A 54,732-nucleotide genomic window follows, 5' to 3' on the forward strand; every position below is an offset into this window, starting at 1 on the left:
CGTACTGACAGACCTCGGGAGTGACAGCGTCACGGACTAACAGACTTCCGAGATAACAGACTTACAGATCCCGTGAGTCCTGGGGTCAATTCTTTGCCCCGGTAAAAATTGCACCTGGAAAGCCAAAGGTTCCCGAACTTCCGAACTAACAGACTTACAGAGTCAGATATGCGCCAGGTTCGTTGCCAGGACCAACTCACAGAGTCCCGGACTTCCGGACTAACAGATCAACAGAGTCTGTCACTAACAGACTTACGAGTGAATAGGCGGCCGCTCAGACAAAGCTGGAAGATCACAGAGTGCCGTACTAACAGACTTACAGAGTGACAGAGTTGGTGCAGGTGTGGCCGGGAGCGGTGCCGGCAACGTTCCCGGCCACAAGACCAGGACGCAAACCTGCTGCAAATCAGGTTGTCCGGCTATCCGCAGGGTTCCAGGCAAGTCTGTCAGTAACAGACTTACAGAGTCACTGGCTCTGCACCCGGTCATCCTGCAGCGCCCTCACGGTGGGGGAGGGGAGCGCTAGGCGCCCATTGCCGGCAGGCCTGGTCTCGACCTGCGGATACATCATGACGGTGGGGGAGGGGAGGAGCGAATCCTGATAAAAATCGAAGCCCCGGGGCCCGGTGGGGGAGGGGTTGGAGGCTCCGGATATTGTCCTGGGGGCCGGACTTCCGGACTTACAGAGTTCGGTAGTCTGTCACTACCAGACTTACAGACTGAGCGTGTCGCAATACCGAATCCGTAGAAAAACAGTTTTCACCTGCTAGTTTTGAACTAAATCGCATGCCGGCGACGAGGGATTTTGCAGGTCCCGTCTTCTTCTTTGCCCCGACCAACACTGGGTCTGGGCATCTCCTTAGCCGCCGGCACCCAACTGCTGCATGAAGAAGGAAGCGTCAATGAGGGTCGTGGCCGTTGCCAATCAAAAAGGCGGTGCAGGAAAATCCACCACCGTGATGAACCTTGCCGCCGTAGCCGCGGAGCACTCCAAAGTGCTTGTCGTGGATGTGGACCCGCAGAAGTCAGTCACGACATGGGCCGAGACTGCGGACCAGCTGCCCGAAGACAAGAAGCTGCCCTTTGACGTCGTCAGCGAAACCGACCCCACCCTCCTGAAGCAGATGCGGGACCTGGACTACGACACCATCTACGTCGACACCCCCGGCAACCTGGACAACTCCGAAGTCCTCAAGGCCGTGGTCGACAATTCCGACTTCGTACTTCTGCCGACCGAGCCTGCAGCCCTGGCGATGCTTCCCCTCATCAATACGTTCAATACCGTGGTGAAACCCAGCGGCCTCGATTACCGGGTCCTTGTCACCCAGGTCGATTCCAGGTCGATTACCGATGCGACTGAAGCCCAGGAGACGCTGCGCGAGTATGGGCTGAAGGTCATGAAGTCCTATGTCCGGTCCTACAAGATCCATGAGCGGGCGCCCATGACCGGAAATGTTGCCACCACGTACGAGACCAGCCGCAACGCCGAGAAGGCCGCAGGCGATTACAAAGACGTAGCACGGGAGCTGCTGAGCGTCTGGGTCAAAGAGAGCAGGGGATAGCGGCCATGGCAGTGAAGAGAAGCTTCAGGGACATGCTCCCTCCCGCGAATGCGGTTCCCGCGGAGCCGGTAGCAGCCGAGCCTGAGCCCGTTCCCGTGTACGTGGTGCCTGCCGCAGAAGTGCCGGCAGCCGAGACCAAGGTTGAACAGCCCCAGGCTAAACAGCTTGTGGCTGCGCCGGCTTCTGCCGTTGAGGTTCAGGCTGAACCCCGGGTGGCGGCAGCACCGAAAGAGCCTGTCCCGGATGCAGCGTTGAACTCCCCGGCTGCGGACGACGACCAGGCAGGACCGGTACGCCCCCACTGGACGCAGTTGATGCGGAAGGAAATGCGGCTGTTCAAGGGCCAGGACATCGACCTGAAGATGGTCACCATGGAGATCAACAGCAACCGTTCTGGGGCGGGGGAGCGGATCACGGACAACACCCTCGTCCGGGTGGCCGTCGACCTGCTGCTCCAGCGCAAGGATGAACTCAAGGGTTCCACGGAAGCCGAGCTGCGTGAATCGCTGAACCTGCCGCCGCGGTACTGAACCAATAAGGAAAGCCCCCGCTCAAGAAACGGGGGCTTTCCTTATGTCCGGATCCAGGTGGACGAGTCACGGAGTGACAGAGTCTGTTACTTACAGACTTCCGGAGTCTGTTAGCTCCAGGCGGCTGCGGCACGGATGTCGACGTCGTGCACGCTTTCCCATTCGTCGACAGGCTCGGCGTGCTTCCACCAGTCTGCGTCCTGGACCGGAAGCTCGGTGGCCAGGACATCCATGCTGGCGCCGCCGAAGCCGCTCATGTCCCTGAACCGGTTGAGCCGGGCTTCTTCATCAGCTGTCCCGTCCGCCGTGGCGATGGGCGCACCGTTAGCGGCATGGACGCCGAGGATGGTCATCCCTTCACCCGTCGGGTTCGGTTCCACCCGGATGGTGGCAGCGTCGGGGAACTCCCGGAGGGTGTGGATGGCGATCTGGCCCAGGGCAAGGTTGGCGACGTCGTCGACGGCCTTCTGCCGCTTGATCAGCGCATCCCGGTAGAGGTTCTGCGTGATGGTCAGCTCCCGGTCGCTGATCATTGCCCTGGCCTGCTCCACCTGTTCTGCCTCCGGGAACTTTCCGGTCAGGACGACGGCGGCCGCTTCCTCGTGACCCGTCGGTGTGAACTGCCCGCCGGCGGGCACGCCTTCGGGCACCCGGGCGATCATGCTGCAGCCTCGTTGGCTTCGACATCCAGCCAGGTGTTGGCCGTGTCGGTGCGGTAGGCGGAGTGGACGACGCCGGCGGTCTCGTCCCAGCCATAACCATAGTCGGGGTCGGCATCGAGCTTGACCGGGCTCTGCTCGGAGGCGGTCGCCTTGATCATGCCGGGAATCTTCACGTCGTGGCCGGATCCGTTCGCCCGGTCGAGAAGAAGGATGTTGGGGTCCTTGAACTGGATCTCGCGGGAAGCGACCGCACCGGTTTCCTCGTTGTAGATCGTCGAGTCGCGGATGTCGTCGAAGTAGATGACGTCCAGGTCCACGCTCTCATGCCAGTACTGGGGCCCGTTGGCGACAAGCTCACCGATGGCTTCCTTGGCCTCGGGGGAGGAGACGTCCAGGCCCTTGGCGGTGAGCATCTCGGCAATCTTCGCCTCGCGCGCTTCCTGGACACCGTCGACGTTGCCGTCGTAGAGACCGTCCCCGGCCGGCTTATCCAAGGTCAGGCGCATGAGCTTCTCGGGGGTGTTGCGCACCAGCGCGTCCATAGGCGAGGAGTCGTCCTTTTCGCGGATTGCCTGGACCAGCTCATCGAACTTGTCAGTGTCTACGTCGTCGAAGTCCACGCCGGCTTCTTTGAGCAGGTCCCGGGCTTCTTCGGAGGCTGTCTCGAAGTTGTACTCTCCGAAGGTTTCGCTGATCTCATCCACGACGTCGTCGTGCTGTCCGTTCAGGTACTTCTTGACCTGGTCATCCATGAGCCGGTCGTCGTACGCGACGTGGGTGAGGGTGAAGGTGCGGGCGCCGTCTTCCACCCGCTTGATGACCGCTTCGGCTTCCCGGTCCGGGTCGACACGGACCGTGTCCCAACCCGCGGTGATTTCAGTTCCCTGGTCCTGCAGGGTGAGGGTCAGGCCACCTGCTTCGTCGACGCCGCTGATGACGCCGGCGTACTCTTCGCCGTTCTCGTTCTCCCAGAGGATATGGCGGCCGGCCTGGTAAATGCGCTCGTCCGGCTGGGGGAGCGGGGTTGCAATGCTGACGTCGGGTTCGGAATGGGCGGTTGCTGCGAACTGGCCGCCGGTGGGAATTCCCTCGGGCTGGCGGTTCATCTGGAAGTTACTCATGCCCTTGTTGTGTGCGGCTGCCGTCCCGGGGGAGCAGGCGGCAGCCGCAAGCCGGTCAGGCGCCTTCACCCTTCACAGCATGGCGCGGGGCCTCGCGCATGCCCCAGTAGCCGTCTGCGCCGGAAAGGATGACGCCGGCGGCCAGGTGGCCGCGGTGCCAGGATTCGGACGGAGTGTGCTTGAGGAGCCTGCGCCAGTGTTCCCGGTCGGCGCCGGTGGTGCGCTTCCTTGCCGCCGCCTGCAGCGCGGCATCCATGGCGTAGACCGGGATGCTGTCTTCCCGGAAGCGGTCGGTGCCCGTCTCGTGGGGCTGGTGGTGGCGTTCGTACAGGGCCGTAATGCCGGTCTTGATGCCGGCTGCGAAGTCTTCGTAGTCCTTGTCGCCCGTGGACGCCGCCTGCTGCAGGGCCCACTGGTGCCAGGTCTGCACTGCTTCACGGCGCGCTGCGCTGGCTACGCCCCTGGACAGCGGGCCGTCCATAACTGTGTCGACAGCCGGGTCGGTGTTCTCTCCGCCGAACCGCCCAGGTGCTGTGGACGGCTGGCCGGAATGCCTGCCCTCGAAACCGTCTGCGGGCATCGGCGGCAGCGGATCAGGTGCCTGGGCTCCTCGGCGGGACTGCACCAGGTCATTGATGGTGTCCACGATTTCGACTCCTGCCTTATGAGTATCCGGCTCATCCTCCCAGATGTCGAAGGGGTAGTCCGGGTTCTCCGCGGCAAGGCCATGAATCTGCGCGGGCGTGAGGATAAGGTCCAGCGGCTGCCCCTGCCGGTTTCCGTCGGGACCGTAGCCGATATACGCCGTGGCTTCGGGCCCGTCAGTGTCGATGATCAGCTGCAGGTCATGCTCGCAGTTGAACGACACGACGACCGAACCGGCTTCGTATGCGATGGGAGAGATGCCCATGACTCCGTTGCTTGCATCCCGAAGCCTGCGGTCTGCTTCGGACGCTGCCTGGACGGGGGCTGCCGGACCTGCGGCCGGGAGGCTGAGGTTGGGTTCGGGATGGGCAGCGGCCGCGAACTGACCGCCGACGGGGATTCCCTGCGGCTGGCGGTTGATGTGATTGTTCATGCCCACCTGTGTGCGGCAGGGCAACGGATGCGGCGGTCGTAGAATTGTGGGGTGGTAAAAGTCAGCGGCGTGATCCGCCCCCTGGAAAAGCGAGAAATATCCGCGGAAGCGGAAGCCTACACTGAAGCCCGGCAGGCCCTCCTTGAGCAGCTGCCCGAAGGCTGGGAGCTCATCCAGGTCATGACCCTGTAGATCCTGTCGCCGGCCGAACGCCACGCGCAAAGTGCGTGAGGGGACGGCATGTCAGGGGATCGCGTCGGGTTCACAGTAGATTTGGCGCATGACCAGCTGGGAAGAACGACCGACGTCAGAGGCACGTTTCATGCCGGGAGCAGAGGCGGCACAACGTCTTGCCCGGACCCTGCCTGACCAGGTTCCCCCGCTTCAGCTCGTTTACTCCCGCTATGGGCTGTCCCTGGCGTTTGAGGACGGGAAACTCGTCAACCACAGACTCCGGGCCCTGCACCGGTTTGGAATCCGTTCCTGCCGCCTCGTGAAAGCCTCAAACCTGGAACGCCAGCCCCGTCTCGGCGACAACCTCAGCATTTGGCAGGGCGCCTTCAACCGGGAGGTGTATGTGCTCTCCAACGGGAAACGGACCGGCGGTTTCGACCGCGCAAGTACCCGCTGGGTGATGGAGCACATTGCAACCGTTTCGCCGCTGCTGACTGGAACCGTCATTCAGGCTGAGGGCGGGGTCCGAGTCCTCATCGCCCGCCCCACCGCTATGGGAGCCCTCATGGGACAGAAGTCCCTCTTTGACGACTGACCGGCATGCGGCCCCAGGGAGCTACAGCCGGTTGACCGCCCCGCCGATTTCCTCCTGGGCAGCTTCAAGATCCAGCGGCGAAGCGATAACCCAGTCCTCGCTCACCAGCAGCGGCAGCCCCAGCTCCAGGATCTCAGGCAGGTAAGCGTCTCTTTTCTCGGCGTCGCTGAAGAGCCAGAGATAGGTCTCCGTGTTCTCGCACTCGATGAAGGTGGTGTAGTCGCCCGCCCCGCCGTGGACCTGAACATCTGAGCAGTCTTCCGGCTGGGTACTGAAGAACTTGTTCTTGATGACCGTGGCATTCCAAGTCTGCGTGCCCGGTGACGACGTGATCTCCGCCGGCTCAGGTGCAGGCTCAGGCTCAGGGTTGCCGGACGCCTGCGTTGAGGAACTGCAGCCTGTCAGCAGCACGATGGCTGAGAGGGCGAGGGCAGGAAAAACCGACTTCATGGAGAACTCCTTGCGGGGCAACCCGTCCTTCGGAATCCCCCTGCAGAGCGTAACAAGAAGGGCCCGCCGGCAATGAACCGACGGGCCCTTCAGGGCGAGCTCAGCTGGCCAGCCTCATGGGTTCCTCGTTGGCGGCCGGACCCCGCTTGGCCATGGCGGCCTGCAGGTCGATCGTCGCAAAGTGCTTCGTGTGTCCGGGGTGCACGTTGGTTTTGGTCTCGCCGATGCCATCGGCCCAGGACGTGTCCTTCTTGTCCAGATCCAGGAGAAGGTCATTGAGCTTCGGTCCGCCGCCGGGCACGTACTGCTCGAAGAAATTGCCGTTCCCGTACTTGCCCTGCTCAAGGACCCTGTTGTCGGCGTCCACCAGGGAAAGGACTTCGTACCCTTCGGGGCGGTCGTAGTTGTCCTGGACGTTGAGCTTTGCCGCCGTGGGGTACTTCTCCAGAAGACTTGCCGCAAGGAGCTGCACGGATGCCTGCTGTGAGGCTTCCTTGAATCCCTTGGTGTTCCGGCCGGAGCGGGCCCTGAAGGCGGCCAGATCGGTGTACCGCTTCAGTGCTGCGTTGGTGACCTGGCGGGGAGTCAGCGACACCGGCGGCGCCTCCACTGCCGCCTTCAGGTTGATGACCGCGGTCTTGCCGTTGAACCGGTCATTGCTGACCTCTGCAATGCCTTCGGCCCAGCCATCATCCTGCAGGTCAAGGGACCATCCCAGTTCATCCAGCTGGACACTGTTGGTCCCGCCGACCTCGTTGCGGGTCCAGTCGCTGTCCTCGAAGGAGTCGACGATGTCCAGCTCGTTGGCGTCGCGTACGGCGATGACGTCGTACTGGTTTTCGCCGTCGGCGTTCTCCCAGAGGACAAGGGTCTCCGCCCCGGGGTAGTCCCGCAGGATGGCGGCCGCGGCCAGCTGCGCGGAGGCACGCTGCATCTGCCGGTCCACCTGCGGGAGTTCGGGGGTGTCCTCGGCATCCATCCAGGCTTCCCGGATTGTTTCCCTCGCTGCTTCAAAGCCGGCGACGTCGGGGTCGGCGGGGGAGTGGGCCAGGGTTACCCCGGCTGCTTCGGGTTTGGTCATGGTTGCGAACTGGCCGCCGACGGGGACGCCCGCGGGCTGGCGTGCAGGATTGATTGTCATGCCCCATCTGTGTGCGGCCGGCGGATGGATGGAGCAGGCTTCGGATACGCAAAGGGCCCTCCCCGGCAGTGATTGCCGGTTCGGGCCCAAAGGCAAAGGACGGTCAGCGACCCAGGACGTCGTCGGTGCGCGCGGCCAGCTCCCTCAGCCAATCCTCGTGATGCCTGTTCTCGGCGCCGGCGATCTCTTCCTTGATCTCCTTGATTCCGAACCGGGCTGCCACAACCAGGTCCGACTGCTGCTGGGAGGTCAGCGGACGGCTCCGGGGGTCCTTCAGCCGCTCATCATCCGGGGCTTCCTGGTTCATGGCCTTGTTCAGGTCGATGGAAACCCGTGTCTGGTAGCGGTTGGTGTTGGCTTCGCCGATCATGGTCAGCCACGTCAGGTTGTCCGGATCCATGTGCTGCATCAGGGTGCGGACGCTCGGGCCCTTGCCTCCGAGAAGGTCGTCTTCGCTGAGGGCCATGTCCTCGTCGGCGTCAGCCAGGACGTTTCCCTCTCCGTCGAAGACGGCAATGACTTCCAGGCGTCCGTTGGAGTTCATGTCCTTGCTGCAGGTCAGCCGTTCAGCGCCGGGGTACTTGTCCAGGATGCCGGCAGCTACAAGCTGCATGGATGCGTGGTCGTTGATTTCCTGGACCATGCGGACCTGCTGCCGGATGTGCTCCATCTTCTCCTGTGCAACAGCGTACTTTTCTGCAGCGGCCGCTGCGGCGACGGTCCGCGGCGGGGCCACCTTCTCGACGGCGGCCGCGAGGTTGATCTCCGCCGTCTTGCCGTTGTAACGGTCACGGGTAATCCGGCCGATGCCGTCTGCCCAGCGGTCGTCCTTCGGGTTCAGGGCCCAGCAGAGTTCGTTCAGCTGCGGGCTGTTTTCCTTGTCGATCTCGTTCCGGGTCCAGTCATCATCATCCCGGCCGGCAAGTTCGTTACCATCGGCGTCGCGCACGGCGAGGAGGTCATACTGGTTCTCGCCGTCTTCGTTTTCGCGCAGGACGACAGTTTCCGCCCCGGGGAAGTCCTTCAGGATGGCAGCGGCTGCAAGCTGCATCGAGGCGTGCTGGTAGACGCGGTCCAGCTGCTGCATCTCGGGGCTCTCTGCGTCCTCGGCCTCGAGCAGGGTCTCCTGGATTTCGTCGCGCCTTGCGAGACGCTGCTCCCGGGTCCACGCGTCGCTGAAGAGTTCGGGCTTGAGGACCACACCGGTGGCTTCGGACTTGGTGGCTGTGGCGAACTGGCCGCCGACGGGAACGCCCGCGGGCTGGCGTGCAGGATTAGTTGTCATGCCTACCTGTGTGCGGCCCGCGGGCTCCCGGAGCAGCTCAGCTGTCTTCCGGCTCTTCCCAGGCCGCTGCCGGGGTAACGATGCCGTTGGCCAGGTTCTCCTCGGATTGTGCGGCACGGGCCAGGACCTCGTCGATTCCCAGCACGACGTCGTGGCGCGCACCCCGGGGTGCCTCGACCAGGACGCCGTCGAGCTTCCCGCCGTGCTCCATCAGTCCGGCGGAGAGGCCGTCCACCGAAACGTCGTGGTCCTCCTCCACAGCTGCGCCTGCTTCTGCCCACTCTTCGTAGGCAGCAGACTCCGCTTTTGTGCCGTACTTGTAGGCCAGCGCGTTGAGGTTGCTGTCCAGGACTGCGTTAGGTGTCAGGGAATAGGACGTGTCTATGAAGGTGATGTAGCGGGACTCGGGGAACATTTCCCGGGTCTGCGAGGCAACTGCGGCCGCAGCATGGACGGTGGCTTCGGTTTCCAGGTCCCACCGCCGGTTCTGGAGTTCCTTGTACCTGGCCCGGGATTGCTGTGCAGCACCGGCTGCCGCCGCACCGAGGGTTACCCCTGTTGCTTCAGGCTTGGTCATGGCGGCGAACTGACCGCCGGAGGGGACGCCCTGGGGCTGCCGTGCAGGAATAGTTGTCATGCCAATCTGTGTGCGGCCGGGGCCCGGAAACGGCAAGGGGCCCGGCATTCTCTGCCGGACCCCGCTCTGTCCTAGTCGACCAGTTTCGCCTTCGAGGGGCGGGAGAAGTACCCGAACCCCTTCTCGTCACTGTGTTTGACCGCCGCAGTGAACAGGACCTTCTTTCCGGTCAGTCCTCCTGCACCCGGCCGGTCAGCCAGATCGTCGAACAGAGCGCTGGGTACAGTGCCGTGGACCTTGAAACCGCGTTCGTCCCTGACGGTCATCTTCAGGGTTGTGCCGTAGTCGGTCTCCTTGAGCTTGGTGGAGAGGACCTCGCCGTTGATCTCATAGCGGCCCTCGGGGACCTCGACAGCATTGGCTATCACGGCTGCCTTGGCGTCGGCGCGCTCCTGCCGGCGGTCGAAGGTGTTGCCGACGGCGGCCAGCTGCTTCTCGGAGAGCTCGTACTTGAAGGCTTTCTCCCAGACGTCGGCCAGGAACGGGTCGTTGCCGAATTCCTCCCGCCATTTCTCGGCTGCGGGGTTCAGTTCGATGGCTCGCCGGTAGTTGTGGTTGTGGAACATGCGCCGCTCATGCAGTGCTGCAGCGGCCTGGTTGGTCCGCCGGATCCGGCCCTGCTCACGCCGGCGCAGGACGGAGATGGGCTGCATGGACCCTTTGCTGCCCTGGCATTCGAAGCAGATGCCGGCGAAGACGCTCTGGAACTGGGTCATCCTCCCTTCGCCGCCGCAGCGTTTGCAGTTGTCCCACTCCTCCTCGGTTCCCTTGCGGCCGGGGAAGGGGTCCTTGTATTCCAGCTTGGCCGGAGGGGTCTCGTCGAAGAACACCCCGTCGCCGCCGGCCGGCGCCTGGGCGCACCACGGGCATACTTCCGCCCCGGGCTCGCAGGTGCCGCCGCATCCGTCGCAGTGCGTCTTTGCATCAGCCACGAGGGTCAGGGACGGTTCGGTATGGGTCATGACGTCGAATTGGCCGCCGGAGGGGATGCCCTCGGGCTTTCGGGCCTGAAGAGTGCTCATGCCCTTCTGTGTGCGGCTGACCCCTGCTGCAGCCAGGTGCGGCCAGGACACGACAAAGGCCGGCGGAAATGACTCCACCGGCCTTTGCTTGGAGAACCTACTGGCTTGGCAGCTGGGCCTGCGCGAGCTTGTTGTAGAACGGCTCGTCTTCGAGGCGGTTCCGGATCCTGCCGAATGCGGCGGCCGCGACAGCCTGGGAGTTGCCGCTGGCATCCGTGCCGGTCATGTCCGACATGACCGCGTCCAGGTCCACCGGGGGCAGCGGGTGGGTGCCGGGGCCGGATTCGGGTGTCGCTGTCGTTTCCCCGGTCGTGTAGTTGTGGTCGACCGTGAGCCAGTTGCCGTCCTGGTCCGAGAGCGTCATGCCTGCCACAAAATCACCGGTTTCGGTGTTCCGGTCGAAGTACGTTTCGCGGATCTCGTTCTCGCCGTCGGTGAAGCCCACGCTGAAGGAATCGGTGACGTCTTCAGTCCAGGCAGCCACTTCGATAGCCTTCACGACTTCTTCGGCGGACGGTTTGCCGGTGTGGCTCATCCTGAGGGAGCGGTACTCGTCATCGGTCATGATCCTGATCTCGACCTCTTCGCCGCCCAGGCCGGAGATACCGATTTCATGGCCCGCGGGGCTGCTGTAAACCACCATTCCCTCAGGCATGTCCTCATCGTCGCCGCGGTACGGCTCGATCCGGCCCTTCAGGCCTGCGTCGGCCAGGGCCTGTACGGCTTCAGTGCTGCAGTCTTCGTCGATGGTGAGCGTGTTCGTGCCGGTGGCAAGGCTGACGTCGGCTTCGGATTTGGTCATGGTGGCGAACTGGCCACCGGTGGGGATGCCCTCGGGCTGGCGGTTGCGGAAATTAGTCATACCATCCTGTGTGCGGCAAACCCCGGCTGCGCGCAGCAGCGGCCGGGACGGAAATGTCCCGGCCGCTGCCCGGCTGGTTAGGGCCCGGAGAGGAAGTCGTCCATCGTCTTCAGATGGTTATCCAGCTCCTGGAAGACAGGCTGCCGGCCGTTCGGGGCGAAGCTGTCCAGCATCCGTCCGTCGACGCCGAGCTTGGAGCGGGCTTCCCTGATGGCCGTGCGCATCTTTGCCGTGTCGTCCTTGTGCTCAGTGAGCTGGGACGGAAGCTGCCTCATGGAGCCGATACCGATTGCATACAGCGCCGCGGCGCCGGTGTTTCCGGACTCGTTGGAACGCCGGGATGCGTCGATGTAGTCCAGGCCCATCTGGGCGCTGGCCCCGGCCACGGTGATGTTGCGTGCCTGCTGTGTGGACATTTCCGGGTGCTCGGCCTGGACTGCGCCCGAGATTTCCAGCATCTGCTGCATCACGGGGGTGGCCTTCCTGGCGTCGATGCGGTCGCCGGCACCCGGAGCCTTGAGGGCGAACGCCCTGATTTTCTCGAAGGCGCGCGCTGCGGCAACGTCGTTGTTCCCGTCGTCGGGTTCCTCGGCCATGTCTACGATGATCGAGTCCAGTGCGGCGCCCTCCGCCGGTCCGTCCAGCGGGCCGTACCCGGGGATTGAGAGGCTGGTTTCGCCGGTGTCGTAGTTGTGCCGGACGGTGAATTCGTTGTCGTCATCGTCCCGGATCATCATGGCGCCGTAATTCTCTCCATCCGCGGTGCGGCCCAGTTCGGTATCGCGGATCTCGTAGACGTTGCCGTCGCTGAAGCCCGCGTCGAAGGCGTCCCGGACTTCGAGGTCCCAGAGTGCGTCCTGGATGTCTTTGGCGGCCTTGACCGGGTTCCGGCCGTCGCCGGCGCCGATGGTGAAGGTGTTCTCTTCGCTCGGGTCAAAGTGGTGGATCTGGAAGTCTTCGGTGCCGACGCCGGAGAGGACCAGCTCGTGTCCGGACGGGGAAACGTAGTTCAGGGACCCTTCGGGGGCGTCAGGGTTGCCGCCGGTGTAGGGGGTGAAGTCTCCTTCCAAGCCTGTTTTCCCAAGGTTGAAGGCTGCGACCCAGGCGCCTGCCGGCGTTATGCTTCCGGACAGGTCGCCGTACAGGGTTACTCGGGCAGGTTCTGCGTGTGCGGTGGCTGCGAACTGGCCGCCGACAGGGATTCCCTGCGGCTGGCGGTTCATGTGCGGTGTAGTCATGCCCTCCTGTGTGCGGCTGGGCGTGCCGGGGAGCGGGGAAGGCTGCACAAAAGAGGAAGGGGCCGTCGGTGATTCGACGGCCCCTTCCTCTTGAGGTGCTAGTACCTGAGTCGGCGGTCTGTCAGGGCTGCTTCAGCTGGACGAGTGCATCCAGGCGGGCCTCGAGTGCTGTCCGTTCCTCGTCGTCGTAGTCCGTGTTCTTGTTTGCCAGTTCGTCGGTAAGGGCTTCGATGGCCAGGTCCACCGCATCGTTGACCGCGTCGCGGGTCGAGTCGCCGATCAGGGAAGCATCCAGTCGCGTCTTCTGCTCCGGCAGTTCAAGGGCGGATGCCCTGTCCAGGTCGATGCGCACGTACTCGGGGGCCTGGCCCATGCTTGCAGCGTCGCCGTCATCATCGGTGACGCCCTGCATCCACCGCACGGACCGGCGGTCAAGGTCTGCGATGACGCTTCCGACAGCGGGCCCGTCATCGTCCAGGAGGCTCTCTTCTTCGAAGAAGTCGCTCTTGGGCGGGATCACGCTGCCATTGGCATCAACCATCGAATTGATCCAGTACCCGCCGCCCTCGGGGTCGTCTTCAAGGACCAGGTAGCGGGCGTCCGGATAGTTCTGCTTCAGTCCGACGCCGAGGGTCTTCAGCTCGACGTGCTGCATGGCCAGGAAAACATCGCTGAAGTGGTCCCGGGCGCGCTCCACCTCTTCGTACAATTCCGTGCCGCGGGCATCGAGCTCGTTGATGTCGGTGCCGGCTGCCGGGCTGAGGTTCACTCCCTGCGGTTCTGTGTGGGCGGTGGATGCGAACTGGCCGCCGACGGGGATTCCCTGGGGCTGGCGGTTCATGTGTGGAGTAGTCATGCCTTCCTGTGTGCGGCTGGATGGACAGCTGCGCGGGGAAATTGGTTCTAGCGGTGTACGCCCAGGTATCTACCGGCGCCTGTGTATACGGACGCTTCGGCCAACGCTTTTCCGAAAGCCTCGGCGGCAGCTGCCTGTCCTTCACGGCCAACGAGATCCTTAATGACTTTGTCGAGTGCCCGATCGTCCAGGGGATCTTCCAGCGGGCCTCCTTCTGGAGTCGCACTCGTTTCACCGGTGGCGTAGTCGTGGTCGAGGCTGATCCAGTTGTTCTCGCTGTCGCTCAGGATCAGGCTTGCTCCGGTGTTCCCGCCGCCACCGCGGCGAAGGTCGGTGTTCCGGATTTCGTATTCGTCGCCGTCAAACACCTTCGAGAACGCGCCCCGGATGTCGACCTGCCACATGGCGGCTTCAATGGAGTCCACTGCCTCAGGCGCCGTGACTGCCTCGTTGTGGGTGATTCGGAAGGCTGCGTCGTCGCCTTCAGCGAGATAGTGGACAGTGAACTCTTCGGTGCCGATCCCTGAAAGAACAAGCTGGTGTGAGTCTTCGGATTCGTAGATGACCGCGTCATCAGGAACGTCCACGTCGTCTCCCTGATAGTCGAGGACCCTGCCTTTGAGGCCGGCGTCAGCGAGGTCCTTGATCTCATCGGAGTAGCGCAGGGTCGTGTTGACCAGGCGGGTGTCCGGGGTGTCGAGGAAGAGCTTCGCTTCTGTGAAGGTGGGGACTGCGAAACGGCCGCCGGCGGGAACGCCGCGGGGATGGCGGCTGAAATTTGAGGTAGTCATACCTTCCTGTGTGCGGCGGCAGCCGGCGGGGAGCGGCATCAGGCGGTTAGGACGGGGTGAAGCTGCCCATGAACGGGTGTTCGCCCGGATCCTGATCCGGATCCCAGGTCAGCGGCCAGGGGGCGGCGAGTACCTTCGGATCCCGGCTGAGCTCCTTGAGGTTGTGGTACTGCCTCGCCGTCCAGTCCACGGCTACGGTCCGCCCGTCCCTTCGCAGCTGCACCCAGACATGCAGGTCGGCCCACGGATCGTCTGCCTGGGCTTCAACAACCTCGGCGTCCCATCCCTCGGATCGGGCGTAGTCGGCGAACTGGGCGCTCACCTCGCCGCACGCCCAGTCGTCGGTGGCCTCGTCCTCATCCTCGGTGATGTCCGGGTAGCGCCGCCAGATGTCCAGGCGCGGGTCGGTGCCGGTGAACCCTGCAAGCAGCTGTGCCGTTTCGGCCTCGGGGTCGGCGGCGCCCAGGACGATGCCGGCTTCCGCCCTGTCCTTGAGTGCGAAGCGGCCGTTGGCGTGCCTTGGGGTGCAGGTGTCCACCGGCATGGGCTACTCGCTGACCTTGTGGCCGGCTCCGTTGAGGGCTTCGACGGCGTTCTCCTGGATGGAGTCGTGGTCCTCCTCGTCGCCGGAGTGGTAGAACTCCAGGACTGCGTTGCCGTCGCCGTCTTCAACTTCGTAGTGCCCGTCATCGAGGCGGTTCACGGAGAAGTCCGAGTATTCGCCCTCGGCATTGCGTAGCTGCATGTCGAAGATCTGACTGCCGCCCTCTTCGGCGTCGGCGCAGTTGCCGCAGAGTCCGTCGTAGCCTTCGCCGTTGTTGAGGGTCTCCCCGCACTCACCGCACTGGCAGTTCATGCAGGTGCCGTCGTCGTCCTTCTCGTCACCGCACTCGTCGCAGAGTTCCTCTGCCGGCTCCGGTGTCGTGAGTGAGATGCCCTCGGGTTCCGGGTGGGTGGATGCGGCGAACTGCCCGCCGGCAGGCGTGCCTTCAGGATGGCGGTTTGGTGTGATTGTCATACCAGCTCTGTGTGCGGCACCCGGGGGAGCGGAGCAGACAAACGGTTACCGGCCGGTCCACCAGGCTGCAGCGTCGGTGATGTTGATGCGGGATCCGGCCGGGTGGAGGTAGTCCACCCTCGGAAGCCCTGAAATGATCTCCTCGGCGGCAAGGCGGTCCTCGGCGGAGGCCTGGTTGCCTGAGGCGTCGACTGCATCCAGCAGCACAATGTCGGCATGGCCGTTGATTGAAATCACGACGTCGTGGATTGCCGGCGCCTGCGCGCGGATCTTCCTGGCCGCGGCCGCCAGACGGGCGCTGCGGAGTTCGGCGCCCAGCTTCTTCTGGATCATCTCCTGGGAGTGGATGTACCGCCCCAGCTCATCGGCGTCGGGGGAGTGGTCGGGCATGATGTCCTGCGGCAAGGTGCTCATGCAGCATCTGTGTACGGCTGGACGCCAATCCGGAGCACGGGGGAAGCAACAGAGTCACAGAGTCTGTTACTAACAGAGTCCTGGTGCGGGAATCAGCCGGCGGCCCGGAAGGCGAAGTGGGCCAGGGTCATCTCATCCGGTGGGCCCTCGAAGTCCTCCCAGGGATAGTCGTCGTCGGGGGCCGGCATGAGCTGCACGACGTTGGCATTGCGGGCGAGCCATTCCCTCCACTGGGCGCGCTGGATCCGGTAGGTATGGATCTGGGCGGCCACGGCTTCAAGGACACCGAAGTACTCGGCCAGCGTCTTCAGCGACGTGCCTGCCACAACGGACCAGCCGTTGCCGCGGGAGACCATGTTCCAGGAGGCAAGGATCTCCAGTGCCTCCGAGACGGCGCTGCGGGAAAGGCCTGTCGTACGGACAATCTCCATGGTCGACATGGGTTCAGGGGATTCCTCGACTGCTTCGTAGACAAAGGCGGCGGGCAGGCCGAGTTCTCGGAAGACCGGACGCAGGGCGTGGATTTTCCCTTTCCGCCAGGAGAGGTCCTCAACAGCTTTCATGACGGTATCCGGGATGGTGAGCATATAGAGATCGCCCTTGGTTCCGCGGCCGGCTTCTATGAGGGTGACCAGGGGATCCTTCTCCGCCCTCAGGGCACGCAGGTGGAATCCGACCGTGGTGTGGTCGAGGCCGGTGGCCACTGCAAGGGATCTGTCTCCGAACTCGATGTACCTGCTCGCACTCATGTGGGCTGCTTCTCCCAGTGCACGAAGGACCATTCTCCTTGCGAGGCCTTCCCTGGACCTGTACCGGTGCTCGAGGATGCGAAGCCCGTTTCGCCATGACCTGATGAACCTGTGTTCGTTTTCGTCTGTGAGCGGTGAAGAACTACGACCATGTAAGCCCCCCGCCTGTGTAGAGAGCTTGCTTGTGGGGGAAATACGGACACTGTTCTTCATCGGCTTCTGATCGGCTTTTCGCTGGAGGAACGTCTGTGCTTTCCTCCAGTCCCGCTGCAGTGCCGCAGCCCTGTGACGGGCCGGGTAGCGGGCGTAGAAGGATGCGAGACCAGGCCAGAGGCCCTGCTTCATCCGGAGCTGGACGTCGGTGACAGCCATGCCTGAGGCCGCGGCGCCGGCAATGACGCCCTGGCGCGCCTCCGAGTCGGACTTGTACCGGTTCACCTCATAGAGACCTGTGACTGCAATCCGCTGCATGGCGCGTGACATTCCGAGGGCCGGTTCGACGCCTGCAGGTTCAGGGGCATCGGATACAAGCGGCGCTGCCTGTTCCAGCCGGTAGGCGTGGGCAGCTGCCATCTCCCGGGCCAGATCCTTGGTCATGGTCTCCCACACCTCTGCGCTGTTGCGCCGGCGGGCGACGTCGTACGCCATGGACAGGCTCATGGCCAGCATCTGGTGGCCGCCGCGCTTGTGCGGGCTCCCCGGGGTACGCATGCACCCGTGCAGGATGTTCTGGTGCGGGGTCTTGTCCAGGCTCCGGAAACGGCTTCCGAGGGCTTCGACGAGATCACGCGCTTCAGAGAAGGCGACGCGGCGGGCAAGAGGGACGTACAGGTGGCGGCCGCCGTTGGGGGAGTAGTCCTCGATCCAGCGGGCGCCTACGCTGTGCAGCCACTTCTGGGCGGCCCGGACATCGGCTTCAACCCAGTCGACACCGGCAACTGAGGAGTCAAAGTCCAGGAAGATGGCGGCGCAGGTGCCGTCCTTGCCGAAGATCCGTACAGCTGCCGGGTAGGAGGGCAGGCCGGGAGTCAGATCGCGTTCGAAACGCTGGGGGTAGGACTTTCCGCCGTCCCTGGACAGGCGTACCCGGGGTTGCCCGGCCAGCAACGGGGCCAGGGCAGACCAGACACTCGAGTGGTCGACAGCGTCCTGCGACACGCGGGACACGCCCGGACTCTGTAAGTCTGGTAGTTGGTAAGCATTCTGTTGTACGATGGTGCTATTCCTCCTCGACGGGGATGTGTAAGGCCCGGGTGTTCCCCTGCAAAGGAAAACCCGGTGTTGGAAGACGAAAAGCCTCCCAAGGCTTTTTGGACCGCTCTCCCTGCAAAGAGAACGGACCGTGCAAATGCTTCAACCTGTATCGCCGGCAAGCTAACTCAGGTGGAAGCTACATACTTCGAAGGCCCGCCCAGTGCGGGCCTTCTGTGTTTAAGCGATGCGACCGATAGGAAGTTCCTCCTGGTGGTCGATCACGCTTAGGTCTGTGTGTTCGATACGGTCTGAAACCACGCTGGCCACCCAGTCACTGACATACCTGTATCCCTCGGCGGCTGCGATCTCACTGACGATGTCCGCCTGCTCGGTAGCAAGACGGAACCCAATGAGCTTACGGTCGCCCTTGGACTTGCGTCCTGGACGCTTCCGTACTTCAACAGTCATGATCTTGTCCTTAATTTCCGGCCCTGGGGGAGAGGGCTATCGGTCCTTGATCAGTCTCGAAAGGCATCGGAAGGCCGGGTGACCACAGATGTGATTGCAAATCTGTTTCCGATACCTAAAAACTATCACCGGGCTCCGGGCTTCCCCCGGATTAAGGGAAAACAGAAATTCGGCCGTGTCGCGTCACAGTGCCGGGCGTCATACATTTCAATGCCGATGCCAGCGCCGGTCCTCTGCGCATGTATCTCAGTAGAATTTGCAACTGCACTAACCGATTGAACAACGAGGCACTGTGAGCACAACCCCCACCACCCCGTCCCCGCGCAACACCGCAGCCGCCGGCTATTCGACACTGCTGAAACAGATCAAGGCGGAAGGCCTCCTGGACCGGGCCACCGGCTTCTACATCAAGGTCTTCGCCCTGCTGGCCGGCCTGACTGCAGCCACAGGAGCTGCCATGGTCTTCATCGGGGACTCCTGGTTCCAGCTGATCCCGGCAGCCTTCCTGGGCATCCTCTTCACACAGTTCGCCTTCCTGGCCCACGAAGCCAGCCACCGGCAGGTCTTCGCATCGGGGCCGGCCAACGACAGGGCAGGACGGCTCATCGCCAACCTGATCGTGGGCATCAGCTACCAGTGGTGGATGAACAAGCACAACCGCCACCACGCCAACCCGAACACCATCGGCAAGGACCCGGACATCGAACAGGACACGGTCTCGTTCCTGCCCGAGCAGGCCCAGGCACGCACCGGCTTCATGGCATGGCTGACCCGCCGTCAGGGATGGGCGTTCTTCCCGCTGCTCATGGGTGAAGGCGTGAACCTGCATGTCCAGTCGATCAAGTACCTGTTCACGGCCAGGAAGGTCCCGGGGCGCGGCGCCGAACTGGCCATGGTCTTCAGCCGGATCGGCTTCTACCTGACACTCGTCTTCGCCTTCCTGCCTGCCGGCATTGCTGCAGCGTTCGTCGCCGTCCAGCTGGCAGTCTTCGGCGTCTATATGGGAGCCTCCTTCGCCCCCAACCACAAAGGCATGCCCCTGATCCCCGCCGGCTCCAGGATCGACTTTCTCTCACGCCAGGTGCTCACCAGCCGCAACGTCACCGGCCGGTTCACCGGAACGTTCATGGGCGGGCTGAACTACCAGGCCGAACACCACCTGTTCCCGTCCATGCCGCGGCCGCACCTGGCCCGGGCTGCGGAGCTGACGCGCGCGTACTGTGCCGAGCATCAGATCCCTTACACGGAGACGACCCTGCTGCGCTCGTACGCGAACGTCATCACCTACCTGAACAAGGTCGGGCTCTCCGGGCGTGACCCCTTCGAATGCCCGATGGTGAGCACCTACCGTCCCAGCTAGGCCCTATCGGCGCCAGCCGGGCAGCATCTCATCCAGCTGCGCTGCACGTTCGTCACTGAGGTTGGTGGCTGTCCGGCGCTGGGCGCGGACCCAGGCTGCGTGGCTGGCTTCAACGACATTCACGCTGTGCTGGGAAGGGAAGCGTTTGTTGCGGCGGCAGAACTCGGACGTCCAGCTCAGGCGTTCCTGCCACACCTGCTCGCGGCCCCTGTTCCAGCCCGGAAGCCGGGTGTCCAGTTCCCGGACCTGCTCCGGCGTCATCCGTGAACGGTGTGTGCGCTGGGAGCTGAGCCATTCGGCTACGCGGTGCTCTTCAGGATCCTGCGCCCCCGAGGTGGGGAAACGCCCGAGCCGCTCAACGACAACTGCAGCCCGGTCCACGTTCTTCGCCCATGAGAGTGGGTTCGGGTCACGCCAGTCCCGGTCCAGCTCGTCCAATGCACGGATGCGGTGCTCGGGTAGCTTGTTCTCGTTCCTGCGCTGGTAGACCAGCCACCGGCCGTAGCTTGAGACCTCGTTGGATTCCTTGCCGGCGGCCGGCAGGCGCCCGTTGGCTTCGCGGTAGTCGCGGATTTCAGCCAGCTTCTTCTGCCAGGAAGCCTCACGCGGGTCGCGCCACCCGGGCACGTTGTCATCGAGCAGCTGTGCCCGCCGCTCCGGGATGGTGTCCTTGGCGCGCCTCTGGTCGTTCAGCCAGCCTGCCAGCCGCTTTGACTCATGGTGGGACGGATTGTGCGTCGGCATCGCCCCGTACGCGTCCATGTATTCCAGGACTTCGGCAAGCCTGTCCTCCCATGCCGAATTCCGCGCCGTATTCCCGGCCTCTTCGCCCGTGAGGGCAGAGATGGTGAGCACAACATCCGCTTCAGCGTGGTGCTGCGCTGCAAACTGTCCGCCCGTAGGTACGCCCTCCGGGACTCGGTTCATTACTGCCAGTGTCATAGGTCCCCCCTAATCCCTCGGTCTGTGTACGGCCTTCCGGGAAAGCGCCGGGGCGCCGGCTATCGGGGCGGAAACAGGGGCATTTCCTTGCCAGTTCTCCCACTTAGCCCATTAACTGGGAGGATGACAGCACTTTTGAGGGACCGGACCGAGATCCGCAGCAGACAGGTGGATGAAATCGACGACGGTCAGGACCCTCCCGATCCGGGTATCCCGGACCTGTCCGACCTGGCGCCGGTCCTTGATCCGGCCCTGCTTTCAGCAGCCGAGATGGCAGTCATCGAGATGGTCCGCTTCGACGCAGCGAATCCCGCACTCAAGCCGCTGCTCATCCTGGCCGAAGCAGCATGCAGCAGTGCTCTCGACGGCATCCATGCCACCGCAGACCAGATCATCACCGGCACCCTGGCGCCGTCCGCCGCCGGACCGGACACCGGCAGGATTCTGGCAACCGCCCTGGCAGTTACCCGCACGGACCGCGGGCATCCGCTCCTCGGGGCCCCGGGCATCGCCGAGCTGCACAGGACAATAACGGGGGAGAGGGCAGCCCTGGCCGGCCCGGGATTGAAAGACCTCACCGAATTCATGGGGCGGGCCGATATGCCGGTACTCGCCCATGCCGGACTGGCCCATGCGCACTTCACTGCAGCTGCACCCTACGCAACCGCCAACGGCCGCACCGGGCGGGCGCTGGTACTGGCCATGCTCCGTGCCGCCGGCGTTACGGGCTCATCCCTCATCCCGCTCTCGGCCGGACTGGCCGGCAACACGCGCGGGTACGCCTGGGCCCTTGAAAATTACCGGGACGGAAATCCCTGCTCCATCGTGGAGTTCTTCACGGAGGCCGCCTTCATCACCCTGGACAACTGTCTGATGCTCCTGGCCGACGTCAACAAGGCAGCCGAGGAGCACAGGGTGCTTCTGGGACGCACCAGGTCGCCGGCGGCGCTGCACATCGCAGCAGATCTCGTCCGGGCCCCTGCCCTGACTGCGGCAACGGCTATGGCCGTCTCAGGATGTTCCGAGTCGGCAGCGTACCGTGCCCTGGACCAGCTCACGGCTGCAGGCATTCTTGCACCGGCGCCAAAGGCCCGCGGGACCCTGGCATGGACGGCACCGCGGGTCGTCAACGCCTTGGAAAGCTTCCTGTCGCGCGCCCTGCGCTGAATCCTGGGTTTGTCGGCCTTCCCTGTAGCGTTTAAGGCGAAAAGTCTCGATCCAGCAGGGAGCACCACCAATGCCAGTAACACTCGGAGAACTCATCACGTCCTGCAAAGGCCGCAGGACCTACGACCAGCTCTCCAGGGACTGCGGGGGAGTTCCCACCCCGGGCAGGATCCAGCAGCTGGCCACCAAGGACCAGAACCGCTTCCCGGATCCGGACACCATCACCGGCCTGGCACGGGGGCTGAGGGTCAACGCGTCCGCCGTCGTAGATGCGTGCGCGGCCAGCCTGGGCATCGTCAGCGAGGATGCTTCACCGAAGCTGACCCGGCTCATGCCGGCAGATACCGCCGCACTCACCGACGGGCAGGTTTCAGCGGTGCTGGCCGTCATCCAGACCTTCGTGGACAGCAACAACCGCCCGGAGGATTCCTAGATCGCTTCCCGGTCCTGGTTCCTGCCCCGCCATCCCGGGACGAGATCGTTGAGCTCGGCGACCTGCCCGCCATCAAGCCGGCCCTGCCTGAGCTTCTTCCGCTGGAAGGCCAGCCACGTGTACAGCCGGAGCCCTTCCGGGTCTTTGGAACGGCTGGACGGGAACCTTCCCCAGGCAGTGACGTACCGGGCCAGATCCTTCGCACGTTCGGACCATTTGATGCGGTCCAGGTTCCGCCACCCGGGGATTGCCTCATCCAGGGCTTTCACCTGGTCCTCGGTGAGTTTGCCGGCTGCCATGCGGCTTCGCTGGCGCAGCAGCCACGGGCCGGCGCCTTCCTCATTGCCCGGGACCCGGCCGCGTTCCTGATAATCCAGGATCGCCGCGGCAAGGTTGTTCTCCCAGGAGAGGGTGGTCTGGTTTGCCCGCCAGTCTCCGTCCACCAGGTCCAGAGCCTTCACCTGGACGTCGGTGAGTGCACCCTCGATTGCCTTGGCTCCCTGCCGCTTCAGCCACTGCTGCAGGGCCCTTTCCCTCGGGCTCCGGCCGCTGTCTCCCGGAAGGACGCCGTACGTGGTGCGGAAGGCCGCTACTTCTTCCAGGGTCTTCAGCCAGCGTTGGGAATCGTGCCACATGGGGGAGGGCTTATCAGGCAAGGGGCCGGTCTCCTGCTAACCGATCTTCCGGAAAGTGCAGCCCTGGACGGTGAACCCGGCCGCCCCCTCAGGGATGGTGATGCTGAACTGGGGTGCAACGTTGATGAAGTTGTTCTCGATGATGTTGCCGGCGGCGTCGGAGATCTCCCAGTAGCACTCAGTGACCTTGGGGCCGACGGTCTCCCAGACACCGGGCTGGACATCGACGCCCACGAGGTACTTGCCGGAGTCGACCTGCCGGCCCTCGGCGATGGCCAGCCTGTTGGCCTCTTCCTCTGCGATGAGCGACTGGCCGGAAGCGATCGTTGCCTCGATCACCGCCGCCTTCGGGTGGTCCGGGCACAGGATGTAGGCTGCGGCCAGCTCCTTTGCCTGGGCGCCGCTTACGACCTTGTCGATAGGGATTCCCTCGGTGTCCGCACACACCCCGTAGAGGCTCTTCAGGGCAGTGTGCCTGTATTCCGCGCCGGCTGCCTCCAGGGCTTTCATCTGGACCTCACTCGGGGTCCCTTGGCTCTGGACATTGCTGCTGCAGTGCACAGGCACGGGGTAAGCCCAGATCTCCTGCAGTGAGGCAAAGTCCATGGATTTCTGCTGCGAAGGGATATAGCAGCTATCGAACTCGATGCTTATGCCGGCAGGAGACGGGGTTGCCGTCGGAGTAGCCGTCCGGGTCGGCTTCGGGGTTGCTGTCGCCTTAGGCGTAGCAGCAGCGGTCTTCGTGGCCGCGGCAGACGGAGCGGCCTTCGCCGCCGGTTCCGACGATGGCCAGCCAGCGACGGCAATGACGATAACCAGCACGACGAGCGCTACGACCGCCAGGATGGCGCCCAGCTGAGACTTGTTCTTCATTTCTTCCCCCGTAAGTTCTTCCGGGGTAAATCTACCGGCAAATCAACCCCGGCCCGTCATCGGGAAGCAGAGGGCCCCCGGCAGAAGCCAAGGGTCCCCCGAGCGGCATGCCAAGCAGCCGCCGCAGCTGCTACCTCACCGTTTGAGCAAATGCTTCGCAAGCAGCTTGCTGTCCACGACGCCTTCACGGATGACGTCGGCGATGGCTTCAGGGGTAGTGGAGATGCCGGTACCCCGTTTCACCTCTTTGCGGATAGCGGCAATCACCGTCTCCGAAAGGATGATGCCGAGCAACGCTTCAGGAGCCGTCGCGGCACGGTGCTTCCATAGTTCGTCGATGCGGCGGCGCTTGAGAGCTTCCCTGTGCAGGAAGAACAACGCTTCTGCCTTGGATTCCAGGGACTCAGGCCCGAGGAGGTCAATTTCCAGGGCAAGGTTGACGATGACGGGCAGGCCCCCGGTGAGGTGGTAGGCCTGCCAAACCCGGCCGTTGGTGAGCACCATCCATTCCACACCCTCATTGACGGCATACATCTGGACCTGACGCAGATGCCGCTCGTTAAGTTTCTGGCTGACGCGCTTCACTTCAATGAAAGCAACCAGCTGCTTGTCGATCCGCACTCCGTAGTCAGCGAAATCCTGCTTGACCCTGAATTCAGTGGTGAGATCGGTGAACTTGTCGTACCCCAATCCTTCGCAGAGCATGTCTGTGATCAGCAGGCGGGTGTCGCCCTCGTTGGCGTCACGATCGACCAGGCTCTGCAGGGGCCCGGAGAATTTCTTTACAGCCGCCATGACTTCACTGCGCGCAGTGGTTTCCCACTTGGGTGTCTTAGGTCCGCTGGCCGGCTGCTGAGAAGGACTTTCCACCCCGGGTGCCTCTTCTTCCGTGGGCGCAGCAGACACTGTCTTCACCGGGGGCTCCTGAAGCTCTGGTGCCGGAAGATCAGGAAGGGTCGGAACCCAGCCCGCGGGGGCGTAAAGCTCTTCCGGAAGGTGAGCGTGCGCAGCCTTGACTCCAAAGCTGGTCTGCTTCAGGAGCCAGGCGATAGTGGTGGCCCAGGGCTCTACGGACTCCTGGTTGATCCCGTCAGTGCCGGCCGAATTCGCCAGGGCCACCTTTTCCAGGTCCGAGTGGCTCGGCACGGCATGACCTCGGGCGACAGCTTCTGCGGCCCATCCGGTCAGGGCTTCCATGCGGGCCGCAGCGCGCGGGCTTCCCGTCAGGGCGTTCTTCTCTTGCATTGCTGGATCCATGTTCAGTCCTTCGGCGTGCTCCGTGGGTCCGCATGATGCCGGTACTGCTTCCATCGCTGCGGGCTTTTGGAACTGGACATGCGTAGACGCGTCCAAGCGATACCGGCACTCCTACCTGGGACGCCGCCCTTCCTGCCGCCAACGAAGGAGGGGCATGGCCACAGCCGGAGCCCTCCGCAAACGTGATATGCAGTTGCCGCCAAACTCCTCAAACACCGCAAAAGTGCCGAGCTGGTAGTTGTCAGGCTGAATCTCTGGTTGCGGCAACTCGGATTTTGTAGGCTTCGGCGAGAATATCCGCGGTCTTGAGATGTGGGTTATCCACCAAGAGCTCTCGTTCAATTATGTGGATGCAGATTTGCAGTAGATCGGGCCTGGCCTTCTGGATAAGAACAGATCCGTTAGCGTCAGATTCCGTGCAGAGCAGCAGATAATACCCGAGGTCGTACGTTCCTACAGGGTTGTCAGCGCCTCCATGCTGGTTCCTTCCGATTCCTCCCTTGACGATGGAAAACTCGCGACGCTCTGAAGGGTCCAGGTGAACAGACCCCGATTTCATCTGGATTCTCAACTCTCATTCCTTCCTGTTGATCTTGTACTGCCACGTGCCTACCCTGGCCGTCGTCGTGCAGAGTTTTTCGGCATCCTTCTGTGTGCCCTTGAACTTGATGCAGCGTAAGCCTGCCGGGCGGGTCTGCCTGCCGCCGGCGGGAGCACCCTGGTGGATTGCCAGCGGTTCGCTGCTGCCTGCCAGGAGCCGGGACAGCGCCTCTTCGCCGATGGCGGGGGCAAGATCCAGCTCATTCCACCCCGGTAGCGGTACCGGTGCTTCAGTGTTGTCGGCGGGCATGATGGTGCTCCTTCTCTGCGGTGGAGTCCGGCTTCGGCTCCAGCAAGAGGACATGCGTAGGCCCGTGCCGGCGGGGGAGACGGGTGAACGCAGACGGAATCCACTCCTGCCGCACACATAGGGGCCATGAGCTTTCATCAGCGGTTGAATCCCGACGAATCCACGCCCACGGCACAGGACCGCCCTGAGGACAAGCACTACACGGCCATCGACGGCCACACCTACGACAACTCGCCGCGCTATTCCCGGTTCACGGGGGAGTGGTACTTCTCCTCTGCGTTCGCCAGACATGCCGACGACTGCAGGTGCTTCACCGACCCTGACTTCCACGGGTAAGCCTGCAGGGCCCGATGTCGGCGGTTGCCGTGGGGTTCCGACAATTCCAATGAGATGCAAAGAGAAAGCAGACCCTTGAGCACTAACAGCTACATGGCCGATACGGCCCCCAAGAAGTCCTTCGTCACAACCTGGCTGCTCGCACTCCTTCTGGGCGGACTGGGCGTTGACCGGTTTTACCTGGGCAAGATCGGTACCGGCGTCCTGAAGCTCCTGACGCTTGGCGGCTTCGGCATCTGGTCGCTGGTCGACCTGATCATCACCCTGACCGGAAACCAGACGGACAAGCAGGGCCGCCCGCTCGACGGCTACCAGGCCAGCAGAAAGACGGCGTGGATCGTCACCGCCAGCTACTGGGCCCTGAGCGCCATCGCCTCGATCGTCATGATGTTCTCCGGCATGATGGCAGTCGGATCGGCCATCGAGAGCAGCTCGACCGCACAGCCGCCGGCTGCTGTAGGACCGGAGGAACCCGCAGTCGATTCGTCCGTGCCCAAGGAGTACCAGTCGGCGCTCAAGCAGGCCAAAAGCTACTCGGACATGGCGTACCTGAGCAAGGCAGGCCTTTATGACCAGCTGGTCTCTGAGTTCGGCGGAAAGTTCTCCGCAGAGGCAGCCCAGTACGCCGTCGACAATGTGAAGGCAGACTTCAAAGTTAACGCGCTGAACCAGGCCCAGACCTACCAGGACGATATGGCACTGTCCCCTGAGAAGATCCGGGATCAGCTGACGAGCGAGTACGGCGGACAGTTCACCCCTGAGGAAGCTGACTACGCCGTAGCGAACCTGAAGTAGCGGTTGGCCGGGATCTCCGGCACCTTGAAGAAATAGCCGGGAGCCAGGTTGCTTCTGGCTATTTCTTTGCCCGGCGAAGGCAATCAGCGGCGAATTCCAACCCCCTTGCCGCACACATAAGGGGTATGGATAACTTCACGATCACCACGACCGTCACATACCGTCCGTTCCGCGTTCCGCCGCGCTGCCGGAAGCCGCGCCAGGTTGAAGAAACATTCACGATGACCACCGGCATCCCGTCCCTGACCTCGGCCGAGGCTCCGGTTGCCTGCACCTTCGACGAAAACGAACTGCTTTCGCACAGCATTGACCGTCCCGGCGCCGGCCTTCGCACGTACAACGGAAGCTTCTACACCCTGTTCCGCGACATCACCGCGGGCAGCGCCCACTTCCCGGCAGAGCAGGAACGCGACAGCTGGGCCGCCGAACGCGAAGAAGCGGAGAAGGAAGTAACCGACCGCATCGGAAAGATGATCGTCATCGACGGGAAGGTCTGGACGTCCATCGGCGAGCCCTACTACAGCGTGACTACCTACGGGACCGGCCACAACCACGGCGGCACCGGCATCAGCCTCAACTTCCAGTACGAGGGCGTAGAGCTGAATTCACACGATTACGCGGCCACCGAGCTGGAAGCCGCCATCCAGGGCGCCGTCGAAGTGGCGACCCGCCGCGGCGACACCAGGTACTTCGACCACGTCCGGCGCTTCAAAGGCGTCAACGTTCTGGTTCCCGAGGCGTTCCGGATCGTTCCCAGTCACATGCGCAAGGCCAGCAAGGAAGCTGAAGCCCGCGTCATCGCCGGTACCGTCATCTCGGCCCTGGCCGGTGCGTTCACCCGGGAAGACCTGCGCGAGGCCCGGAACGCCCTCAAGGAGCTGGACGACATGATGTACACCCACGGCCTGGAGACGGTCGGGCGGTAGTTGCAGGGGATCAGGGCTCGGGGGGAGTCGGTGCGGTGCAGCCAGCCACGCCGGCTCCTTTTTGGCTTTCACGACGACGCTAGCTATCGAGCTCTGCCCTGCGGTGGCGAAGCTCGCGTACGGCACCCCGCAGCGGAGAACCTTCCACGGGCAGGGCAGTGAGGTCGACAGTGGCCGCCGCGGCCAGTGCGATCCTGTTGGCCGAAGCTGCAGCGCGTGCCGGGAGGCTGATGGCTTCTGCGAATTCGGTCCAGTGTCGGGCTTTCAGGCCCTTCGTCCTGCCGGCGATGCTCAGGGCCAGTGTGTCGTCCCCGTAGAGCAGGGTGCACGGCACGTCGTAGACCGGTGCGACAGCGAACCCGGTGGGACCGCCCAGGATGGAGATGTTCTTGGCATGCAGGTCCCCGTTGCCGGTCAGCCAGGCGAAGAGGAACTGCAGGTACAGGTTCCTGGCGGCCACAGGGCGGGCACGGCAGGCTTCAGTCAGGGCATTGACGGCGTCCTCTGCCGAGACGTTGTATTTGGAGGCCGGCGGCAGGCCCATCACTTGTGCGGCGTCTTCCTGGGGCAGGCTCGTCCAGGTCTTCCCGTCTGGGCTCTGCCGGTCGAAACGTTCGACGAGCAGCCCGCCGGTGCCCCGTTTGTCGGTCACGACTGATGCCTTGGCCACCGGGATCTTCAACTTCCTGGCTGCCGTCAGGTGCAGCGCTTCATTGGGCACCAGGTGAGGGTATTCGGGCGGATCCAGCTTGAGAATGTACCGGTGCCGGCGCATGGCCAGGGGAGCGGTCAGCATGGAGGCGCTGGCTTTGTCCTGCACTCCGGGAAGCCCGTGAAGGTCCAGGGCACCTGCCAGTTCTGCGAAGTCCAGCTCCTCCGGTTTTGTAGTGTCGGCCAGTGCCGCCGGTTCTGCCGGTTTCTCGCCTGCAGGGACTACCTGGACGTCGCCGGGCACGTCGGCGCCGACGGCGAGCAGAAGGGTGAGCTCGTCGTCCAGGCTGGTCTTGGCCGCATTGCGCAGAACGGTCAGCCGGTGGCCTTCGGGAAGCAACCCGGTGAAGAACGGCGGCAGGGCGCCGCCGGCCGCCGCCGCGGCGTCGGCGTCGGCGTCGGCGGTGACCGGGATGGTGGTGGCCACGGCGGGCCTGCCTTCGGTGAGGTAGGCCGGGTCATAGCTGAAGGAGGTGCCGCCGCCGTCGGTGCGAGTGATGGTTCCGGCGAGGTGCCCGCCCTTGAAGACATCAGCCCGTGCAACATAGCGAAGCCCCTGCAGGTCAGCCATCAGATCGCCCTGATCTTCAGGCCGACTGCGTTGGCGGCGCCGACGACGGCGGCCAGGGACGGGTTGCCTGCGCCGGACTCGATTGCGCGGACCGTCCGCACGGCAATACCGGCAAGGTCCGCCAGATCGGCCTGGGTGATGCCTGACGCCTTCCTGGCGCTGCGGATCGCTTCTCCGAGCGCAATGATGTCTTCCACGTCTTCCTCCAGCGGCAATATCATGCCCATTGCGGGCTTCTGGCTCACATTATGCTCAGAAACTGGCGAATTAGGCAATATCCTGCCGATTCATGGCGATGCGATGTGGAACGAAGGGCCGCACTGTCTCAATAGGCAATATCGTGCCTCTCTTGCAGCCAGCGATGCCGGGGGAGTGGCGACGCGCGTGCCGTGGGGGACCCTCCAGTAGCCGGCGGGGCAGGATGGTCGCATGACTGAGCAGCCAGGCCCTCGATTCCTGACCCTTCAACAGGTCGCCGAGGAGCTGAACACCAGTTCCTCTGTCATCCGCGGATTGATCCGCACCGGAGAGCTGCCTGCCATTCAGGTTGGCGGCCGTGGGCAGTGGCGGATCGAGCGGACCATCCTGGAGCAGTTCATCGTAGAGGCATACAAGGCATCAGCGTCCACGGCTTCGGAGGACGATGAACCCATTGCCGAAAGCCACCCGTAAGTTCGACCCGGGCTAAGCCGATCCGGTCGAAGAGGTGCTTGGTTCCTGATCAGGATATTGCACTCAGTGCAACAACTTTACATAACGTTGATTATCGGCGTTGGAATTCAGCCCGGGGGAGCAGCCCTCCTGCGCCCCCGGGCACCGCGGCCACGGGACCGTCTCCCATACCTGCTCCACAGAAAATAGAGCGGCGTGAGAAGGATGGCTGCACCAAGCAGGGAAAAGACAACCCGGCCGAAAGTATCCATCTCAGCAGGGTCCATGTGTACGAATACCTCCGAGCGCAGGAAGAGAGCGCCCGCAAGGACTCCCAGGATCAGGACGGTGATCGAGACGGTGTCGCCGACTTGTCTGCCGGTCACTTTTTCCACAGCGGCGGAGATGGAAAACATAATCAATGAGACCGGAATTGCCGCCACATAACAGGCAAACCCGAAGAGGCTCACTTCAATGAGAAAGTCAGGCAGGCCGACAGCCTGCGCAGCCGAGAACAGCGTGCCAGCAACACTGATCGCCCAGGAGCCCCACTCCCATCCTTCCCGGAAGCCCCTGAGCATCTGGACTGGACCGTGAGGTGCTGCGTTTCGATCAGCCATGGCGGGATGCTAGGACGTCGCGTCCGCAGAGGCAACGGAAGTCGGCCGGAATGCCGTTCCGACGTCCCGCAGCGTGTCAGCGCTGCCGGCCGGCTCCGCTATGCCACCATCGGCCAGACCCGCCGGCCGCCGGCATGCCGCAGGGCGGACAGCACCAGGTCCTGCTCCGCGTAGTCCAGGCGCGGGAACGTCCCGTCAAGGCGGACTTCAAGTCCGTCGGCCAGCGACGCCGTGAGCATCAGGTAGCGGCTTTCGCCGCCGGAAAGACCACCGATGTACTCAGGGATATGCCTCCAGAAGACGACAGCCGTGTCGCTGCCGGAGTGGGTCCTGATCCAGGGCTGTGTGAGCCTGGCGAAACGTCCGCCATAGCCGCGGATGAGCAGTTCGACTCCCGCCTCGTCGGACAGTGTGCCGCGGGCCCAGGACCTCAGCCGGTCGTGGACATTGGTGATGCCGGTGCTTTCCATGGCTTCCCCTTCAGTGCGAAATTGAACCCAGTCTAGGGGTACGCCGCCGGTGCGTCTTCCTGGCTCTTGCTAGGCAATGCCTGCAGGAGTTTCCGCAGCCGAAGTGATGTCTCACGCAGGCGCTCTACGGCTATGTAGACCGGCATCAATTCCAGCTCTGCTGTCTCCCTGGACCCGCCGACAGGCATATCTTCCGGTGACAAGTAGGCCGGCAGGCCAAGGTCGTTCCGCCACCAGTCAAGAATCTCCTTCTCCGCCGACATTGCCTCGAATCCCGACTCGAACTGCTCAATGAGGGCTGCCCGCCATCCGTACCGTCGGAATACCTTGAGTCTGCTGGAGTCCACTGCGGTGACACCCACCTTGATCGCTCCGAGCTCTTCGTTTACGAGCAGGTACGTTACGCCAGGGGCACCCATCTTGAAGCCGTAGTCGGCACACCACCGGCACCCGCGGCTTCCCTCGCCCAGCTGGGCTACCCAGACGGCGGTTTCTCGGCCGCAGCGGCACAGACAAGCCCAAGGCCCTTCCATTCCGGGGTAGGGAACCAGCGGGCTGTACCCCGCCGCCCTGATCCTCGCCTCAGCCGTGGCTGCGTAGGTCGCCTTTTTAGTTGTCCCCTGCGCAAGGCGCCGACAAGTCTGGCACCCCCGGCTACCTGATGAGACGCTGCCGTATGTTGTGCGGGTAAGGTTTCCGCACCGCAGGCACCGGCACAGCCATTGCTTATGGGATCCGGGGAACGGTTCAAGCGGCTGCAGCTGCATGCCCTGCATGACCATCACCGCGGTGGGCTCAAACTTCTGCCGGCGCTTCAAGCCGTTCAGCCGTGCAGAGCATTTCCTGCAGCCGCTTTTTCTTGCATGCACCGTTTCGTAGACCGGCAGGCCTTCCTCTCCGCACTTCATGCAGATGCTGGGCCAATGCGCCCTCGCGCCGGGGAACGCGACGAGGGGCCGCCATCCGGACTCCAGCAGTACCTCTCGTGCGCTTTCCTCAGTGATTAGATGTCGGCCGGAGCAGGTTCTGCAGCCTTTGGACTTGTCAACACCATGCAGTTTGGGCAGGCCCTCGGACCCGCAGTCCATGCACCGGCAGCGCCACTGTTCGTGGGAGCCGGGGTATGGTTCCAGCGGCTCCCAGCCAGCCGCTCTCATGCGCTCCACAGCTGCCGGGGCGTTGGCGGCCATCCGCCGTACAGCCGCCCCAGCGTGACTCATCGCAGTCTCAACGAGCCTGCAGCTGCAGCGTGGAAAATCGCCCGCATATGCCCGGTTCCACGTCAGGGTCACATCCTCGCCGCAGTTCAGGTGTTTCGCGCGCCAGGGCTTAGAACCGCCAGGGTAATCCTCTATTGCCTCGTACCCGAGTTCGAGTAGGCGCGAAACGGCGGTTTCATTGGTCAGTCGTGCCGGCACTGGTCTACGGCCTTTCGATGACGGGGTGGAGTGACTAACGGATGCTATCCGTCTCCTCCGACATCGACTGCCCTGGCGTTATCTGCCTGACCCTCCTAGAGCCTGAAGGTGGGTTCTCCATGGCTGCGGTAGGTGTACTGGCCGGCATGGCCGTTGTGGCCGCGCGGCTGGGCTCCCGAAGCCTTCACGGATTTCGCGTAGGCTTCCTGGGCTTTTCGCTGCGCTTCAAACATGGCCAGGGTTTTGGCCCGTCCGACGGCGTCTAGGTCCTTCTGGGTGGTCGCCTTGCCCTTCGAGTCGATGAACGGCCTGCAGTTGTCGGGTGCCTCGTCTGCACCGACAGGTCCGAACGCCGTCGTGACGTAGTTGCTCGCGCCACCTTCATAGGAGGCTTCCCTTCGGTACTCGTCGTTGCCGGTGAAGACGCCACCGGTCCCGCGGGTCCATCTCACCTTCGAGACAGCATCGAAGAACGCATTGGCCACCGGGTGGGCATGGGCGTGCTCGACTGCGTTGTTGTTCTCTTCGACGATCCACTCGACCTGGTTGGTCTTCTTGTCGAAGATCACCTCGCCGTAGCCGGCGTTGAAGTCGGTCGTGCGGTTGGTCGGAAAGTCCATGTCAGTCTTCAGGACCCGGGCAGGCCTGCGTGCATACCCGTCCAGTTCCAGGGCCTCACTGAGGTCGTCAAGGAGCTTGTCCCGGGTCTTGTCCGTCTCAGTATTCCGGCCGGGGACGAAAGCCCGGATGCGTTCCCTGTCCTTGGCAGCGATGAACTGCTGGCCAGCCTTGAGGTACTCCCCCGGATCGGTCTGCTGCTTGCGGTTCAGCCCTTTCCAGAACTCCTGGCTTAGCTCGAAGACCTGCTCCTTGTGGGCCGTCTCGCCCTGCTGGACTGCCTGGCGGACTTTGGCGAACTCCGATGCGGGAAGGGTGATGATGCCCCGTTCCCATTCGTTCCTGGACATGGCTCTCCTTTTGCCCGGATCCGGGTGCCGCGAAACCTTCGCGCCGGACCGGGCATCCGAAAATACTGTGTGCGGCCGTCAGGATCCCGGCGCAGCTGCCTGTCCCAGGGTTCAGGCGCCCAGGCGCTCCATAACCGGGATGGGGAACTGGATCTGCTGAGGCCGCGGCGTGGCGGCGTGGAACCGGTGGAAAAGGCTCTGGCCGCGGGATGAGTCCAGCATGAGGGCCAGCCGGGCGGCTGGGCTGGAAGCGTCAAGGCTGAACACCAGCTCGTGCAGCTCCATCAGCCGCTTGGCGCGCGCCGGGGACAGAACTGTTCCGCTCGCCCAAGAGTGCACGCTCCTGGCCGAGGTGCCGGTGAGCCGTCCGATCTGGGCGGTACTGAGCCCGGAGCTTTTCAGCAGCTCCCGGGCTGCCTCGGTGGTTTCGGCCGTGGAAGGGGCTTTGGAGTGTTCGCTCATGACTCCTATGTGTGCGGCCGGCACCGAAGACCGCATCGGTCAGTTCAGGCTGTCGTCGTGGACACCGATGTTGGCGAAGGTGATCTTCCCGCCCTCACCCCGCCAGAAATGCAGGCGCCGGGCCGAAGCCGTCTTCACCTGCAGGGAGACCCGCCAGGCTGTGCCCAGCGATGCGTCCTCCACCCAGGGGGCGCTTCCGGTGACCCCGTTGCGCAGGCGGTGCATCTCCCTGCCGGGCATCGTCTCGGCCAGGCCTGTAAGTACCTCCACCGCGACTGCGACCACCTTGGAACGGTCCACGCCCTGGGTCCCGTCAACTGAGGCCAGGAAGCCGGGAGCAAGGTCGAACCCGGCCAGTGGAAGGTCCGCCTTCGAGGACGCCGGAATGCGCTTGACCCATTCCTGGTAGACCTCGTGCCTGAACTGGTCTGCAGGATCCATGAACGCAATGCTTTCGGCGGCTTCGTCGGCGGCGTTTTCCCGGGCGATGGAACGCGCCCTCGATGCCCGCTCCTTCTCCGTGCGGATCCCGTCGCGCAGCCGCTGGTTTTCCATCCGGCTAGCCAGCAGGTCGCGTGCCAGTCCGTCGGCGTCCCGCACGGCCCGCTGCAGGTCATCAAGGAGGTCCCTGCGCTCGTCCTGGAGTCGTTCGATGTGCCCCCGCAGGCGCAGTACCTCCGTACCCGAGGTGACGGGCGAGGGAACCGGGACTGCCCCGGCCGGCTGGGCAGGCGAAGAGCGGAGCTCTTCGATTTCGTCCTGGAGCTCCCGGACATCCCCTGCCAACCGGGTGTTGATGCCGGCAAGGCTCTCAAGTCCGCGCCGGACCACGTCCAAGGCAGCCAGCGATGCTTCGGCGCTGACGTCCTCGAGGTTTCCTCCGTCCGCCGGCACGAGGTCTTCCGGCATCTCCGGGGCAGGCAGAACCTGTTCCTGCTCTTCGTCGGGCGCCGGCTCGGCTCGCACTGCAGGAGATTCACCGGGGACAATCCAGGGGATGCCTCCTCCGCGAAGGACCGGCGGCGCTGCAGCCACGGGAACGCCTTCGGCGGCGGCCAGCTTCCATCCCTTGCCGTCCGCCCTGCCTTTCAGCTCAATGGTGACGGCAACGATCTCGGCCTCGGATGCTTCGTGCCGGCAGCGGACTTCAAGCCCGGGGAAGAGCAGTACGGTCTTCGTTCCGGACACCTGCGCGGGGTACGTGAGACCGGGCAGGAAATGGTCAACCGCTTCGCCGGGGGTATTGAACATGGCGGAGATGTCCAGGGTTGCCCCCTCCAGGATCCCTGAGACTGCCGTTCCGGGCGTGAGGATCGAGGAGGCAGGTACGCCGGGGGCGGCTGCGGTGGTGTCGATACTGGCGATGGATCCGCCGTCCAGTTTTACGACGGCCCCACCGTCCAGCACCATGGATACCGTTCCGGAGACCTGGGTCCGTGCAGGCGCCTTGGCCGGTGCGGCATGACGCCGGACCGGTGCCGGGGGAATGTAGTCCGGCATGTCCATGACGTCTTCCACGATCAGGCCGACGACGCTCCTGGCTTCCTCGGCCGTGTAGGCCAGGCGGACCATCGACTTCTGCCCGTAGGTCATCCACGCTGTGCCTGCCGGGTAGGAGCGGGCTCCTCCCCCGTATATCGAGGTGTCCTCGGGCATCTGGTCTTCCAGTTCAAACGCGGCCGCGGGGGTGGCCAGCAGGTACACCTCGGCGACACCGGCAAGCTTCACGGCCACCGCCTCCGGATCAATGACGGGGCCGGTCTTCACGGAAGAGACAACGACGACGGGAACTTCACGCCGGGGGTCCTTGAGGTGGTCGGCGAGCATGCGTACGTCGTAATTCGATCGGACGGTCGTAAAGCCCACTGCTGTTCCTCTGTTCCTGTTATCCGGGCCGGCCGCGGCCGCGGGCACTGCTCTTATGACGCTATGCGGACGGGCGGCCATCAGGAAAATCCTCCGCCTTCAGCCATTTCCCGGGCAGCTGCGGCAACGTCCGCGAACCGGCCTTCCCTTATCGCCTCGGCAGGTGATGAATCACCGAGCCGGGGGTTCATTCCGATGAACCACAGGCGGGCCACATCACCGCCCTCTGCGCCGCCAATAAGCCGGAACTGGTCGTGGGCGCACTGCAGGCGTTCCAGTGCCTCAGACGGCGGTACAGGCCCGTCCGGCTCGGCCCAGGCAATGCTGATCCGGCGGTCTCTGCTGGCGGACAGGGCGGCTACGAGCGTGGGCCCGAGGAAGCCGTTGAGATCCCGGACCAGGTCCCGGACGTCCGGTTCCCCCGTGCTCATGAGTCCGTCTGCTTCCAGGGGAGCTGCCCGGGTGTCGTTCCGGGTGAGACCGGGGTGATGCCGCGGAAGACTGAATCTCCTCCGGCACGGTACCGGATGGCCAGGAACGCGGGGGCGCCGCCCGGCTGTGAGCAGAGCGCCTCGATTACGGACCGCGCCTCGGACAGCGTGGGGTGGGTGATGAAGCGCTCTGCGCGCCCGGCGTTGGCCATGGTGAGGTAGCCGTGGTCGCTGGCGGGTCCCGGCTTCGGCACGGGGGAACCGGCGTCATAGAGCACCCATACCCGGCGGTCTTCATCCATGACGATGCCGCTGTCACTTCCGGTCATCAGTTCCCAGACGGCTCCGGCCGGGAGGGTTTCCTCGCTTCCGGGCTCGTACCACCGGCTCTCGCTGTCGGTCTGGTAGACGCTTGAGGGAGCCCACGGTGAGCAGACGACGGAGTCGGACGCCAGATTCTCCAGCTCGCGCAGGGATCCGATGACGCGTACGGGGTTGATGGCCGCTGAACCGCTGGCGACGTCGCGTGCACGGGAAGCCAGGGATTCCTCCATGGCCACGACTTCACGGACCAGCGGGTACAGGGCTGCGCCCGCGGTACCGGCCTCGACGGCATGGAGCAGCTCAATAAGGGGTGAGATGTAGCAGCCGCCCAGGTCCACGGACATGTTGCCCGGGTCGGAGCTCAGCGCGCTTGAGAGCAGTTCCTTGACGGTGTCGATCAGACGCGCTGATGCACCGTCGGCGGTTTCCGGTCCGGCCGGGGCTTCTGTGTAGTCTTCCATGCCTGTTATGTGTGCGGCATCCGCGGGGGCGGTCGCCGCCGGCCCTGCTCCGTACGGGGTCTCAGGCTCGGCTGCGGCGCCCGGCCCGGTCAGCGAAGGCGTCCAGGGCGGCCAGGATGTCCGGTGCAACCCAGATGCTGGTGCCCTTGATCTTTCCGGCCGGCGCCAGGATTCCAGCTTCCTGGAGGCGCTCTATCGCCCGGTAGGAAGTAGCGGTGGACAAGCCTGCGTATTCAGCCAGCATGTCCGCGGTGACGGCCGGTTCGCCCGGCAGCAGTTCAAGGATCCGGCGGACAGAAGTCGGTGCGTCTGCGGCACGCTCCGCGTAGGAGTCTTTTACGGCCCTGATGTCCTGAGCCAGGCGTCGGCCGTTGTCGACCGCCAGGACTGACGACTCTGCGAACCGCTCGACAATAGGTGCCACGTCACCTTCCCGGTAGGCGTCCAATGCATCGAAGTAGGACCGCGTATCGGTGAGCAGGCCGGAGGAAACGGGCACGGTGACTTTCCGGGTGACCTCTTTGGCTTTCAGGAGCGAGCTGACGATCGCCCGTCCGGTTCGGCCGTTGCCGTCTGCGAAGGGGTGGATGGTCTCGAACTGTGCATGGGCTATGGCTGCCTGGGTGAGCACGGGGATGTCATCCCGGCGCATGAAGGCGACCAGATCATCCATCGCTTTCGGCACCCGGTCGTGGTGCGGGGGAACGAACTCTGCGGTGTGGGGAGAGTTGCCGCGGATCCACACCTGGGTGTCGCGGTACTGGCCGGCGATCGACTGGTTGGAGCCGTTGAGCAGCGCGTGGTGCATGAGCGCAATGTTCTTCACGCTCAGGTCTTCGGAGAAGTGAACGGCGGCCTGCATGGCCCGTACATTGGAGGCGACCAGCGCAGCATTGGAGCTCGAGGTGTCCCCCAGCCTTGCCAGGGCGATGCGGCGGGCGCCGGCGGTGAGGTTCTCAATCTGGGAGCTGGATGCGGATTCGCTGCGCAGCAGCAGGGCCGAGAACGGCAGCGGGTCATGACCCATATCGGTGTCGAACCGCACCATTTCCACGGTCGCGGCCTCGGCCAGCGCCTGGGTGCGGGAATCCACCACCGGCTCCAGCTCTGCGATCTCCGGGGGAACAGCAGCCTCGTAGGGGCCCCTGGCCAGCAGCCGGCTCCGGCGCGAGAGTGAATGGTCCGGGTCCGCATTCCACGGCCGCTCTTCGTATTCCAGGGCAGGCCACTGGCTGGTTTTGCCCAGGGTGATGCCTGACTCCGAATGAGAGACGGCGGCGAACTGCCCGCCGGTGCCGGTGCCGCGCGGATGCCGTGGCTGGTCCATTGGTTCCTCCTGAGAACATCTGGTCCTGATCTTCTCACACTGGGTGCGTTTTGAGAATATCCGCGCACGGTCCTTGCATTTATCCCTCCCCGGCCCTGCCTGCCGAAGCCGGCAAAGCTGCCTGTCTACGCATGTCCACAGGCAGAGAACTTTGCCTATCGAAGGACGCGCCCCTTGGCTTCCAACACCGAACGGATCCGGATCAACCTGCCTTCCGGCTTCCAGCCTGAAAAGCACACCAAGCAGGTCGAGAAGAAGATCGCCGAGATGCACGGTGACGGTTTCGAGATCGACTCCATTGAATCCGTGACACGACCCGACGGCACCCCCGGCCTTGTCGCCGTTGCCACCCGGCAGGTGACCATCACTTCGGTCAGCCAGTCGGAGAATTCCAAGTCGAAGACTGTCCGGCTGATCCGCGGCACCAAGCCCAGCGACGGCGAGAAGATGGCCATCAAGCTGGCCGACCAGCACGGTGACGGTTGGGAGATGACCCGCTTCGAGCCGTTCCTGGGCACGGCTGTGCTGACGAAGCTCTCCCCCGACGTCGCGCGCTGCCGCGGCGCCGTCTCCGTGGCCCTGGGCGTGAAGCCCTGGGAGGTGCAGGTAAAACCCCGGCGCGACGGCGGCTTCGACCTCGAGCTGCCCCGCCAGTACGTGCCCTCCAAGCATGAATCCAAGCTGGAGGAAGTGGCCACCACCGTGGTCGGCAATGAGGGCTGGTACGTGAAGGTCGACGCCCGCAAGCTGACAGCATCCCTCATTCCCTCCACTCCCCCGACCTTCCCCGGTGCGATCCCGACTCCCATGGACGCCGTCGTGAAGTTCGACCACACGGACAAGAAGACCTTCCGGATCCCGCTGGGCATGAAGCTGCCGTCCGCCGGTGAAACGGTCGGTGAAACGTTCTTCCTGGACATGAACGCCGGCGCACATGCCCAGCTCGGCGGCATCTCCGGCGGCGGCAAGACCGTGCTGCTGAACTGCTACCTTGCCACCTGGCTGGCCAAGGGCGCCGAACTGGCCATCATCGACCTTCCCACCAAGAGTGCCGACTTCGAATGGTGCAAGGAATACGTCCGCCCGGGCGGCTGGGGATGCGCCTCCCCCGCACAGTCCGCGGTCGCCATCCGGCTGATCATGGAGGAAGGCGAACGCCGCTCCGCCTACATCAAGTCCCACGGGGTGAACGACTGGAAGCTGCTGCCCAAGAGCAAGGGTCTGAAGCCCCTGATCGTCATCGTCGATGAGCTCACCGGCCTGTTCGCCCTGGAAGCGGTACCCAAGGCCGGCAAGGACGCCCCGCAGCTGCTCAAGGACATGGCAGAGGAAGCCCAGCGCACCAACCTGTACAAGGAGATCCTGAAGAACGGCATCAAGCGTGTGGCCGCAGAGTTGCGCTTCACCGGCGTCTTCCTGATGCTGGCCACCCAGGTTGCCTCGGCAAACACCGGCATCGAGCCGGCCCTGCGCACGAACCTGCACCACAAGCTGCTCATGGGCGCCAAGCCGACCCCCGGTAACCGGAACCTGGTGTTCTCGGATCCGGACCGCGTTCCCCTGGTGCCGGAGAATGTCCGCACCGACAGTGCCGCGTCCCGCGGTGTGGGGTCCTCGGAGCCCGAAGGTGATGAGCCCTCGGTCTTCAAGTCCTACTACGCCGAAGTGACCCAGTACCGCGCCTGGCTGGAGAAGCTCGGTGTCCCCAAGACGGACCAGCCCGAGCCCACCCGCAAGCAGATGGCCCAGCTGGAGGACGCCTTCGACGCCGACGAGCCCGACAACACGGCTCAGCGGCGCGCTGCCATGAAGGATCCGATGGCAGAGCTGATGGGCGATGCGGGTCTCGATGAGAACGGCCGCCCGCTCAAGGGAGCAGCATTGGCTGCAGCGCAGTCCAAGAGGCTCGCTTCCATGGCTCCCCAGGCCTGATCCGGGTACGGAAAAGCCCCCGCGGGATTTCTCCTGCGGGGGCTTTTGTGTGTGTCCTACGCGGCCTGGCCGGTGTTCTTGCGGAACATTCCGAACCCGGGCTTCGGCGCGTCATTGTCCGTACCGCGTTCTGCTTCCTCGGGGTCGTCGATGTCGAACATCAGCTGCGGCTCCAGGCCGGCTCCGTCCCTGTCCGACTCTTCAGGTTCATCCTGCATCCCGAAGATGCTGGCCTCTTCCTGCACGACCGGCGGCGCCAGCGAGGCGAAGAACGAGTCGTCGCCCTCGAAGGGCAGCGGGGGCTGGTCGTGGTCTGTTTCGAGTTCGGGGATCTCCAGTCCGCTGCCGGCGGGCCCGCTATCGTCTGCCGCGGGTTCGGATGTCTCCTCCTTGCCGGCAGCCTCGGGGGGAACGTCCATGGCGATGATGACCATGTCCATTGCTTCCTCCAGCGGGGTGTCCGGGCTGTCGGCAGCTACCGCCTTGATGACGTTCAGTGCTTCAGCGCGGGCAGCAGTGCGTGCCGCTTCGGTGCGCTCTTCCAGGGTCCGGGCTGCTTCCCTGACGTCCTCCTCCAGCTCGGAGATGTCCGTCTTCAGTCCCGCCACATTCAGGTCGTACTCCTCGCGGCGGCTCCGGGCTTCATCTGCGAGCTGTTCACGCAGGCGTGCCTCTTCCTGGAGGCTGCGGGCCTGGGCGGAGATCGTTTCGCCGGCGCCTGCCAGCTCGAGCTTCAGCCGCGCAATTTCAGCCGCGTCCTGCGGGTCCCCGCGGTCTTCGGATGCATCCGCCTCCGGGCGCTCGGCAAGGCGGGACTCCAGCTGGCGGATGACCTCTCGGGCTTCGGCCAGTGCGGCCGGATCTTCAGCGGCAGCCGGGATATTCACCACCGGTGCTCCTGCCCGTGCTTCCTGCAGAGCCTCTTCCTTCTCACCCAGCTCGGCAAGGAGATCTGCGTTCACATCGCGCAGGCGTGCTGCTTCGCTCTCAGCGGCTGCCGTGCGGCGGGCATGTTCCTGCTCGAATTCCAGGACGGCCGATTCAAGGCCGCTCACACCGGAGACGACACTGTTGAGGAAAAGGTCCCTGCTGCTGCGGAATGCGGCAAGCGGGGAAGGGGCGGCGGTGGTCATCTGACTCCGTAGTCTGGGGGACGAATACCGTATCAGTTTAGCCGTTTTGGCAACAATTCACAGTGCCCACCTGCACGACAGGAAAGCCCCGCCGGACGCAGTGTCAGACGGGGCTTTCAAGTGGAACGTCAGCGCGCGGAGGCTGCGCTTTCGGCCGCTGAGAACATCTGCTGGTAGGCAGCTGCCTTCTCGGTGGCCGTCTTCACGGAAGCCGCCTTGGCCGCCTTGGCGTCCGCAGCTTTCTTCTCGGCTGCCTTGGCGTCTGCTGCCTTCTTCTCGGCGGCCTTTTTCTCTTCCGCCTTCTTGTCGGCTGCAGCGTTATCCGAACCGGTGTTCTCGGCCGCGGCGGAAGCCTCAGCTGCAACCCCGGCATCAACTGCAGCGCCGGTGCTGGAATCCACCCAGGTTCCCGCCTCGTTCTGCGTGACCGCGGCACCCGTGCCCGGGTTCACGTAAGGCGTGTAGCCGCCGCCGGACGGAGCCGTGTAGTTGTTGCTCGGAGGCGTGTACGTCTGCGCCGGCTGGTTGTACGTCGGAGGCGTGTACGTCTGGGCAGGCGGGTTGTAGACCGGGGCCGGTGCGGGCGGGTTGTAGACCGGAGCCGGGGCGGGCGGGGTGTAGTTCTGGACCGGAGGCTTGTAGCCCGGGGTCGGTCCGTAGTTGTTGCCGCCGGATGCCGGAGGGCCGGTCACCGTGCCGGGGCCGGATCCGCCGCCTCCGCCGTAGTTTCCGCCGCCGGAGCCGTTATTGCCGCCGCCGGAACCTGCCTGGCAGGCCTGTCCCATGGCACCGAGGTCAACCATTACCTGGCCCGGAGGGCAGCTAAGGGCCTGGGCGGGGGCAGCACCGAGGATGAGGCCGCCGCTGAGCAGGGCCATGGAGCCGGCAGTGGCCAGCGCGCGCTTCATAATCGTCTTCATATGCAAGACGGTACATGAGAGAAAGGTTTCTGTCATGTATGTCAACAATTTTCTCTCATCATTTCCGGTACGAGTAGGAAAGCACCATCTCGTCGGCGTTCGCGGAGATGTTCCGTTCAGCAAGATTTTCGTTGGCCATCTGGATGCCGCTGATTGATGCATCCCAACTCGTGACGTCATTGGTAACGGTGATGAGCGGGTCCTTCACCGAGGCGGTTCCGGCGGTCTCGAGAGGGGTTCCCATGTGCTTTGTCCCCGCAACGAAGGATGCACTGTCAAGGATGGCGCCGACTCCGGGCTTGATGACCTCGGCCTTGCCGGTTGGACCGTCGACTTCGGCCAGCACCTCTTCTGTCGCTGCGAGGGATTCAACCGCCTTCTTGAAGTCGATCGACTCGGGGTTCACGCCGCCTGCAGCAAATTCCCCTGCCCAGCTTTCACCGTCAGTGCTGGTACCCATCCATTTCGTCCCGGTCTCGAACCCGAAGCCGTTGGCCAGGACGTCGGCGTAGGCACGTGCTTCCCTGCTGTCGCCGTCACCGGTCAGCGAAACCGCTTCACGGCCTGTGTTCATCCACATGGTTGCAGCATCTGCAGGCTGGTCCGGATCATAAGTATCCAGGGTGAGGATGGACTCTGCCGGCGGCTTGAAGGAGTTGATGGAGCTTCCCACAACCACGACGTCGCCCTCCACGGTTACCGTGCGGTTCTCCGATGCGGCCTGGTGCTCGAGCCAGTCGGCTACCTTCTCTGCATCCTCCTGGGTCGGAGACTCGACGTAGAAGAGCCTCAGAGGCAAGGCGAACGGGGTTCCGTGGTCTTCGGTGTCCTGGCTGCGGGAGTATCCGATGTTTTCGATGGCCAGGTCTGCCGCTGCCGGCTTGAGCTCTGGCAGTTTCTTGTTCGGCTCATCCATGGGGGCAACCTTGTCCCACCACTTTTCGGAGAACGGGGCGATGACCACGGTATCGGCGTCTGCCGGCACCAGTGCCGGGATGGAGGACGCTGTCGCTCCCCCGTCACTGCTCTTCGCGAAGATGCCCAGGCCCAGGGCCCCCGCAGCGATAACTGCTGCGAGGGCTGTTCCGGCGGCCAGCCGGCGGTTCCGCCTCTGCGAGGGGGTCAGGCCCATGTTCCTGCTCGTCCGTTCTGTCGGTGCTGCATTCATTACTTGGTGACCCACCGCGGGCGGTTCTGGTCATTGACGGCCACGCAGGTGGTGCCTTCCACGTATCCGTAGCACGGGTAGGTGGGCTCCTTCATGGCGTTGCCGCCCTGGCCGACAGGGCCGCAGCCCAGGTTCTGCTGGGCCATGGATGCCAGTGACAGCCGGAGCCGGGCGGAGCTGGGTCCGTTGTCACCGAGGGTCCACAGGTCATGGCCGAAGGCGAAACCCTTGTAGTAGGGGGATCCCTGGCTGGCCAGGATGTCCGGTGAGCCGCCTCCGGTTCCCAGAGTGGTGTTCGATGATTCGACCCACCCCCTGTTGTCAGGGCTGATGTGCTCCAGCCCGCGGACGGTAACCCCGTTCCAGTCGCCGTAGCGGGGCTTGTGCTGGAAGTCGATCAGCCGTGCCGTTACCAGCTGAGGGGCGTTCCAGCCGGCAGTCGAGCAGACAACGATCTGTTTGCCTTCGCGGGGCATATCGGCCGGAGTGACAAACGACGAGCGGTTCTTCACAGCGCGCTCCAGCCCGTTGGGGGCAGTCGCCGTCAGCTCATAGCGGTAGGTCGCTCCGGGAGCTGCGATTTCGGACCATGTTCCATCGGACCCGCTGTTGATGGTCTTGGCAAGGTTGGATGCGTGCGGCAGGCCTGCAGCTGATCCGAGGCTTTCGTTGGCAACCGAAACCCTCTTGAGGTCGAAGGATGCTGCACCTGCGGACCGGGACCAGGTAACGGAGGTGTAGTTGTTCTGAACGGCGCCGTAGGAGGAGCCGCCGATTTCGATGTTGCGCAGGTCCAGGTTGAACCGCTCTGCCCGGTTGCCGTTGGGGTCGCCGCTCCAGTCGAGCACACTGAACTGGCCCGGGTAGGTCTTCACGGTAGCCCGGGCTTCGTCGCTCCAGCCGTTATTGGTCAGGGCTGCGTTGCGTGACTTGGCACCGTAGTTGATCGTGGCACCCTCTGCGTTGGCGATGTTCGTCCATGCCACCGTTGCCTGGGAGTCATTGGCTCCCTTGGCGCCGTCGAAGGCCTTGCCGTCCTTGAAGAGCTGGTAGGTGCAGGTCTTGTCGGTGCAGAAACGGTCCTTTGCCTGGTGGCCCGCGTCAGCGTTGGGCACCAGTGCGAACGAGGATGCCGGGCTGGCGAGGTCGGGCTTGCGGGTCACCTGAAGTGCAGGGGCAGCCGGACGCTGCGTGACCGTGGCTTCCTTCGCCGAGAAGTCAACGCTCACCCCTGTGTCGTTGTATGACTTTGCCCAGTAGTTGAACTGGGACCCCGCAGGCACCTTGTCGTTAAAGGAGGTTTCCTGAATGCCTTCGAAGTTCTCTACTGAGCAGTCGTCTACCAGGCAGACCATCGCGCCGCCCGTTCGGGTCGTCTTACCCAGAAGGTATCCGTCCGCGGAAACAACTTCTTTCCACATGATCCGGTTGCTGCCCTCGAGGTCGCGGGAGCCGTTCGGTCCGACGGGAATCATCTCGGGGATGGGCGGGTACTGCAGCTGGGTCTTGACGATGGCCTTCGGGGACGCATCAGACTCCGGGCCGGCGCTGGAGCGCAGCTCGGTGACCGTTGCCTGGGCAGCGTTGACGCCGCGGGGGCCGTTGTTCTTGGCGGCCACGTAGTAGGTGTACTTCGTGCCGTACGCAGCCGTGTCGGTGTACGTCAGAGCAGCCGTCGTGCCGATCTTGGTAGCCGTTCCGGATTCGGAGTTGTTCGCGTAGCGCCAGATCTCGTAGCTGGTAGCGGTCGGGGATGCCTTCCACTTCAGGACGTTGCGGCCGTGCGTGTCCTCGTCCGCCCCGGTGCCGTATTCGGCCTCAGAGGTCAGGTTCGCAGGCGCAGCAGGGTGGGTGAGGGTCTGGATGTGAGTGGATTCCTCGGACTGGCCGGACAGGGCGGTGGCCTCGACGAACCATTCGTAACGCTTGCCCCAGCCGCCGCCGTCCCAGGTGAGGGCGGTCTTGGTCGAACCCTGGGTGAATCCGGGCGCGTTCAGGAAAGCTTCCTTGCCTGCGATCGGAGCACCGGTGGAAGCGTTGACTTCGCGGTACTTCAGCTCGTATCCGGAAGCACCGGGAACGGCGCCCCAGCTGACAACGATGCGCGGCTGTGTGAGCTCGGAATCTGCTCCGGTAACCCAGCCTGCAGCTTCGGGGCTGGAGGGCAGCACAGAGGAGGCCTTCCAGGCGGGCTCGGTGATCTGTGCGCGCCAGACGGAGGGCCGGCAACCGGAGGAGAGTGTGCCGTCGGCGGCCTTCGTGTAGACGGTGTAGGTGACGGCGTCACCTGCGGCGGCCGGGCCGGAGTTGTCTGTCCATCCGCCGACCGTCTTGCCCGCCGGAACGGTGACCGTAGCGACTGCAGCTGCGTTGCGGTAGACGACGTAGTCCTGGAACCCGGGCACTACCGTCCAGCGGAGCACCGGCTTGGTTTCGTCGCGCTCATCAAAGGACAGGACCGCGCAGATGGGGCTTGCCGCGGCTCCGTCGGAGACACCGCCGCTGCCGTTGCGCAGGGATGCCGAGGTGGAGTTTTCTGCCGTGCCGGCGTCTCCGACGTCGGCCTTCAGGTGGATGGCGACACGCTTGATGGCGTTGGTGCCGCCGTCCTTGGCACTCAGGGCAGGGGAAACGGACAGGTCGCTGCCGTCGATGCCGTAGTAGGTGAACACGGCAGGTGCGTCGGACTTCAGCTCATCGACGGCGATGCGGGTGACCTGCTTTCCGTCACCGTTGGGGGCGGCGGCACCGGTCTTGGTTACCGGAATCCAGTCGCCGGGGGTGAACGGGTAGGCGTTTTCTGCACCCGTCCAGGTCTGCTGGTAGAACGTCGTTCCGCTCTTCACCCAGCGGTTGATGACCTGGTCCCCCGTGTCCGGTTCGGACGAGGAGATGACAAGCTCGTTGGCGCCGGCGGTAAGGATGGTCCCTGCCACCTGAACCTGCTGCGAGGCGCGGTCCAGTGCCTCCGCAATGGAGGTGTTCTTCCCCTGCAGGGCGGAGTTATTCGCGTTGTTCTGATTGATGTTGGCGAAGAACATGGCTCCGCCGCCGAGGATGATGATACCCACGGCCATGCCGACGAGGACTTCTGTCAGTACTGCGCCGCGGTCTTTGCCGCGCATTACCCTGTTCCTGAACTTTTTCACTGCCATACTCCCCCTGTGTGCGGCTGAACGCGTTTTCGCGTGACCGCGCGGCCGGAAGCCCGTCACTTGCGTGCCCCGGACGGCTGCTTGTAGTCGACCAGGTACCAGATTTCGCTGTTGTAGGTGTCTCCGGGCTTGATTCCGGCACTGCTTCCACCCAGCGGCCCGATGGGCACGTGGCCTGTAAACCGGCCGGCTACCTTCACGGTGTCGCAGGCCAGGGACCCGGTGAAGGCCAGTCCCTTGGAGGTGGACCGGAACTTCGCAGCATCCGAGTTCACGACCGTCCGGCAGGTGCCGTTAGGCGCGTAGATGAACGTGTTGTTTACCGTCAGGGAGGTTCCGGCTGCGTCTTCTGTCCTGAAGTCGACTCCGCCCTTGGTGTAGATGTTCAGGCCCGCGGTTGCGGCGCCGTTGATGTTCGCGGAGATGGTGACCTTGCCATTCACGAAGGCGTTGAAGGCCCCGGATCCGAGGATGGTCGTGGGCACGTCGAACTCCATGGCCGAGTAGCAGCCGGTGTTGCCGTTGGCGACCAGGATCCCGCCGTGCTCGGAAGCCACCCACGGATCCACTGTCGCTCCGCCGCAGCGGCCGATGTTCTCGTCGATGAACTTTGAGTCCATCTTCAGGCCGGCCGGAATGCGGGAGGAGGCAGCCAGGACCGACTTGGATGCCTCGGTGCCGTAGAGGAGGTAGGTTGCTGCGTTCTTGGCGCTGGTGCCGGAGGCAAGGGTCATGACCGGCTTGTCCTTCAGCGCGCCGACGCGGCCGTCCACGAAGTTGGTGTCAGCTCCGACTCCGATGCCGTTCTGCATGGTGATGGACCGGCCCAGGGCCACGTGGTTGAAGGCTGTTTCCGGGGAAACCTCGTAGGTGAGCTGGTCGGCTGCCTTGGAGGTGAAGCCGCCGACAAGCAGGGCGCCTGCGTTGACTACGACTTTCCTTGTCGTGCCGCGGTAGGTGCCTTCAGCGTGGATGACCGTACTCTTGGCTCCGGCGGTCGTCATCGGCTCCAGGTACCAGTTCCAGTCCCGGATCCCGTCGCCGTCCTCATCCTTGGTGCTGTAGGCACGGTGGGCTGCGGTCGGCTTGGTGGCGGTGGGCTCTTCGTTGAGCTGGAAGATGGCTTCCTGGACGGCGTGGTCGGCCAGCTGGCCGGCCTGCCCGAAGTCCTTGTTCAGGGTTGCGCTCATGATGGAGCGTCCCGTCGTGGAAACCATGGCGTAGATCGTCCCGGAAATCAGGACGAGCAGGATCAGGGTGGACATCATGATGACACCGCGGTCCTTCGCCCCTTTGCGCCTCATTGTCTCGAGACGCTCAAGCATGCGTGTCCTCATCGGTGTGTCACCACTCCGCCCTTTTCTGTCCATGTGTAGTAGCCGCCCTGGTAGTTCTGGCGGATAACGTTGCCGATCCAGTACTCGTCGGACTGCGGGTAGCCCATCGGGCCCCGTTCGAAGTCCTGCGCTGCCCATGCGGCCCGGATTGCTCCGACGCTGGCGTATGCGGTTCCGGTCTTCGGGTTCCAGAGGATCGCGCCGCCCTGGTAGTTCTGGTATGCCCAGCCGTCCTTCATCCCGTACACCTCATCGGTGGTCGGGTAGCCCAGCTGTCCGTTTTCCCAGCCGGTATCGGCCCATTTGCTGCCCATTCCGGCAAACACTGCATAGGCTCCTGTTGCCGGTGAGTAGACGATGCTGGCGCCCTCGAACTTCTGGCTGCTGCCGCCGTCCTTGAGACCGGCGACTGCATCCCCAAGCGGGTAGCCGAGCCCTCCTGTGTGCCCGCCCATGGCCAGGTACTTGTCACGGATGGGCCCGTTCACGGATGCGTAGGCACCGTAGGAGGGGTGCCAGAGGATGGCTCCCTTGGCGTAGATACGGTATTTGCCTCCCTTGACGCTGGAGATCTCCCCTCCGGTGGGCTCACCGAGGATCTTGGCGCCGTTCATGAGTTCGTACTTCCAGCCGATCGGGGTGGTGGGGGCTGCGACGGCTTCGTTCTCGCTCCAGTCGGATGAAGCTGCACCGTTGTCTGCCCGCACGCGGACCGTCACCAGGGCATTTCCCTTGGCGGCAACGTTGGCCGAGTTCCCCTTGGAGGCGGTACTCAGGACCTGCCAGGCGCCGGTGCCGTATTTGTACTCGATCCGGTAGCTGGAGGCGAAGTTCACTGAAGGCCAGGTGAAGTCCACGGACTCCGTTTCCGGATTCAGCTTCCCGGTAACGACGGGGGTGGCAGGACGGTTTGGCAGAGTGACGACCGCGGTGGCCGAGTAGGCGGAGCTGCCGGCGGCGCCGACGGACTGTACCCGCAGCTTCAGTGCGTTGCCGCCTGTTCCGGTTACGGTGGCGGTCCTGCTGGTGGTCTTCTCGCTCACTACCGTCCATGCGCCGGAGTTGATCTGCTTTTCCACCCGGTATCCGGTGGCGCGTGCGGCGGCCGGCCAGGTGAAGGTTGCGGAGGCGTCATCATCGGCGCTGCCGGTAACCACAGGCACGGCCGGCAGTTCTTCGACTGTGACGGTGGAGATTGCCGAGTAGGGTCCGCTGATCGAGTAGAGGTTCGCTTTGACGCGCGCCTCGACTTTGTCGCCGGCGGTGGCGGTAACCGTCAGGGTGCGGCCGGTCTGTGCGGCGTTGACGATTGTCCAGGCGCCGCCGTTGATGCGCTTTTCCGTCCAGTAGGAGGTGGCGGTGGGGACTGCGGGCCAGCTGAATTCGGCGTCCAGGGTGTTCTTGACCGTGCCGGTAATCACGGGCATGGCAGGGGGCACCGGGAGGGTGACTGTGACTACGGGGCTGTAGTAGGACTCTCCCGTGGGGCCGGAGGACTTGATCTTCATGTCGACCACGTCGCCGTACTCGCCGTCGATCAGTGCGGTTTTCAGGGATCCGGAATAGTTCTTGGTGACCCAGCCGCCGCCGTTGATGCGGTACTGGATGGAGTACGCGTCGGCGCCGGGGACAGTGTTCCAGGAAGCCTGGGCCTTGGGGCCTTCGTAGACGATGGATCCGGTGAGGGCTGGCACTGCAGGCGGGTCCAGGACCGCAGCCTCATTGGCTGAGCGGACCTTCGAGGGTGCTGCCTCGCCGATGCCCGGTGTGATGATCGTGCTTTCCCGGCGGCTGTGCGCGGAATCCGCATCCAGCTCGTTGTCCCGCCATGAGACGTCCACAATGAGCGTCTTGGTCCCGAAGGCGGACGTGCCGCCCGGCTTGTCCTGCCAGGCGACGGCGGTCTTCACCGTGACTTTCAGGCCGCGCAGGGTCTTGGTTCCGGTGGTTGCCAGCGCGTCGGAGGGTTCGTAGATGGCCGTAGCACCGGAGGGGAGCATGCCGTCATCAGGTTTGGTCTTGGTGCCGATCTTGGACCACGGGGTGGACCTGGCCGTCTCGAAGACGTCCTGGGTGACCTGGGTGGCGATGGAGTCGTTGACTGCGGTGCGCTGGGTGATGGTCGCACTGGTGGCAGTGGCGGTGTATCCGAGGGTCAGCACAGAGATGATCCCCAGGGACACGATGGCTTCGAGCAGCACCGAGCCCCTGTCCTTCTTCTGGAAACGATCCTTGAACCTCTTCACGGATTCCGCCTTCTATTCGTTTGGCTGGGAGCTGACGGGGGTGAACAGTGTTGCCTCGCTGGAGGCGAACCGTACGAAGTCGCCCCAGCCGGCGGCGCTGCGGTCCTGGACGAAACTGCGTGAGGGCAGGGTCTTCAGCAGAGCGATGCCCGTTCCGGCCACGACGGCGTTCAGATCGGCGGGGGTGGATGTTCCAGCTGGCATCAGGCGGTGGCTCTCTTTTGGAATGGGACCGGTGAAGGGGAGGCGGCCTGGACCGCCTCCCCCTGGTGGCTACTTCGGTGCGATCACAAGGCCCGGGGTGGCACCCGTGGACTTGTAGGTGACCGTGTAGTTGGTGACACCGGGGTTGGTGCCGACGATCTGGTAGCCGTAGCCGTTGGCCGTGGCCGAAGCGACCGGAGTGCCGGCCTCGGTCAGCAGGGAGCCGACCAGGGTCGTGTCGGTGCTGTGCTTGGAATCAGCAACCGACTTGGTGACGCCGGCGGACTTGTAGGTGGCCTTGCCGGTCAGGGAGTAGTCGGACTCCACGAGCAGGGCGGCGTTGGAAACCTCGCCGGCCAGGTTCTGAACGGCTGCGCGCTCGAAGAACTTGCTGAACTGCGGCAGGATGGCCAGGGCCAGGATGGCGATGATCGCCATGGCAGCCATGATTTCGATCAGCGAGAAGCCGCCGTCAGCGTTGGCCTCACGGTTTTTGTCCTTGCGGCCGAAGGCGCGGGCCCGCAGCTTGTGCGGATCTAGGGTCAGGGTGGAGCTAGTCAACGGGAGCGACCTCTTTCGAGAAGTGAGCCTTGGCTGGGATTGTGATCCGCGGACCGCCTGGCTGTAACTGCCCGCACCTGCCTACATGCGTAGATTTCGGGCGGCCGCTCCCGCGGCGCTAGTACGGGGAGACGATGTCGCCCATGGAGAAGTACGGAAGGTAGACGGCCAGTGCAATGACCAGGACCATGGCGGCGATCCCGATGAGGAAGATCGGCTGGATGAGGGCTTCCATGTTGTTCGTGGTGGCTTCGGCGTCACGCTCGTAGAGCCGGCCGACGGCGCGCAGGGACTTGGCCATGCCGCCGGTTTCCTCGGCGATGGCCATGAACTGGATGAGCAGCTTCGGGAACAGCGGTTCCTTGGACAGGGGCTCGACGATGGATTCGCCGCGCAGCTTGCCGTCGCGGGCATCCAGGATTGCCTTCTCCATGGCCACATTGCCCACGGAACCGGCGGTGATCGTCAGCGCCTGGATCTCGTGGACCTTGTTTTCGGTCAGGGAGGCAAGGACGCTGCAGAACCGGGCCAGGGCGATCTTGCGGAAGAGGGTGCCGAAGATGGGCAGCTTGAACTTCAGCGGGTCCACGAATTCGCGGACTTTCTGCTCCTGGGAGTTGCGCCGGTACCAGAAGGCTGTGATGACGCCGACGATGGCTACGGTCGGGACCGCCCAGATCATCTGGTCCGAGGCTGCCATGACAATCTGGGTTAGCTTGGGCAGCTCCGCGGTGCCGCCGGAGAGCTCATCGTAAAGACCACCGAACTTGGGGACGACGTACATCATCATGAACACGAAGATCGCGGCACTGAGCGCCAGGATCACCATCGGGTAGGTCATGGCCTTTTTCAGCTTGGCGCGCTGGTCATCGGCTGCCTCGAGGTCATCGGCTGCCTGGGCTGCAGCCTTGGCGACGAAGCCGCCTTCTTCGCCGGCGTGCAGGGTCTCGGTCATGAGCTGCGGGAAGATGTACGGGTACCGGGCCATGGCTTCGGACATCTTCATGCCCTCGGCGCCCATTTCCTTCGAGACCTGCGCCAGTCCGTAGGACAGGACCGGGTCCTCGATTTCGCCGCCGCCGGCCACCGCATCAATGGAGGCGCGGTCGTCCATGCCCACTTCAAGGCAGAGGGAGAGCTGGCGGGAGGCGGCCACGAGGGAGCGCTGCTTCGGCCGGGCTTTGCTGCCGACGGTCGGAAGCCCGGACTCACGGACCTCCATGATCGACTCGTAGCCCTCCATCCTGGTGAGCTTGGCGATCAGTGCGGCCCGTGAGGGGTAGGACGCCTTGCCCGTTTCGGTCTTTCCGCCGGCGAGCTTCACGCGGTAGAAATACTCGGTGTTCTTGGGCTTTCCCGGCGCCTCGGCTGTGGTGGTCAATGAAGCTCCCTGGTGCTTGGCAACCGACGGGAGCGCTTCCCGCCGGGCAGTTATCTAGGGAGGGACATGCGTAGACGACGGGGCTGTATTCACCGCGGACTGTTCCGGACATGCAAAAGCGGCCCCGCCGTGGTGGCGGAGCCGCTTGTGTCCTGGACCGGCTAGAGCAGGCCCATCAGCGAGGTGCCGAGAAGGGCAGCTGCCAGGGTGAAGGATGTGATCTTCACGGCCAGTGAGGCCGGACGTCGGGCAAGGGGTGTTTCAGTGGTCCGGGCTGCTTTCATGGCGGCGTCGGTCCGTCCTTTCGGGGTGGTTTTCCGCTGGTGGCGGGCAGGGATGGAAGGTCAGATTTTTGCGAAGGATCCGGTGACTTTTCCGTCCCTGTCCGCACACATAGAAGGAGTGATGAACAGGGCATTCCACCAGCTTCCGGGAGTACCGGAAACGGTGAGGAACAGCACCCCGTCCGCACACATAGAAGGTGTCAGGGAAAACGGTGAAAGGCTGGTTATGAACTACTTCTTGGAGTCGGCAGTAGCTTCGGCTGATGCTGACGGGGAAGCAGTTGCAGAAGCCTCAGCCTCCGGAGCCTGCGGGAACGCGATGAGCCAGGAGCCGTCGCGGAAGACCAGGTCGTTGACCTCATCAGCCAGTGCAGCGGAGTTCTCCACGGCCTTGTCGCCGGACTTCACGGAAATGGCCTCAACGGGAACAGTAGCCGTGCGGTCCTTGATGACGACCTTGGACTCATCAACCGAAATCGACAGCTTTGCCTCGGGCTCGAAAACCTTCACCAGTGCGAAGTCGGCCATGGCGCCGGCAATGTCACCGGCCTTGGCTTCAGGATCGGTGAGCTGAACCGCATCAGCGAAGAGCTTCTGGTCGGCGTTGTCCGGGAAAGCAGCAGCGATCTCATCCGTAGTGGTGGCCTCGAAGAACTTCTCGATGGTGTCCACTGCGTTGGCAGAGGTCAGCTTGGCTTCATCCGCGGCAGCTGCAGCGGTATCTTCCTTGGCCGAGTCATCTCCGCAGCCTGTTGCACCGAGCAGCAGGCCGGCGGAGAGGACGATCGTTCCCAGGTACTTCGTTGCGTTCTTCATTTCATGATCCTTCGCTTGTCAAATCGTTGTTGTTGATTGACAAGCTACGTGAGAGAAATGACATAAAGCAAACTGACGTGTACCTTATTGCGGCTTTATGGTGTAGGGCTACTGGCCCGCAGCATCTCCGTCACCGGTTTCCACGGCCTCGGCCGCCGCACCCTCAGCGCCTTCCGCGTCTGCCTGATCCGTATCGGCGGCGCCCTCGGCAGCCTCCTCCTTACCGGATTCCTCAGCCTTTTCAGGGTTGGCAAGCGGTGCAACGAAGAACGACTCGGAAGTGATGCTCAGGTTCACCTTGTCTCCTTCACCTTCAAAGGAGAAAGTCTTCACCATGACCGGGCGGTCGAGCTTTTCGAGCTTCTGCATGAACGTGCGGAGCGCTTCCTGGCGACCCTGGGCGTTGATCGTCAGGGCAACCATGGCCACGGAGGAATCCTGGAGGCCCTCCTCCTCAACCGGCGCGGATCCATCGTCCGTCTGAACGGATTCAAGGGCGGCGTCCACATCGGCCTCGCCGGTCTCCACAGTGCCGGCATCTTCAGCAGGCACCTCTTCGGCGATCATTGCGACGGAAGGAATCGCCGGGTTGAGCGTGGTCAGGGTGACTCCGGAGTCCGAAGCCGCCTTGGTTACCGCTGCCACCAGCTCCTTCTGTGAGGATCCCGGAGGGAAGGCGGCGTTGAACTCGTCGACCCGGTCCTCGAGGCTGCCGATGTTCTCAGCATTTTCCTTGATGATGGCCCTCTTCGCTGCCAGCACCTCATTGGATGCGGCAACCGTTGCGGTCTGGTCCTCCAGCGCCTTGGTTTCGTTCAGCTTCGGCACGAAGAACATCACGTAGGCCAGGAAGATCAGGAACGCAGCAACTGCTGCGGCGACGACGTACGGGGCAATGTGGCGGGACGGGGTTTTCACTGTGCCGGCTCCTCGGTGATTTCGGCGGCTGCCGGGGCAGGCACCTGGCTGATGGAGGCGAGCTCCTCGTCTGTCGGGCGGAACTTCTCGCCCTTGAAGCTGAATGCCTTATCCGTGTAGCCGATGGAGAGCTTGAAGGAAGCATTCCCGTCCCCTGCAGCGGACTCGGTCACGTAGGGGTCGGTCAGGAATTCCTTGGAGGAGCCAAGGGATGATGCAAGGACTCCGACGTCGCTGATCGAGGGCAGGTTACCGCTGATTTCCAGGCAGCCCACTGCGACCGACGGGGAGAACAGGTCTCCGCTCGGGCATCCTTCCAGCGATTCCGACTTGGTGATGGTGGTGAACACGGCGTTGACCGTGTTGGCGTCGTTCAGGGCGTCGACGACCTTGGAGTACGCCATGTCATCCTCGAGGATTCCGGCGACGGCGCTCTTCTGCTTGATGAAACCGTCGTAGTAGTCCTGGAAGGCGGCATGTTCCTGCAGGTACTGCTTGTGCTCGGCCGTGACCTGGTTTGCTTCATTCAGATCCGCTTTCGCACCGGCGGTGCCGGCGGCAACGGAAATGTAGGCGACAACAGCCACGCCCAGCATTCCGGCTGCGAGCAGGGATGCCTTCTGGGCAGCGCGCCGGCGTGAGCGTGCACCGCGGATCTTCTCCGGCAGGAACGTCAGCGACGGGCGGGTACTCTCCGGCCAGATGACAGCTGCTGCAGCCTTGTCCGGCTTCGGAGCCGCAGGTGTCTTCGGCGGCTTCACTGCCTTCGGAGCTTTAGGGGCCTTGGGCGGCTTCGGATCTTTCGGGGTCTTCTGTGCAGGTGCCATCAGGCTGTTGCTCCCATCGCCAGGCCGACTGCGACCGTGTAATCGGCGCTGAGCACCGGACCGAGGTAATACCGTTCGGGGTCCCCCTGGATAGAGGGGTCGAACTTTCCGATGACCGTGCTGATGGCCAGCGAATCCTGCACCGCTTC

General features: G+C 63.9%; 60 protein-coding genes (1 of these 60 only partly in view). 12 read left to right on the plus strand and 48 right to left on the minus strand.

Annotated features, from left to right (window positions below):
* Window positions 1–902 precede the first annotated feature (902 nt).
* Both N2K99_RS16445 and N2K99_RS16450 read left to right on the plus strand, forming a co-directional pair.
* On the plus strand, window positions 903–1,562 hold the full coding sequence (locus N2K99_RS16445) for a ParA family protein (protein WP_227934511.1): 660 nt from the start codon (window positions 903–905) through the stop codon (window positions 1,560–1,562).
* A gap of 5 nt (window positions 1,563–1,567) precedes the next feature.
* A complete protein-coding gene (locus tag N2K99_RS16450; RefSeq protein ID WP_227934510.1) occupies window positions 1,568–2,092 on the plus strand; it encodes a hypothetical protein in 525 nt (174 codons plus the stop codon).
* A 110-nt stretch (window positions 2,093–2,202) separates the two neighbouring features.
* On the opposite strand, the gene N2K99_RS16455 is transcribed toward N2K99_RS16450, so the two are convergent.
* Genes N2K99_RS16455 through N2K99_RS16465 form a run of 3 tightly spaced genes read right to left on the minus strand, consistent with a single transcriptional unit; the run spans window position 2,203 to window position 4,953 of the window.
* Window positions 2,203–2,754 (minus strand): hypothetical protein, encoded by a 552-nt coding sequence (locus N2K99_RS16455; RefSeq protein ID WP_227934509.1) that lies wholly within the window; start codon window positions 2,752–2,754, stop codon window positions 2,203–2,205.
* Window positions 2,751–3,875, minus strand: a complete 1,125-nt coding sequence (locus N2K99_RS16460; protein WP_227934508.1) for a hypothetical protein — start codon at window positions 3,873–3,875, stop codon at window positions 2,751–2,753. Before N2K99_RS16460 ends, N2K99_RS16455 begins: the two co-directional genes overlap by 4 nt.
* 55 nt (window positions 3,876–3,930) lie before the next feature.
* The gene (locus N2K99_RS16465) at window positions 3,931–4,953 is read right to left on the minus strand and encodes a hypothetical protein (RefSeq protein ID WP_227934507.1); all 1,023 of its coding nucleotides are present in this window, start codon (window positions 4,951–4,953) and stop codon (window positions 3,931–3,933) included.
* Between the two features lie 51 nt (window positions 4,954–5,004).
* On the opposite strand from N2K99_RS16465, the gene N2K99_RS16470 reads away from it, so the two are divergent.
* Window positions 5,005–5,145, plus strand: coding sequence for a hypothetical protein (locus N2K99_RS16470; protein WP_227934506.1), 141 nt, complete (start codon window positions 5,005–5,007; stop codon window positions 5,143–5,145).
* 88 nt (window positions 5,146–5,233) lie between these two features.
* Complete coding sequence (locus tag N2K99_RS16475) at window positions 5,234–5,722, plus strand: hypothetical protein (RefSeq protein WP_227934505.1); 489 nt, start codon at window positions 5,234–5,236, stop codon at window positions 5,720–5,722.
* Between the two features lie 21 nt (window positions 5,723–5,743).
* Here N2K99_RS16475 and N2K99_RS16480 read toward each other — a convergent pair whose 3' ends face one another.
* The 14 genes from N2K99_RS16480 to N2K99_RS16545 all read right to left on the minus strand — a co-directional run bounded on the left by N2K99_RS16480 (window position 5,744) and on the right by N2K99_RS16545 (window position 17,847).
* A complete protein-coding gene (locus tag N2K99_RS16480; RefSeq protein ID WP_227934504.1) occupies window positions 5,744–6,172 on the minus strand; it encodes a hypothetical protein in 429 nt (142 codons plus the stop codon).
* Between the two features lie 100 nt (window positions 6,173–6,272).
* The gene (locus tag N2K99_RS16485; protein ID WP_227934503.1) at window positions 6,273–7,313 is read right to left on the minus strand and encodes a hypothetical protein; all 1,041 of its coding nucleotides are present in this window, start codon (window positions 7,311–7,313) and stop codon (window positions 6,273–6,275) included.
* Between the two features lie 103 nt (window positions 7,314–7,416).
* On the minus strand, window positions 7,417–8,598 hold the full coding sequence (locus N2K99_RS16490) for a hypothetical protein (protein WP_227934502.1): 1,182 nt from the start codon (window positions 8,596–8,598) through the stop codon (window positions 7,417–7,419).
* Between the two features lie 37 nt (window positions 8,599–8,635).
* Entirely contained in the window at window positions 8,636–9,235 is a 600-nt protein-coding gene (locus N2K99_RS16495; RefSeq protein WP_227934501.1) for a hypothetical protein, read from the minus strand.
* A 71-nt stretch (window positions 9,236–9,306) separates the two neighbouring features.
* Window positions 9,307–10,257: a hypothetical protein gene (locus tag N2K99_RS16500; protein ID WP_227934500.1), complete on the minus strand. Its 951-nt coding sequence runs from the start codon at window positions 10,255–10,257 to the stop codon at window positions 9,307–9,309.
* A gap of 97 nt (window positions 10,258–10,354) precedes the next feature.
* Window positions 10,355–11,119: a PASTA domain-containing protein gene (locus N2K99_RS16505; RefSeq protein ID WP_227934499.1), complete on the minus strand. Its 765-nt coding sequence runs from the start codon at window positions 11,117–11,119 to the stop codon at window positions 10,355–10,357.
* A gap of 77 nt (window positions 11,120–11,196) precedes the next feature.
* Window positions 11,197–12,357: a hypothetical protein gene (locus N2K99_RS16510; RefSeq protein WP_227934498.1), complete on the minus strand. Its 1,161-nt coding sequence runs from the start codon at window positions 12,355–12,357 to the stop codon at window positions 11,197–11,199.
* A 121-nt stretch (window positions 12,358–12,478) separates the two neighbouring features.
* Window positions 12,479–13,213, minus strand: coding sequence for a hypothetical protein (locus tag N2K99_RS16515; RefSeq protein ID WP_227934497.1), 735 nt, complete (start codon window positions 13,211–13,213; stop codon window positions 12,479–12,481).
* 47 nt (window positions 13,214–13,260) lie between these two features.
* On the minus strand, window positions 13,261–14,004 hold the full coding sequence (locus N2K99_RS16520; RefSeq protein WP_227934496.1) for a hypothetical protein: 744 nt from the start codon (window positions 14,002–14,004) through the stop codon (window positions 13,261–13,263).
* 46 nt (window positions 14,005–14,050) lie between these two features.
* Window positions 14,051–14,548 (minus strand): hypothetical protein, encoded by a 498-nt coding sequence (locus tag N2K99_RS16525; RefSeq protein ID WP_227934495.1) that lies wholly within the window; start codon window positions 14,546–14,548, stop codon window positions 14,051–14,053.
* Between the two features lie 3 nt (window positions 14,549–14,551).
* Entirely contained in the window at window positions 14,552–15,022 is a 471-nt protein-coding gene (locus N2K99_RS16530) for a hypothetical protein (protein WP_227934494.1), read from the minus strand.
* Window positions 15,023–15,067: 45 nt separating this feature from the next.
* On the minus strand, window positions 15,068–15,436 hold the full coding sequence (locus tag N2K99_RS16535; RefSeq protein ID WP_227934493.1) for a hypothetical protein: 369 nt from the start codon (window positions 15,434–15,436) through the stop codon (window positions 15,068–15,070).
* Between the two features lie 92 nt (window positions 15,437–15,528).
* A complete protein-coding gene (locus N2K99_RS16540) occupies window positions 15,529–17,352 on the minus strand; it encodes a MarR family transcriptional regulator (protein ID WP_227934492.1) in 1,824 nt (607 codons plus the stop codon).
* Window positions 17,353–17,616: 264 nt separating this feature from the next.
* Window positions 17,617–17,847, minus strand: coding sequence for a hypothetical protein (locus N2K99_RS16545; RefSeq protein ID WP_227934491.1), 231 nt, complete (start codon window positions 17,845–17,847; stop codon window positions 17,617–17,619).
* A 292-nt stretch (window positions 17,848–18,139) separates the two neighbouring features.
* Here N2K99_RS16545 and N2K99_RS16550 point away from each other — a divergent pair, with 292 nt between their 5' ends.
* Complete coding sequence (locus N2K99_RS16550) at window positions 18,140–19,207, plus strand: acyl-CoA desaturase (protein WP_227934490.1); 1,068 nt, start codon at window positions 18,140–18,142, stop codon at window positions 19,205–19,207.
* A 3-nt stretch (window positions 19,208–19,210) separates the two neighbouring features.
* Here the strand turns inward: N2K99_RS16550 and N2K99_RS16555 are convergent, their stop codons facing one another.
* Window positions 19,211–20,134, minus strand: a complete 924-nt coding sequence (locus N2K99_RS16555; protein ID WP_227934489.1) for a helicase associated domain-containing protein — start codon at window positions 20,132–20,134, stop codon at window positions 19,211–19,213.
* A 138-nt stretch (window positions 20,135–20,272) separates the two neighbouring features.
* Here N2K99_RS16555 and N2K99_RS16560 point away from each other — a divergent pair, with 138 nt between their 5' ends.
* Window positions 20,273–21,316: a Fic family protein gene (locus N2K99_RS16560; RefSeq protein ID WP_227934488.1), complete on the plus strand. Its 1,044-nt coding sequence runs from the start codon at window positions 20,273–20,275 to the stop codon at window positions 21,314–21,316.
* A gap of 70 nt (window positions 21,317–21,386) precedes the next feature.
* On the plus strand, window positions 21,387–21,749 hold the full coding sequence (locus N2K99_RS16565; protein ID WP_227934487.1) for a hypothetical protein: 363 nt from the start codon (window positions 21,387–21,389) through the stop codon (window positions 21,747–21,749).
* On the opposite strand, the gene N2K99_RS16570 is transcribed toward N2K99_RS16565, so the two are convergent.
* The 5 genes from N2K99_RS16570 to N2K99_RS16590 form a co-directional block, all read right to left on the minus strand.
* A complete protein-coding gene (locus N2K99_RS16570) occupies window positions 21,746–22,405 on the minus strand; it encodes a helicase associated domain-containing protein (RefSeq protein WP_227934486.1) in 660 nt (219 codons plus the stop codon). The two genes, N2K99_RS16565 and N2K99_RS16570, sit on opposite strands and share 4 nt — an antisense overlap.
* 15 nt (window positions 22,406–22,420) lie before the next feature.
* Window positions 22,421–23,257, minus strand: coding sequence for a hypothetical protein (locus N2K99_RS16575; protein WP_227934485.1), 837 nt, complete (start codon window positions 23,255–23,257; stop codon window positions 22,421–22,423).
* 135 nt (window positions 23,258–23,392) lie between these two features.
* Entirely contained in the window at window positions 23,393–24,514 is a 1,122-nt protein-coding gene (locus N2K99_RS16580; protein WP_227934484.1) for a type I restriction enzyme HsdR N-terminal domain-containing protein, read from the minus strand.
* 241 nt (window positions 24,515–24,755) lie between these two features.
* Window positions 24,756–25,085 carry a hypothetical protein gene (locus tag N2K99_RS16585; RefSeq protein ID WP_227934483.1) on the minus strand — a complete coding sequence of 110 codons (330 nt, stop codon included), beginning with the start codon at window positions 25,083–25,085 and terminating at the stop codon, window positions 24,756–24,758.
* 3 nt (window positions 25,086–25,088) lie between these two features.
* On the minus strand, window positions 25,089–25,364 hold the full coding sequence (locus tag N2K99_RS16590) for a hypothetical protein (RefSeq protein ID WP_227934482.1): 276 nt from the start codon (window positions 25,362–25,364) through the stop codon (window positions 25,089–25,091).
* A 126-nt stretch (window positions 25,365–25,490) separates the two neighbouring features.
* Here N2K99_RS16590 and N2K99_RS16595 point away from each other — a divergent pair, with 126 nt between their 5' ends.
* The 3 genes from N2K99_RS16595 (at window position 25,491) to N2K99_RS16610 (ending at window position 27,421) form a co-directional block, all read left to right on the plus strand.
* Entirely contained in the window at window positions 25,491–25,700 is a 210-nt protein-coding gene (locus N2K99_RS16595) for a hypothetical protein (protein WP_227934481.1), read from the plus strand.
* Between the two features lie 75 nt (window positions 25,701–25,775).
* Complete coding sequence (locus tag N2K99_RS19105; protein ID WP_227934480.1) at window positions 25,776–26,495, plus strand: Ltp family lipoprotein; 720 nt, start codon at window positions 25,776–25,778, stop codon at window positions 26,493–26,495.
* Between the two features lie 125 nt (window positions 26,496–26,620).
* Window positions 26,621–27,421 (plus strand): hypothetical protein, encoded by an 801-nt coding sequence (locus N2K99_RS16610; protein ID WP_227934479.1) that lies wholly within the window; start codon window positions 26,621–26,623, stop codon window positions 27,419–27,421.
* Window positions 27,422–27,500: 79 nt separating this feature from the next.
* Here the strand turns inward: N2K99_RS16610 and N2K99_RS16615 are convergent, their stop codons facing one another.
* Together N2K99_RS16615 and N2K99_RS16620 are read right to left on the minus strand one after the other, a co-directional pair.
* Window positions 27,501–28,703 carry a HipA domain-containing protein gene (locus tag N2K99_RS16615; protein WP_308036464.1) on the minus strand — a complete coding sequence of 401 codons (1,203 nt, stop codon included), beginning with the start codon at window positions 28,701–28,703 and terminating at the stop codon, window positions 27,501–27,503.
* Entirely contained in the window at window positions 28,703–28,930 is a 228-nt protein-coding gene (locus tag N2K99_RS16620; protein WP_227934478.1) for a helix-turn-helix transcriptional regulator, read from the minus strand. The genes N2K99_RS16615 and N2K99_RS16620 overlap by 1 nt, the downstream gene beginning before the upstream one ends.
* Before the next feature lie 202 nt (window positions 28,931–29,132).
* On the opposite strand from N2K99_RS16620, the gene N2K99_RS16625 reads away from it, so the two are divergent.
* Window positions 29,133–29,375, plus strand: a complete 243-nt coding sequence (locus N2K99_RS16625; RefSeq protein WP_227934477.1) for a helix-turn-helix domain-containing protein — start codon at window positions 29,133–29,135, stop codon at window positions 29,373–29,375.
* A 107-nt stretch (window positions 29,376–29,482) separates the two neighbouring features.
* On the opposite strand, the gene N2K99_RS16630 is transcribed toward N2K99_RS16625, so the two are convergent.
* The 9 genes from N2K99_RS16630 to N2K99_RS16670 form a co-directional block, all read right to left on the minus strand.
* Window positions 29,483–29,974: a hypothetical protein gene (locus N2K99_RS16630; protein WP_227934476.1), complete on the minus strand. Its 492-nt coding sequence runs from the start codon at window positions 29,972–29,974 to the stop codon at window positions 29,483–29,485.
* A 98-nt stretch (window positions 29,975–30,072) separates the two neighbouring features.
* Entirely contained in the window at window positions 30,073–30,444 is a 372-nt protein-coding gene (locus tag N2K99_RS16635; protein ID WP_227934475.1) for a hypothetical protein, read from the minus strand.
* 32 nt (window positions 30,445–30,476) lie between these two features.
* A complete protein-coding gene (locus N2K99_RS16640) occupies window positions 30,477–30,863 on the minus strand; it encodes a hypothetical protein (protein WP_227934474.1) in 387 nt (128 codons plus the stop codon).
* Window positions 30,864–31,957: 1,094 nt separating this feature from the next.
* A complete protein-coding gene (locus tag N2K99_RS16645) occupies window positions 31,958–32,830 on the minus strand; it encodes a hypothetical protein (protein WP_227934473.1) in 873 nt (290 codons plus the stop codon).
* Window positions 32,831–32,941: 111 nt separating this feature from the next.
* Window positions 32,942–33,292 (minus strand): hypothetical protein, encoded by a 351-nt coding sequence (locus N2K99_RS16650; protein WP_227934472.1) that lies wholly within the window; start codon window positions 33,290–33,292, stop codon window positions 32,942–32,944.
* Between the two features lie 39 nt (window positions 33,293–33,331).
* Window positions 33,332–35,158 carry a hypothetical protein gene (locus N2K99_RS16655; protein ID WP_227934471.1) on the minus strand — a complete coding sequence of 609 codons (1,827 nt, stop codon included), beginning with the start codon at window positions 35,156–35,158 and terminating at the stop codon, window positions 33,332–33,334.
* Between the two features lie 80 nt (window positions 35,159–35,238).
* Window positions 35,239–35,589 carry a hypothetical protein gene (locus N2K99_RS16660; protein WP_227934470.1) on the minus strand — a complete coding sequence of 117 codons (351 nt, stop codon included), beginning with the start codon at window positions 35,587–35,589 and terminating at the stop codon, window positions 35,239–35,241.
* Complete coding sequence (locus tag N2K99_RS16665) at window positions 35,586–36,374, minus strand: hypothetical protein (protein ID WP_227934469.1); 789 nt, start codon at window positions 36,372–36,374, stop codon at window positions 35,586–35,588. Before N2K99_RS16665 ends, N2K99_RS16660 begins: the two co-directional genes overlap by 4 nt.
* A 61-nt stretch (window positions 36,375–36,435) precedes the next feature.
* Window positions 36,436–37,701 (minus strand): Fic family protein, encoded by a 1,266-nt coding sequence (locus N2K99_RS16670; RefSeq protein WP_227934468.1) that lies wholly within the window; start codon window positions 37,699–37,701, stop codon window positions 36,436–36,438.
* Window positions 37,702–37,875: 174 nt separating this feature from the next.
* On the opposite strand from N2K99_RS16670, the gene N2K99_RS16675 reads away from it, so the two are divergent.
* A complete protein-coding gene (locus N2K99_RS16675; RefSeq protein WP_227934467.1) occupies window positions 37,876–39,633 on the plus strand; it encodes a cell division protein FtsK in 1,758 nt (585 codons plus the stop codon).
* Window positions 39,634–39,689: 56 nt separating this feature from the next.
* Here the strand turns inward: N2K99_RS16675 and N2K99_RS16680 are convergent, their stop codons facing one another.
* The 14 genes from N2K99_RS16680 to pilM all read right to left on the minus strand — a co-directional run.
* A complete protein-coding gene (locus N2K99_RS16680; protein ID WP_227934466.1) occupies window positions 39,690–40,766 on the minus strand; it encodes a hypothetical protein in 1,077 nt (358 codons plus the stop codon).
* Window positions 40,767–40,894: 128 nt separating this feature from the next.
* Window positions 40,895–41,686: a hypothetical protein gene (locus tag N2K99_RS16685; RefSeq protein ID WP_227934465.1), complete on the minus strand. Its 792-nt coding sequence runs from the start codon at window positions 41,684–41,686 to the stop codon at window positions 40,895–40,897.
* A gap of 58 nt (window positions 41,687–41,744) precedes the next feature.
* Entirely contained in the window at window positions 41,745–42,818 is a 1,074-nt protein-coding gene (locus N2K99_RS16690) for a hypothetical protein (protein ID WP_227934464.1), read from the minus strand.
* Window positions 42,819–42,853: 35 nt separating this feature from the next.
* Window positions 42,854–45,979, minus strand: coding sequence for a hypothetical protein (locus N2K99_RS16695; protein WP_227934463.1), 3,126 nt, complete (start codon window positions 45,977–45,979; stop codon window positions 42,854–42,856).
* A gap of 86 nt (window positions 45,980–46,065) precedes the next feature.
* The gene (locus N2K99_RS16700) at window positions 46,066–47,334 is read right to left on the minus strand and encodes a hypothetical protein (protein WP_227934462.1); all 1,269 of its coding nucleotides are present in this window, start codon (window positions 47,332–47,334) and stop codon (window positions 46,066–46,068) included.
* Window positions 47,335–47,342: 8 nt separating this feature from the next.
* Window positions 47,343–49,592, minus strand: coding sequence for a hypothetical protein (locus N2K99_RS16705; RefSeq protein ID WP_227934461.1), 2,250 nt, complete (start codon window positions 49,590–49,592; stop codon window positions 47,343–47,345).
* A 12-nt stretch (window positions 49,593–49,604) separates the two neighbouring features.
* Window positions 49,605–49,796 carry a hypothetical protein gene (locus tag N2K99_RS16710; RefSeq protein ID WP_227934460.1) on the minus strand — a complete coding sequence of 64 codons (192 nt, stop codon included), beginning with the start codon at window positions 49,794–49,796 and terminating at the stop codon, window positions 49,605–49,607.
* A gap of 69 nt (window positions 49,797–49,865) precedes the next feature.
* Entirely contained in the window at window positions 49,866–50,357 is a 492-nt protein-coding gene (locus N2K99_RS16715) for a prepilin-type N-terminal cleavage/methylation domain-containing protein (protein WP_227934459.1), read from the minus strand.
* A 118-nt stretch (window positions 50,358–50,475) separates the two neighbouring features.
* Complete coding sequence (locus tag N2K99_RS16720; protein ID WP_227934458.1) at window positions 50,476–51,738, minus strand: type II secretion system F family protein; 1,263 nt, start codon at window positions 51,736–51,738, stop codon at window positions 50,476–50,478.
* A 161-nt stretch (window positions 51,739–51,899) separates the two neighbouring features.
* Window positions 51,900–52,022, minus strand: coding sequence for a hypothetical protein (locus N2K99_RS16725; RefSeq protein ID WP_257793710.1), 123 nt, complete (start codon window positions 52,020–52,022; stop codon window positions 51,900–51,902).
* A 231-nt stretch (window positions 52,023–52,253) separates the two neighbouring features.
* Entirely contained in the window at window positions 52,254–52,838 is a 585-nt protein-coding gene (locus N2K99_RS16730; RefSeq protein ID WP_227934457.1) for a hypothetical protein, read from the minus strand.
* Window positions 52,839–52,946: 108 nt separating this feature from the next.
* Window positions 52,947–53,756 (minus strand): hypothetical protein, encoded by an 810-nt coding sequence (locus tag N2K99_RS16735; protein WP_227934456.1) that lies wholly within the window; start codon window positions 53,754–53,756, stop codon window positions 52,947–52,949.
* Window positions 53,753–54,583 (minus strand): hypothetical protein, encoded by an 831-nt coding sequence (locus N2K99_RS16740; RefSeq protein WP_227934455.1) that lies wholly within the window; start codon window positions 54,581–54,583, stop codon window positions 53,753–53,755. Before N2K99_RS16740 ends, N2K99_RS16735 begins: the two co-directional genes overlap by 4 nt.
* A protein-coding gene (gene pilM / locus N2K99_RS16745; RefSeq protein ID WP_227934454.1) for a pilus assembly protein PilM crosses the window boundary here: on the minus strand, window positions 54,583–54,732 show its 3' end. 906 nt of this gene lie beyond the right edge of the window; 150 of the gene's 1,056 nt are visible here — the last part of the coding sequence; its start codon lies beyond the right edge, outside the window — the gene reads right to left on this strand; it ends in the stop codon at window positions 54,583–54,585. The genes N2K99_RS16740 and pilM overlap by 1 nt, the downstream gene beginning before the upstream one ends.

It is taken from the genome of Arthrobacter sp. zg-Y1110, assembly GCF_025244865.1.
Lineage (GTDB): Bacteria > Actinomycetota > Actinomycetes > Actinomycetales > Micrococcaceae > Arthrobacter_B.

Excerpts from the sequence above, each read along its gene's own strand:
- N2K99_RS16615 (WP_308036464.1), bottom strand. The coding sequence starts at position 28,703 with ATGGCTGACCTGCAGGGGCTTCGCTATGTTGCACGGGCTGATGTCTTC.
- N2K99_RS16560 (WP_227934488.1), top strand. The coding sequence starts at position 20,273 with ATGACAGCACTTTTGAGGGACCGGACCGAGATCCGCAGCAGACAGGTG.
- N2K99_RS16700 (WP_227934462.1), bottom strand. The coding sequence starts at position 47,334 with ATGCTTGAGCGTCTCGAGACAATGAGGCGCAAAGGGGCGAAGGACCGC.
- N2K99_RS16520 (WP_227934496.1), bottom strand. The coding sequence starts at position 14,004 with ATGACTACCTCAAATTTCAGCCGCCATCCCCGCGGCGTTCCCGCCGGC.
- N2K99_RS16685 (WP_227934465.1), bottom strand. The coding sequence starts at position 41,686 with ATGAAGACGATTATGAAGCGCGCGCTGGCCACTGCCGGCTCCATGGCC.
- N2K99_RS16485 (WP_227934503.1), bottom strand. The coding sequence starts at position 7,313 with ATGACAATCAATCCTGCACGCCAGCCCGCGGGCGTCCCCGTCGGCGGC.
- N2K99_RS16725 (WP_257793710.1), bottom strand. The coding sequence starts at position 52,022 with ATGAAAGCAGCCCGGACCACTGAAACACCCCTTGCCCGACGTCCGGCC.
- N2K99_RS16690 (WP_227934464.1), bottom strand. The coding sequence starts at position 42,818 with ATGGGCCTGACCCCCTCGCAGAGGCGGAACCGCCGGCTGGCCGCCGGA.
- N2K99_RS16635 (WP_227934475.1), bottom strand. The coding sequence starts at position 30,444 with ATGGAAAGCACCGGCATCACCAATGTCCACGACCGGCTGAGGTCCTGG.
- N2K99_RS16660 (WP_227934470.1), bottom strand. The coding sequence starts at position 35,589 with ATGAGCACGGGGGAACCGGACGTCCGGGACCTGGTCCGGGATCTCAAC.
- N2K99_RS16680 (WP_227934466.1), bottom strand. The coding sequence starts at position 40,766 with ATGACCACCGCCGCCCCTTCCCCGCTTGCCGCATTCCGCAGCAGCAGG.
- N2K99_RS16510 (WP_227934498.1), bottom strand. The coding sequence starts at position 12,357 with ATGACTACACCGCACATGAACCGCCAGCCGCAGGGAATCCCTGTCGGC.
- N2K99_RS16650 (WP_227934472.1), bottom strand. The coding sequence starts at position 33,292 with ATGAGCGAACACTCCAAAGCCCCTTCCACGGCCGAAACCACCGAGGCA.
- N2K99_RS16590 (WP_227934482.1), bottom strand. The coding sequence starts at position 25,364 with ATGCCCGCCGACAACACTGAAGCACCGGTACCGCTACCGGGGTGGAAT.
- N2K99_RS16730 (WP_227934457.1), bottom strand. The coding sequence starts at position 52,838 with ATGAAGAACGCAACGAAGTACCTGGGAACGATCGTCCTCTCCGCCGGC.
- N2K99_RS16480 (WP_227934504.1), bottom strand. The coding sequence starts at position 6,172 with ATGAAGTCGGTTTTTCCTGCCCTCGCCCTCTCAGCCATCGTGCTGCTG.
- N2K99_RS16450 (WP_227934510.1), top strand. The coding sequence starts at position 1,568 with ATGGCAGTGAAGAGAAGCTTCAGGGACATGCTCCCTCCCGCGAATGCG.
- N2K99_RS16710 (WP_227934460.1), bottom strand. The coding sequence starts at position 49,796 with ATGCCAGCTGGAACATCCACCCCCGCCGATCTGAACGCCGTCGTGGCC.
- N2K99_RS16625 (WP_227934477.1), top strand. The coding sequence starts at position 29,133 with ATGACTGAGCAGCCAGGCCCTCGATTCCTGACCCTTCAACAGGTCGCC.
- N2K99_RS16695 (WP_227934463.1), bottom strand. The coding sequence starts at position 45,979 with ATGCGCGGCAAAGACCGCGGCGCAGTACTGACAGAAGTCCTCGTCGGC.
- N2K99_RS16575 (WP_227934485.1), bottom strand. The coding sequence starts at position 23,257 with ATGAAGAACAAGTCTCAGCTGGGCGCCATCCTGGCGGTCGTAGCGCTC.
- N2K99_RS16670 (WP_227934468.1), bottom strand. The coding sequence starts at position 37,701 with ATGGACCAGCCACGGCATCCGCGCGGCACCGGCACCGGCGGGCAGTTC.
- N2K99_RS16455 (WP_227934509.1), bottom strand. The coding sequence starts at position 2,754 with ATGATCGCCCGGGTGCCCGAAGGCGTGCCCGCCGGCGGGCAGTTCACA.
- N2K99_RS16640 (WP_227934474.1), bottom strand. The coding sequence starts at position 30,863 with ATGGGTGCCCCTGGCGTAACGTACCTGCTCGTAAACGAAGAGCTCGGA.
- N2K99_RS16490 (WP_227934502.1), bottom strand. The coding sequence starts at position 8,598 with ATGACAACTAATCCTGCACGCCAGCCCGCGGGCGTTCCCGTCGGCGGC.
- N2K99_RS16530 (WP_227934494.1), bottom strand. The coding sequence starts at position 15,022 with ATGACAATCACACCAAACCGCCATCCTGAAGGCACGCCTGCCGGCGGG.
- N2K99_RS16610 (WP_227934479.1), top strand. The coding sequence starts at position 26,621 with ATGGATAACTTCACGATCACCACGACCGTCACATACCGTCCGTTCCGC.
- N2K99_RS16445 (WP_227934511.1), top strand. The coding sequence starts at position 903 with ATGAGGGTCGTGGCCGTTGCCAATCAAAAAGGCGGTGCAGGAAAATCC.
- N2K99_RS16460 (WP_227934508.1), bottom strand. The coding sequence starts at position 3,875 with ATGAGTAACTTCCAGATGAACCGCCAGCCCGAGGGAATTCCCACCGGC.
- N2K99_RS16500 (WP_227934500.1), bottom strand. The coding sequence starts at position 10,257 with ATGAGCACTCTTCAGGCCCGAAAGCCCGAGGGCATCCCCTCCGGCGGC.
- N2K99_RS16665 (WP_227934469.1), bottom strand. The coding sequence starts at position 36,374 with ATGGAAGACTACACAGAAGCCCCGGCCGGACCGGAAACCGCCGACGGT.
- N2K99_RS16475 (WP_227934505.1), top strand. The coding sequence starts at position 5,234 with ATGACCAGCTGGGAAGAACGACCGACGTCAGAGGCACGTTTCATGCCG.
- N2K99_RS16630 (WP_227934476.1), bottom strand. The coding sequence starts at position 29,974 with ATGGCTGATCGAAACGCAGCACCTCACGGTCCAGTCCAGATGCTCAGG.
- N2K99_RS16580 (WP_227934484.1), bottom strand. The coding sequence starts at position 24,514 with ATGGATCCAGCAATGCAAGAGAAGAACGCCCTGACGGGAAGCCCGCGC.
- N2K99_RS16620 (WP_227934478.1), bottom strand. The coding sequence starts at position 28,930 with ATGGGCATGATATTGCCGCTGGAGGAAGACGTGGAAGACATCATTGCG.
- N2K99_RS16525 (WP_227934495.1), bottom strand. The coding sequence starts at position 14,548 with ATGCCGGTGGACACCTGCACCCCAAGGCACGCCAACGGCCGCTTCGCA.
- N2K99_RS16505 (WP_227934499.1), bottom strand. The coding sequence starts at position 11,119 with ATGACTAATTTCCGCAACCGCCAGCCCGAGGGCATCCCCACCGGTGGC.
- N2K99_RS16465 (WP_227934507.1), bottom strand. The coding sequence starts at position 4,953 with ATGAACAATCACATCAACCGCCAGCCGCAGGGAATCCCCGTCGGCGGT.
- N2K99_RS16645 (WP_227934473.1), bottom strand. The coding sequence starts at position 32,830 with ATGTCCAGGAACGAATGGGAACGGGGCATCATCACCCTTCCCGCATCG.
- N2K99_RS16515 (WP_227934497.1), bottom strand. The coding sequence starts at position 13,213 with ATGACTACTCCACACATGAACCGCCAGCCCCAGGGAATCCCCGTCGGC.
- N2K99_RS16555 (WP_227934489.1), bottom strand. The coding sequence starts at position 20,134 with ATGAACCGAGTCCCGGAGGGCGTACCTACGGGCGGACAGTTTGCAGCG.
- N2K99_RS16565 (WP_227934487.1), top strand. The coding sequence starts at position 21,387 with ATGCCAGTAACACTCGGAGAACTCATCACGTCCTGCAAAGGCCGCAGG.
- N2K99_RS16595 (WP_227934481.1), top strand. The coding sequence starts at position 25,491 with ATGAGCTTTCATCAGCGGTTGAATCCCGACGAATCCACGCCCACGGCA.
- N2K99_RS16495 (WP_227934501.1), bottom strand. The coding sequence starts at position 9,235 with ATGACAACTATTCCTGCACGGCAGCCCCAGGGCGTCCCCTCCGGCGGT.
- N2K99_RS16545 (WP_227934491.1), bottom strand. The coding sequence starts at position 17,847 with ATGACTGTTGAAGTACGGAAGCGTCCAGGACGCAAGTCCAAGGGCGAC.
- N2K99_RS16535 (WP_227934493.1), bottom strand. The coding sequence starts at position 15,436 with ATGAGCACCTTGCCGCAGGACATCATGCCCGACCACTCCCCCGACGCC.
- N2K99_RS16740 (WP_227934455.1), bottom strand. The coding sequence starts at position 54,583 with ATGGCACCTGCACAGAAGACCCCGAAAGATCCGAAGCCGCCCAAGGCC.